Raw genomic sequence first — 41,166 nt, 5'->3', positions numbered from 1 at the left:
AAACCTTGTGGAGGACCGAACCAATACCGGCTGAAAACGGTTTGGATGACTTGTGGATAGGGGTGAAAGGCCAATCAAACCCGGTGATAGCTGGTTCTCCCCGAAATATATTGAGGTATAGCCTCATGGATTGTCTGCCGGAGGTAAAGCACTGACAGGGCTAGGGGTCCTACCAGATTACCAAACCCTATCAAACTCAGAATGCCGGTCAGATGTACCATGGGAGTCAGACGGCGGGTGCTAAGGTCCGTCGTCGAGAGGGTAAGAGCCCAGATCAACAGCTAAGGTCTCCAAATCCATGCTCAGTGGTTAAGGTGGTGACGTTGTAGAGACACCCAGGACGTTGGCTTAGAAGCAGCCATCGTTTAAAGAAAGCGTAATAGCTCACTGGTCTAATGACGTTGCGCCGAAAATGTAACGGGGCTAAGCATGGTACCGAAGCTTTGAATTCCGCGTAAGCGGTCTGGTAGGGGAGCGTTCTTCACGGGCAGAAGGTGTGTCGCAAGGCATGCTGGACTGTGGAGAAGTGATTATGCTGACATGAGTAACGATAAAACGGGTGAAAAACCCGTTCGCCGTAAACCCAAGGTTTTCCGGGTAAAGGTAATCTTCCCGGAGTTAGTCGGCCCCTAAGGCGAGGCTGAAAGGCGTAGCTGATGGGAAACGTGTTAATATTCACGTACTTGTGTGTTCGCGCGATGAAGGGACGCAGGAAGATAGGCAAGCCGGGCGCTGGTTGTCCCGGTGCAAGCGTGTAGGGATGAGGAGCTGGCAAATCCGCTTCTCTCTATCCTGAGACGCGAGTCCGTGCCCGCAAGGGCTGAAGTTGTCGAGTCTATGCTGCCTAGAAAAGCTTCTAAGTATAGGACACGCAAACCGTACCGGAAACCAACTCAGGTGGGTGGGATGAATAATCCAAGGCGCTCGAGAGAACTCTGGCCAAGGAACTCGGCAAAATAACCCCGTACCTTCGGAAGAAGGGGTGCTTTTTAGGGTGAAGCGATTCACTCTGCCGAGCCCTGAAAAGCCGCAGAGAAATGGTGGTGGCGACTGTTTACTAAAAACATAGGTCTGTGCCAAGTCGTATAGACGACGTATACGGACTGACGCCTGCCCGGTGCTGGAAGGTTAAAAGGAGGAGTCAGCGCAAGCGAAGCTCCGAATTGAAGCCCCAGTAAACGGCGGCCGTAACTATAACGGTCCTAAGGTAGCGAAATTCCTTGTCGGGTAAGTTCCGACCTGCACGAATGGCGTAACGATCTCCACACTGTCTCGGCCAGAGACTCGGTGAAATTGAAGTCGCGGTGAAAATGCCGTGTACCCGCAGAAAGACGGAAAGACCCTGTGCACCTTTACTATAGCTTGACATTGGGATTTGAGCCTGCATGTGTAGCATAGGTGGGAGGCTGTGAACTCTGTACGCCAGTATGGAGGGAGCCATCGTTGAAATACCACCCTTGTTTGTTCAGGTCCCTAACTCCTTGCCGTTATCCGGTAGGAGGACAGTGTCTGGTGGGTAGTTTGACTGGGGCGGTCGCCTCCCAAAATGTAACGGAGGCATGCAAAGGTTCCCTCAGGCTGATTGGAAACCAGCCGTCGAGTGCAAACGCAGAAGGGAGCTTGACTGCAAGAGAGACATCTCGAGCAGGTACGAAAGTAGGTGTTAGTGATCCGGTGATCCCGAATGGAAGGGTCATCGCTCATTGGATAAAAGGTACGCCGGGGATAACAGGCTGATCGCATCCAAGAGTTCACATCGACGATGCGGTTTGGCACCTCGATGTCGGCTCATCACATCCTGGGGCTGAAGCAGGTCCCAAGGGTACGGCTGTTCGCCGTTTAAAGTGGTACGCGAGCTGGGTTTAAAACGTCGTGAGACAGTTTGGTCCCTATCTTCTGTGGGCGTAGGAGAATTGAAAGGGCCTGTCCCTAGTACGAGAGGACCGGGATGGACACACCACTGGTGGACCTGTTGTCGTGCCAACGGCACAGCAGGGTAGCTATGTGTGGAAGGGATAACCGCTGAAAGCATCTAAGCGGGAAGCCTGCCTTAAGATAAGTTCTCCCTGACGCAAGTCCTGAAGGGCCGAGGTAGACGACCTCGTCGATAGGCTGGAGGTGGAAGCCCTGTGAGGGGTGGAGCTGACCAGTACTAATAGCCCGTGCGTCTTGTTTCTCGAAAAAACCTTCCATCCCTGTTTCAATATTTTGACAAATTTCTTTGGTAGCCATAGAGGAGAGGGTACACCCGACCCCATTCCGAACTCGGAAGTTAAGCTCTCCATCGCCGATGATACTGCATAACGTCATGTGGGAAAGTAGGCCGCTGCCAAAGATTGTTCGAGACCCCCTTGCCGCTTTCAGCGCGAGGGGGTCTTTTTTGTATGGCGCGCCTCCGCGCCGCGCTCGCCTGCCCGATCCCCCAGCGGCCGGACTTCCCTTCCGCAATTTTGCCGGTGGGGTCCCTGGTTGTCCCCGGTACAGGCCGGGGAGCTTTGGCTGTGGGGGAAAGATGTAAGGCAAGCACGGCGGGCAGAGGAGAGCGGATGCCCGTCTGGGGGGATGCACACCGTTTTGCGGGGGAAAAGCGCGGCTTTCCCGCTTCTGTCCTGATGGCTGGTGAGCGGAAACAGGAGGGCTGGGGTGCCGGGTGGCACCGGCACGGGGCGACCGCTCTCCCTGCCCCCCATCCTCGATACCGTCGTTGCTCCAGGGGGCGGATGGCGCAGCGGCGGGCAGGCAGACGTTGCGGCGCCTCCAGGGCTGATCCGCAGCTTCCTGCGCCACAGTGCAAGACTGCGGCATGGCGGGCACGGCCTGCGGCAGCCCCGTCGGTACACCTTCGCCTTTTGCAACGGTGGCTGCGGATCAGCCCGGCACCGGGGAAACAGTTTGAGCGGATGGACCTCGTGTCGCAAAAACTGCGCGGTCGCATGGCTGACTTTTGGAGTTGCTATTTTTTTGAAAATCGTGTTACTCGTGGACACCTGGACAACAGCAGACCGGGGATCCTCCCCCAGTACACGAACTCCAAGGAGAAAGCAGCATGTGGAAGACAGCGTGCACGGCATTTGCCCTGCTCATCTGCCTCACTGGTCAGGCTGAGGCCCATTTTGGCATGATCATCCCGTCCACCTCGACGGTGATGGAAAAAAAGGACGCATCCCTGACGCTGGATGTTTCGTTCTCGCATCCCATGGAGATGCAGGGCATGGACATGCAGCGTCCCAAGGCCCTGACCGTCACGGTGGACGGCAAGACGGAAGATCTTGCATCCTCGCTCAAGCCGGTTTCCATCATCGGGCATCAGGCCTGGCGGGCGGGGTATAGCATCAAGCGGCCCGGCGTGTACCAGTTCGCCATGGAGCCTGCCCCTTATTTTGAGCCTGCGGAAGACTGCTTCATCATCCACTATACCAAGACCGTGGTGGCGGCCTTCGGCGAGGAAGAAGGATGGGATGTCCCTCTGGGGCTGAAAACGGAGATCGTTCCTCTGACCCGTCCTTTTGCCAATTACAGCGGCAATGTCTTCCAGGGGCGCGTGCTGCTGGACGGCAAGCCCGTGCCCGGTGCCGTGGTGGAAGTGGAATACTACAATCGTGATGCCGCGTATGCGGTCCCCAATGCCTATTTCACGACCCAGGTGATCAAGGCTGACGAGGAGGGCGTCTTCACGTACAGTGTCCCCTGGGCGGGCTGGTGGGGCTTTGCCGCCCTGAACACGGCCGAGGAAAAAATGGATCACCAGGGCTCGCCCAAAGACGTGGAGCTGGGTGCGGTGATCTGGATGGATTTTACGGCGCCGCTGAAAAAGTAGGCGCAAACTGATGTCAGCACGGCAGCGGGTCTGTCCGCTGCCGTGAAGGAAAAACGATGCACATCGCGGAAGGTGTTCTTTCTCCGGCTGTCCTGGGGGGCGGCGCTGTCCTGGCCCTGGCGGGGACGGCACAGGGCCTGCGCAGGCTGGAGTATGACCGTCTGGTGGCCGTGGGGATCCTGTCGGCTGCTTTTTTCGTGGCTTCGCTCATCCATGTGCCGGTGGGCCTGGCCAGTGCCCATCTGGTGCTCAACGGACTCGTGGGTGTCCTGCTGGGCTGGGCGGCCTTTCCGTCCATCCTCGTGGCCCTGCTGCTCCAGGCCCTGCTGTTCCAGTTTGGCGGCATCACGGTGCTGGGGGTCAATACCTTTACCATGGGCTTTGCCGCTGTGGCTTCCTGGTATGTCTTCCGGGCCGTCTGCCGTCTGTGCCCCGGCATGGGAGGCGTGCGCGCGGGCGCCTTTATGGGCGGAGCCCTGGGGGTGGCCCTGGCCGCCGTGCTGACGGCGCTGGCGCTGGCATTTACGGATGAGGGCTTTTGGCTGGCGGCACAGCTTTTGCTGCTGGCGCACCTGCCGGTCATGCTGGCAGAGGGGCTGATCACCATGTTCACGGTCTCCTTCATCATGCGTGTGCGCCCGGAGCTGCTGGGCATGGCCCCGGTGCAGCCGGATAACGGACAGGAGGATGCATGAGCGCTCTTACAAGGATCTGTGCGGGGGGCCTGTGCCTGATGCTGCTCCTCGTGTTTGCCGGGGCCGCGCAGGCGCACCGGGTCAATATCTTCGCCTGGCTGGAAGGGGAGACCGTGCGGGTGGAATGCTCTTTCCGCCGGGATTCGCCGGTACGGCAGGGGACGGTCATCGTCTTTGACGCGCAGACCGGCACGGAACTGCTGCAGGGCAGGACGGACGGGCAAGGGGCGTTCGCCTTCCCGGTCCCCGCGGTCGTTCGCCAGGGGCACGGATTGCGTATCCGCATCCTGGCCGGGGAAGGGCATCAGAACGAGTGGCAGATGGATACTGCTGAATTTTCCAGTCTGCTGCCTGCTGCCGGGACGGGGACGACGGTGCCGGTGGCGGAAGACGGGACGGGGGCCCCTTCAGCCGGACCGGCCGCGGATGGCGGGAGCGGAGCGGCTGCTCCGGCCGGCGTGACGGCGACCCTGAGCCGCAAGGATGTGGAAGCGATCGTCGATGCGGCGCTGGACCGGCATCTGGCCCCTGTGCGGCGTGCCATTGCCGCCGGCAGCGAAGCGGAGCCCGGCCTGCGGGACATCGTGGGAGGTCTGGGCTGGATCATGGGCCTGGTGGGCATCGGACTGTACTTTTCCCGGCGCCGGCCCTAGCATGATCCGATGTTTGACCAGCCTTTTGTCCGGGATTCCTTCATCCGGCAGATCGATCCGCGCATGCGCGTGCTGCTGGCCGTGCTGCTGGCCGTGGCCCTGGCCCTGCTGCGGCAGGTGACGGCCTGCTGCCTGGGCCTGGGGCTGGGCTGCGTCCTGCTGGGCCTGGCGCGGGCTCCCCTGCGGCCCCTGTGGCGGCGCCTGGCGGCAGTGAACATGTTCATCCTGTTCCTGTGGCTGGTCACGCCCTGGACGACGCCCGGGACAGTGGTCTGGCAGTGGCATTTCATCCAGGTCAGCAGGGAAGGCCTGTACCTTTCCCTGCTGGTGACACTCAAGTCCAATGCCATTGCCTGTGTTTTCCTGTCCCTGGTGGCCACCTTGCCCGCCGCGACGCTGGGCCATGCCCTGGAGCGTCTGGGCTGTCCCGACAAACTCGTCTTCCTGTTCCTGTTCACCGGCCGCTATATCCATCTGCTGGCCGCGGAATGGGAGGATCTGGTGACGGCGGCCCGCCTGCGCGGGTTCCGGCCGCGTACGGACCTGCATACCTACCGGACATTGGCCTCCCTGCTGGGGCTGCTGCTGGTGCGCAGCCATGAGCGTGCCCAGCGTACGCATGAAGCCATGCGCCTGCGCGGTTTTTCGGGACGTTTTCATTCGCTGGACAGCTTTTGTCTGCGTCCGGTGGATATCTGTTTTGCGCTGGCCACGGCATCCTGTCTGGCCTGCATCCTGTGGACAGAAGCAGGAGGGAGCATCCTGTGGGCCGGTCGGTAAACGCTGAGGAAAGTATTTTCAGTCTGGAAAAGGTGGATGTGACCTATTCGGGCACGCGCGGGCAGCGTCGTGTCCTGCATGATGTCTCATTCACGCTGGCCGCCGGCCAGCGGGCGGGTCTTTACGGGCCCAACGGCAGCGGCAAAACGACCCTGTTCCGCTGCATCACCGGGCTGGTGCGTCCCGGCAAGGGGCTGGTACGCTTCCACGGAAAGGCCCTGCATGATGAAAAGGATTTCCATGCCCTGCGCTGCAAGGTGGGCTTTGTGCTTCAGCATGCCGAGGATCAGCTCTTTTTCCCCACGGTCCTGGAGGATGTGGCCTTCGGGCCGCTCAATCTGGGCCTTTCGGCGGCGGAAGCCGCGGAACAGGCCCGGGCCACACTGCGGCGTCTGGGCCTGGCCGGTTTCGAGCAGCGCCTCACGCACCATCTGTCGGGCGGGGAAAGGAGACTGGTGGCGCTGGCCACGGTACTGGCCATGGAACCGGAGGCCCTGTTGCTGGACGAGCCCACCAATGATCTGGACCAGGAGGCCCGGCAGCGGCTCATCGACATTTTGTGCGACCTGCCCACGGCCCGGATGGTCATTTCCCATGACTGGGATTTTCTTTCCCGTGTCTGCGGGGAGTACTGGACGATCCGGGAAGGACACCTGCTGAGCTGCGCGCCAGACGTCCGGCATAGCCATGAGCATGTCCATCCGCTGGGCGGGGAGCCGCACTGGCATCTCCCCATCACGGATTGAAGGGGAACTGCCCGGGGCCCGGTCACGGGGCTCCGGGCAGTCCATATCTGGGGACCTGCCGCCGCATGGACGACAGGGAAGGGAGCGTCGGAAACGACGATTTTATGATCGCCGGGAGGCATCGTGCAGGGAAGAGGAACGGGCGTCCCTCCCCGGGGGCTTTCCCGCGGGCGTGGGGCCCCGCTGTCCGTCCAACGAAAAAGCCCGTGCGTTGACGGGCTTTGCGATGGGGATGAACAATGCCGCTCAGTCGCGGGGCGGGAGTTCGCGTCCACCTTTCTGGAGACGCTCCAGGAATTTGTCACGGCATTCGTAGCTGCAGAACCGGTAGACCTGGTCGCCGTCGCGCACGGAGATGTTGCCGTCCACAGAGACATAGGTGCCGCATTCCGGGTCCTTGACCATTTCGCCGGCAGCGACCTTGCGCTCGACCTCAGCGGCCTGGTCTTCGGCGTTTTCCTTTTTCTTTTTCAGAAAATCATTGGCAAACAGTCGGTACAGGACGTAAACGGCCAGACCCAGCACAAGCCATTTCCACATATGGTCGCTCTCCTTCTCCTGCGCGGGGCAGGGTCTCATGCTTTATCGCAACCCAGGATAGCATAAGAGTTTTTGCGCGTCACTGAAAAATTCTCCGCCCTTCCTGTCGATACTTGAGCCCGGCCAGCCATTGCGCCGGGGTACGGCCGTGGATGCGGCAGGCGGCGCCCACATCACACAGGGGGATGAGGACGAAGGCCCGCTGGCACATGCGCGGATGGGGGACGATGCTTTCCGGCGCATCACAGTGCCTGTCCCCGAAGAGCAGCAGATCCATGTCGATGCAGCGCGGTCCGAAGCGCAGGGCCGGGTCGCTGCTGCGCTGTCTGCCCAGCAGTTTTTCCTCCGCCAGCAATGCCTGGACGAAGCTCTGCGGGGTCCAGTCGGCCTCCAGCTCCATGCGGACGACCTGATTGTGGAACCAGGGCTGATCCGCATAGTCCTGCGGTTCGGTCAGGTAGACGCCGGAAAGCGCGTCCACACGTGCACGGGGCAGGACACGCAGCCGCTCCACGGCCAGGAAGAGCATATGCGCGGCATCGGGCGTATTGGAGCCCAGACAGACAAAAACGGTGATGGTCGGTGCGGTCATGGCCTCCTTGTAGACATTTGCCCGGATGCTGTCAAAAATCTTGCCCAATCCGGCCAAGGCAGCTAGCATGATGACATGACGGAAAAAAGCGTATTGCCTGAGGCGACGGATCGCTCCCTGCGGATCCTGAAAAAACAGATCCCGGCCTGGGGGGAGTACCTGCTGGCCCAGCGGGGCCTTTCCATGCGCACGGTGGTCTCGTACCGGCAGGATCTGGAAAATTTTTTCCTTTTTCTTGAGGAGCTGGACGCCGGGGACAAGACCAGCCTCGACGAGCATGATCTGTTTTTGTACCTGGCCTGGCTGCGGGCCCGGAAGAATGCGGGCCGCACGCTGGCCCGGCGTCTGTCGGCATTGCGGGGCTTTTTCGAGTACACGGTGGAAGAAGGCCTGCTGGAGAGCAACCCCGCCAGCCTGCTGGAAAGCCCGCGTCTGCCCCAGTACCTGCCGGAAGTCCTGAGCAAGGCCGAGATGGACCGTTTGCTGCAACTGCCGGACATGCGCGAAAAGTGCGGCCGCCGTGACCGCTGCCTGCTGGAGATGCTCTATGCGGCGGGCCTGCGCGTCTCGGAGGTCTGCAACCTGCTGGTGGCGGATGTGGACATGCAGCGGGGGCTGGTGCTGGTGTCGGGCAAGGGCGCCAAGGACAGGCTGGTGCCGCTCCATGCCCTGGTGCTCGACCTGTTGCAGCAGTGGCTGTCCTTCTGGCGTGACGAGTTTTCGCCCCAGAGCCGCCATCTTTTCCTCAACCGTTCCGGCAAGGGCCTGAGCCGCCAGTACGTCTGGAAGATGGTCAAGAAATACGCCCTGCTGGCGGGCATACGGCGTTCCATATCGCCGCACACCTTCCGCCATTCCTTTGCCACCCATCTGCTGGAGGGGGGGGCTGACCTGCGGGCCGTGCAGCTTTTGCTGGGCCATGCCGACATCAGCGCCACCGAGATCTATACCCATGTGCAGGCCGAACGTCTCCATGCCCTGCACAGGCAGTTCCATCCACGGAGTCAGTCGTAATGTCCGCATCTTCTCCCCGGGTCCTGGTCACCTGCCATGCCAATGCCGATTTCGATTCCTTCGCGGCCATGCTGGCGGCCCATTTCCTGTATCCCGGCAGCCTGCTGCTGTTCCCGGGGACGCAGGAACGCGGCCTGCAGAAGGTCGTGGCCTCGCTGGATGCCAAACGCTACAGCCTGACCGAAACTGCCGACATCCCCTGGGACGAGATCACCCACCTCGTGCTGGTGGATACACGCCAGCGCGAGCGTGTCCGGCATGTATCGGCCCTGCTGGACAGGGAAGGGGTGTCCGTCGAGGTCTGGGACCATCATCCGGCGTCGTCCGAGGACGTCCCGGCCCGGACGAGCCATGTGGAGACCGTGGGCTCGGTCACGGCCCTGCTGGTGCGGGAGCTGCGGCAGCGGGGGGCCGTGCTGGAAGCCGCGGACGCCACCCTGCTGGGGCTCGGCATCTACGGGGATACGGGCTCGTTCACCTACAGTTCCACCACGCCGCTGGATTTTGAAAGCTCGGCCTGGCTGCTGACCCAGGGCATGGATGTCAATGCCATCAACGAGATGGCGGCCCATGAGCTGACCAGCCTGCATGTGCGGGCCCTCAACAGCCTGCTGGAATCGGCGCGCGTCTACCATATCAACAACGAGCCGGTGGTCATCGCCGAGGCCTCCATGGAACATTATCTGGGGGATTTCGCCTATCTGGCCCACCGGCTGATGGAGATGGAGAAGTTCACCGTCCTCTTTGCCGTGGGACGCATGGAGGACCGGGTGCAGGTGGTGGCCCGCAGCCGCAGCGACGCCATCAACGTGGGCCGCATCTGTGCGGAGCTGGGCGGGGGCGGCCATGCCTATGCCGCATCGGCATCCATCCGCAACCTGACCCTCAACGAGGTCCATGACGCTATCGTGCGCAACCTGCACATGCAGGCAGGGCCGGAAAAGACCGCCAGCGATTATATGTCGTCCCCGGCGGTGGGGATCGAGTCGGACCGCAGCATGCGCGAGGCCGATACCCTGATGATGCATTTCGGCCTCAAGGCCGTGCCCGTCTTCCGGCCCGGGACACGGCACTGCATCGGCATCCTGGATGCCCAGACGGCTTCCCGCGCCACCAGCCACAAGCTGGGCGAACGGCCCGTGGACGACTACATGCGCCGCAATATCAAGACGCTGGCCCCGGATGCGCCCCTGCGGGACATCTCGTCCATCATCGTGGGCGGCCGCCAGCGTCTGGTGCCCATCGTGGACAAGGAACTGGTGGTGGGGGTGGTGACCCGCACGGACCTCATCAACGTCATGACCTCCGAACCCGGTCAGGTCCTGGACTATCAGGAGAACAGCTCGCGCGAGCGCAATGTGGCCAAGCTGCTGCGCGACCGCCTGCCCGCGCGGGTGCGCCATCTGCTGGAGCTGGCGGGCCGTCTGGGACAGCGGCTGAACATGCCTGTCTATGTGGTGGGCGGTTTCGTGCGCGACCTTTTGCTGGACCGGCCCAACCATGACGTGGATTTCGTGGTGGAGGGCGAGGGCGTGACCTTTGCCAGGGCCCTGGCCGCCGAACTGGGCGGCCGTGTGCGCGAGCACCGCAAGTTTTTGACCTCCATGGTCATCTACCATGACGAAGACGGTGTGGAGCAGCGTATCGACGTGGCCACCGCGCGCCTGGAGTATTACGAGTCCCCGGCAGCCCTGCCCACGGTGGAACTTTCATCCATCAAGATGGACCTGTTCCGGCGCGACTTCACCATCAATGCCCTGGCCATCCGTCTGGACTGCACGCCCTACGGGCAGCTGGTGGACTTTTTCGGCGGGCAGCGGGACATCAAGGAAGGCGTGCTGCGCGTGCTGCACACCCTGAGTTTCGTGGAAGACCCCACGCGCAGTCTGCGTGCGGTACGCTTTGAACAGCGGTATGGCTTCCATATCGGGCCCAGCGCGGAAAAACTCATCAAGAACCTGCTCAGCCTGCATATGCTGGACAAACTGTCCGGAAAGCGTATCTTCAACGAATATGCCCACATATGTGACGAAGACGATCCGGCGGCCTGTTTCGAACGTCTGGACGGTCTGGGCCTGCTGCGGGCCCTGGGGCCCTCACTGGCCCTGACACCGAGCAAGCGCCAGATCCTGCAGCAGGTGCGCTCCATGCTCAACTGGTACCGCCTGCTGTATTTCGATGAACGCGTCGAAAACTGGCTGATCTACTTCCTGGCGCTGGGGCACCGGCTGAACTATGCCGAAGTCTCCGCCAATTTCACCGCCTTGGGCCTGCCTGAAGGACGCAAGCAGGAGATACTGCAGCAGCGGGAGTCCATGCGGCATGTGCAGCCCAAGCTGGTCCGCTGGCAAAAGGCCTTTGAGGCCGGGACGGGGCGGATCAGCGGGCTCTCTCTGCTGCTGGAAAAGTTCTCGCTGGAATTCCTGCTCTACATCATGGCCGGTGTGGAGGACAGCGGGCTGCAAAAGAACCTTTCCCGTTACATCACCCAGTGGCGCCGTGAAAAGCCGGATATCGACGGCCGGGATCTGCGCGACATGGGCATCGCACCTGGGCCGCTGTTCGGACGCATCCTGCGGGCCGTGCTGGCCGGCAAGCTGGACGGAGAGACGCCGGATGCGGACAGCCAGCGCCGCCTGGCGCTGGACATGGCCCGGCAGGAAGGCGTATTTCCCAAATAAAAGAACGGCATCCCGGGCAGGACTTGCCCTTGGAGCGCAAGCCGTGTATTGAGGAAAAGAAAATGAAACAATTGTGGACGCCCTGGCGCATCGAGTACATCCTTGGCCCCAAGCCGGACAGCTGTGTCTTTTGTCTTCCCGAGAGCAGGGAAGAGGATGAGGAACGGCTTGTCCTGTACCGGGGCAGGCATGCTTTTGTCATCATGAACAAGTTCCCGTACAGCAACGGGCACATCATGGTCTGTCCCTATCGGCATGTGATGGCGCTGGCCCAGCTTGAAAAGGATGAGACGCACGAGATCATGGACCTGATGCAGCGCTGCACGCTGGTGCTGCAGGAACATTTTCACTGCGAAGGCATCAATATCGGCCTCAACCAGGGGCAGGCTGCCGGAGCCGGTATCCGGGAACATCTGCACTTCCATCTCGTGCCGCGCTGGAACGGGGATTCTTCCTTCATGGCCGTGATGGACGAAGTGCGCACGATCCCGGAACACCTGCGCAGCAGCTATGCCCATCTGAAGCCGTATTTCGACAGGTTTTGAACACCACCGCGCAGAGGAGGAGACTATGCGCTATCTAAAGGTCCTGTTACTTGTTCTGCTGATTTTCTTCAGTCTGGTCTTCTTCTTCCAGAACCAGACGGCCCTGTCGACAGCCATGACGCTCAAGCTCAATCTCTTCTTCGTGCCTGAGATGACGTCCATCCCGCTGCCGTTCTACTTCATCGTCATCGTGGCCTTCTTCGTGGGGGCCCTGCTGGCCGTGGCCCTGCTGCTGTGGGACAAGATGCACCTGACGGCCCGTTACATGAAGAGCAAGTGGCGCGTGGCCGCTCTGGAACGTGAAGTGGCCAAGCTGAAGAAGAGCCTGGACGGTGAGACCGCGCGCGGCGATTTCCTCCGCAAGGTTTCCCGGGAAAAGGCCCAGGCCATCGAAGCCGCCCCTGTCAAGGAAAAGGCCGAGGCCCAGCCGGAAGAAGTGACCGCTCCCGATCCTGACAAGGCCTAGTCCCTTTTCCCCGCGCATCAGGCGCATTTTTCTGCAGCGGCGTCGTCCTTGGATGGCGCCGCTGCGCAATTACGCATATGGCAGAAAAAACTCCCAAGCTGACTCCCATGTTCGAGCAGTATCTGCGCATCAAGGCCGACTACCCTGATGCGCTGCTGTTCTACCGGATGGGCGACTTTTACGAGCTCTTCTTCGACGATGCCGTCACCGCGGCCCGGGAACTGCAGATCGCCCTTACCAGCCGCAGCCGGGACACGGAGAATCCCGTGCCCATGTGCGGTGTGCCCTGGCATGCCGCGCAGGCCTACATCGCCCAGCTCATCGACAAGGGCTTCCATGTGGCCATCTGCGACCAGACCGAAGACCCCAAGGCCGCCAAAGGGCTCGTGCAACGGGCCGTGACCTGCGTGGTGACGCCCGGCACCGTGCTGGAAGATGCCAACCTGGATGCCCGCAGCCACAATTATCTGGGAGCCGCTTTCTGGGAGGGACACACCGGGGCCTTCGTCTGGGCGGACATCTCCACGGGCCAGTGGTCCGGCATGGAGGTGAAACGCCTGCCCGAGCTCTGGCAATGGATCCAGAAACTGTCCCCGCGCGAGCTGCTGGTGCCGGACGACAAGGAATTGCCGCCCAAATGCCTGCTGGAGGGGGTGCGCCTGCTGCGACGCCCGGCAGCCGGTTTCGACGCCCGCAGGGCCGAACGCCGTCTGCTGGAAGCCCAGTCCGTGCAGGAACTGGCAGCCCTGGGCCTGCAGAACAAGCCCTGCCTCGTGCGGGCCTGCGGCGCGCTGCTGGTCTATCTGGAGCAGACCCAGAAGCGCCGCCCCGAGCATCTGATGCCCTTCCAGCCGCTGGATCTGGGCCGTCACATGCTGGTGGACGACGTGACGGAACGCAATCTGGAAATCTTCCAGCGCCTCAATGGCCGCAAGGGCAAGGGGACCCTGCGCCATGTGCTGGACGATACCATGACTCCCATGGGCGGCCGCCTGCTGGAAGACATGCTGCGGCACCCGTGGCGCGAGGCGGCCCCCATCCTGGCCGTGCAGGACGCCGTGGCCCTGCTGCACGATGATGACAACCGCCGGGCCCTGTTGCGGGAAGCCCTGAAGGACGTTTATGACCTGGAGCGCCTGTCCACGCGCGTGACGGTCAACCGGGCCACCCCGCGGGACTTCATCGCCCTCGGCAACAGCCTGGCGGCCCTGCCCGCCGTGCTGGCGGCCCTGACGCAGCCTCTGGACGGGACATATCCGCTGCCCGGGCAGGAGAACGGGGAAAACGCGCCCCGCGTCATCTATGACCTGCTCAAGGGCTGGGACGATCTGGCGGACTGCGCGCATCTGCTGCGCAGCGCGCTGGTGGACAGCCCGCCGGTGGTCATCACGGACGGCGGCCTGTTCAGGGCCGGCTACAACGCCGAGCTGGACCGCCTGCTGGATCTGGTGGAACACGGCGAGCAGAAGCTGCAGGAAGAACTGGCCCGCGAGCAGCAGGAGACCGGCATCGCCAAGCTCAAACTGGGCTTCAACCGGGTCTTCGGTTATTATTACGAATTGAGCAGGGCCGCGCACAGCGGGCCGGTGCCGGAACATTTCATCCGCCGCCAGACCCTGGCCAATGCCGAACGCTTCACCACGCCCGCCCTCAAGGAGCTGGAAGAGGCGCTCCTTTCCGCTTCCGAAAAGCGCAAGACGCTGGAGTATCAGCTCTATCAGGATCTGCGCACCTTCATGGCCCGGCAGCGGGAGCGCATCCTGCACATGGCGGACGTCATCGCCCATCTAGACTACTGGCAGAGCCTTGCCGAGGTGGGGCGCCGTAACGGCTGGTGCCGTCCCGAGCTGGACAGCAGTGCCGAGATCCTCATCGAGGAAGGGCGGCATCCTGTGGTGGAAGCCATGATCGGCGCGGCCAACTTCGTGCCCAACAATATCACGCTGGATGCCCGGCGCCGCCTGTGCCTGCTCACCGGTCCCAACATGGCGGGCAAGTCTACGGTGCTGCGGCAGGTGGCCATCATCTGCCTGCTGGCGCAGACCGGCTCCATGGTCCCGGCCACGCGGGCGCGCCTGGGGCTGGTGGACAGGCTGTTCTCGCGCGTGGGCGCTTCGGACAATCTGGCCCAGGGGCAGAGCACCTTCATGGTCGAAATGATGGAGACGGCCCGCATCCTGCGGCAGGCCACCAAACGCAGCCTGGTCATCCTGGACGAGATCGGGCGCGGCACCAGCACCTATGACGGTGTGGCCCTGGCCTGGGCCGTGGTGGAGGATCTGGCGGCCCGGGCGCACGGCGAGGTGCGTACCCTGTTCGCCACCCATTACCATGAGCTGACGGCGCTGGAAAAGCGCGTGCCCGGGGTGTTCACCATGAATATCGCCATCCGGGAATACGGGGGCGACATCCTCTTCCTGCACAAGCTGGTGCCAGGCCCTGCGGACCGCAGCTACGGTGTGGAGGTGGCCCGTCTGGCAGGCGTGCCTGCGCCGGTGGTGCAGCGGGCACGGGCCATCCTGGCGGAACTGGAGCAAAGCCGGGGCGAGGGGCGGCGCATGTCGCCCCAGACGGAGACGCTGGCCCTTCCCGGCATGGAACAGCGGGTCGCCCGCGATGAGCCCCCGGCACTGCCCATCGACATCCCGGCCGCACCGTCCTCCGGGCCGCATCCGCTGGTCCTGCTGCTGCGGGATCTCGATCCCGAGGAACTTTCGCCGCTGGCGGCCCTCAAGCTGATCATGGAGTGGAAAAAACTCTGGGCCGATGCTCCCGATACGGAGGAAAAACATGTCTGAGATCAGTCCCTGGTCGGTCATCCAGTCCATTGCCGAGCGCCGTATCGAAGAATCCATGGCTAGGGGGGATTTCGATGACCTCCCCGGCCGGGGCAGGCCGCTGGAACTGGAAGACGACAGCCATGTCCCCCCGGAACTGCGCATGGCCTACAAGGTCTTGCGCAACGCCGGCTGCGTGCCGCCGGAGCTGGCCGAACGCAAGGAGATCAGCAATCTGGCCGATATGCTGGAACATTGCGGGGACGAGCAGGAGCGCGTGCGCCAGATGCAGAAACTGCGGTTCATGATCCTGCAGGCCCGCATGAAGCACCAGCGCCCCCTGAATCTTGATGACGACACCTATTATGACCGTCTGCTGGAGCGGCTTTCCCGGCACGACAGGAAGAAATAGCGTCTTGCCTGTTCCTCAGGCAAAAGGACATGAAAAAAGGCTGCCCGCAATAACGGACAGCCTTTTCCTGTATGGTGGCGCCGGACGGTCGGGCCCTAGCCCACCAGGGGGCGCTTCATGTCGGCCTTGGGCACACCGAGACGCACGATGAGGTCCACTTCGCAGGGCTTGCAGGCCTGGCAGATCTCCAGATCGCCGCGCAGGGACATGTACAGGTAGGCGTCGGTGGCATCCCAGCCGGTGGCGGCAGCCACCAGGCCCTGCATCTGTACGCTGGCGTGGCGCAGGGCTTCTTCATAACCGGCGGCGCTGGCCAGGGTGTACCAGGTGTCGGCGGTCTCCAGCACGGGCCATTCCAGCGGGCAGTCCTTGATGACGCTCACGCGGGCGATGACGGTGCCATTGATCTCCAGACCGGTGCCGCACAGTTCGCTGTCGCCCATGACGGCGTGCATGTCGCCCATCTGCACCAGACCGCCTTCCACGCGCACGGGGAAGTAGGCGGTGTTGCCCTTGACCATCAGCTTGCAGTCCAGGTTGCCGCCGTGGCGGCCGGGGTAGCCGCAGGGCACGCTCTTGCCCTTTTCGGGGGCCACGCCGATGACGCCGATCATGGGATTGATGGGGAAGGCCACGTCATTGAAGGCGGCCTTGCCGTTCTCGATGGGGATGCGCTTGGTGCGGGTCTCGCACATGTCCCAGAGGGGGCCGATCTTGGGCAGGGTAGTGGTGGTGCCGATGGTGTCGCACTGCACGTCCAGCAGTTCCACCCTGATGACGTCGCCGGGCCGCGCGTCGCGCACGAACAGCGGGCCGGTGGCGGGGTTCATCTTGCTGTAGTCGCAGCTGGTCACCAGCTGGCTTTCGGAATGCATCTGGTTGCTGAAGCAGTCCTGGGTGCGGAAGATGACGATCTCGCCGGAGTCGATGCTGCCGGTGGGTTCGTTGTCGGCGCTGAAGGTATATACGACCTTGTCAAAGTACTGCATGATTCAACTCCTGCACTGAAGGTTACACCATATCGCTCTTGCGGAAGGCTTCGGGGACGACCTTGTAGCCCTTGCTCTTGACGTAGCCGATGACCAGGCCGACGGCCAGCCAGCTGAAGCCCACGATCTGGGTCATGCTGTCGAAGGAGAGCCACACATAGCCGAGGATGAGCACGCCGCAGAAGGGGCAGATCACATAGTTGAGCAGGGCCTTGCCGCCACGCATCTTCTCGCGGCGCCAGAAGAAATTGTACACGGCGAGATTCAGCAGGATGAAGGAGGTCAGGGCGCCGAAGTTCACCAGGCGGGCCAGGTCTTCCACGGTGGAGAGCTCGGCCACCAGGATGGAGAAGATGCCCACGGCGATGGTGGCGATGTAGGGGGTCTGGAAGCGGGGGTGCACCTTGCGGAACAGGCCGGAGACGCCGGGCAGCACGTTGTCGCGGGACATGCCGTACAGCACGCGGGAGGTGGCGGCCTGGGCGTTCATGGTATTGGCGATGCCCACGGCCAGGATGTTGACCACCAGCAGGACCTTGCGGAACCAGTCACCGGCGGCGAGCTCGGCAGCGTCGAAGAAGGCCGTGTCGGGGTTCATCCTGCTCATGTCGGGCTGGATGATGGTGGCCACATAGGTCTGGAGCATGAACAGGAAGCCGATGCAGAGCAGGGCGGCCATGGTGGCGCGACCGATGGTCACTTCGGGGCGGTGGGTCTCTTCGGCCAGGGTGGAGATGCCGTCAAAGCCCAGGAAGGAGAGGCAGGCGATGGTGCAGGCCAGGCCGATGAACTGCAGGTTCATCTCGCCGGGGCGGTACAGGGGATCCATGACTAGCTGGCCGGTGCCGCCGCCTTCACCAAGGACATAGTTGAGGCCGAAGCCGATGAACAGGGCCAGGACCACGGCCTCCACATAGAACATGATCCAGTCGGCACGCGCGGTATAGGTAATGCCGCGGACATTGATGAGGGTATTGATGCCCACGAACACGATGACCCACAGCCAGCGGGGCGTGGCCGGAAAAAGTTCCACACACCAGTTGGCGGTCAGCAGGTAGAGCAGGGCGGGAACGAACACATAGTCCAGCAGTATGAGCCAGCCGGCAATGAAACCCACATGGTGGTTCAGGCCGCGCTGCACATAGGCGTAGACCGAACCGGCGATGGGAAAGCGGTTACTCATCTTCATATAGCTCAGAGCCGTGAAGAACATGGCGCAGATGCCCACAAAGTAGACGAAGGGCGCCATCATATGACTGTCTTTGGAAATGTAGCCATAGATGGACATGGGGGCGATGACCACCATGAACAGCATGCCGTAAACGAATACGTCCTTGAAGCTGAGTTCGCGCTTCAATTCCTGGCTGTAGCCGAAATTGTCCGTGGATCCTGTGTTCGACATAAAGCAACCTCAAAAAGATTTTTACCGGGCAGGCGTACCGGCATGAGCGTTGTAGCTCCTTTTTTTATAAAGTCAAATCCTAATTGCCCGATATTCCCAAAAGTTTTGCCGGAGATGCCACGGGCTCTAAAAGGGCGGAGATGGCCGGAAAAATTTTTTTGCAAAAAAAGCTTGCATGGAAGGCGGCTTCGGCGTAATGTCCCCTCTTGCAACGGGATGTGGCTCAGTTTGGCTAGAGCGCAGCGTTCGGGACGCTGAGGCCGCGCGTTCAAATCGCGCCATCCCGACCATAAAAAAACAGACGGGTTCCAGTGAAGCTGGGGCCCGTTTTTTGTTCCCCAAATCTGGAATGTCTTCTTTGCTGTGTGGGGCCTGTGCCTGTGATGCAGGGGGGCGGCGCGGCCTCGCATCAAAAAGACATTCCTGTCGTCCTGCCCACACAGTCTGTGGCTCTGGCTGCCGGGGCGATCCCCGCGGCGGCGCTGCGGGGACGTTACTTCCATCGATCGCCGCTCCGTTTTTTGCCGGGCATATTCGCTGTCCTGGCCTGCGGTGCTGCTCCCTGCCCGGTGGCAGCGAGTGCGGGGAAAGGGACTGCCTTGCGCCTTCTGCCATACCGGAAGCCGGAAGGCAGGCAGCGGCTTTCGCACAAAAAATGATTTTTTGCGCGAAAGTATTTGACAGGACAGGGCGATTGCTATACATAGCTTTTCACAACGCGCTCGTAGCTCAGCTGGATAGAGCAACAGGCTACGAACCTGTAGGCCAGGAGTTCGAATCTCTTCGGGCGCACCACAAAAAACGCAAGCGGTCAGCTGTAACAGGCTGGCCGCTTTTTTCGTCTTCTGTGTTTTTTCCCATTCCGGGCGGGGCTGTTTCAGGGCCATGTCATGCTGCCGGAGCACATTCGTATCCATCGGCCAGCAGACAAAAAGGCAACAGGGGAAGACGGCTGTGTCCACCAGATACCGAAGATCCGCTGGCAAGGCCCGCCTGGTCCAGGGGAGCGCTGCGCCAGTCCGCAGGCCCCCGTGCGGCCACGTTCGAACCCGCCGTGGGCAAAAACAGGCTGGGGCAGTAGTCAAAAAAAGAACATAAGGGGCGTGGGTGTGTCATTTTCGACACGGTACCTACGCCCCTTTGTGTTCGAAAATCTTTACACAACAACTGTGCTAACTATGAAAAAGTGCCGAGCGCCGTTCTCAAATCGCGTGACGGAGATTCTCAAATTGCGTGACAGCTTACAGCAAGATCGCTGTCAATACGCGCGCAAATTGCTGCCAATAGCGCCGCAAACTTATTGGTGGGCGTACCTGGGCACCATATGGGCACCAAAGTGGCAAAAAGGGCAGGAAACAAAAAAGAGGATACGGGCGTGGCGCACGTATCCTCTTGATTTTGTTGTGGTGCGCCCGGCAGGAATCGAACCTGCGGCCTACTGCTTAGGAGGCAATCGCTCTATCCGACTGAGCTACGAGCGCGCGTCGTTTCTTGTACGGCAGTCCGATGCGGGCTGTCAAGTTGAAGCTGTCCGGGGCAATGTCCTGCAGGAGCGATCCGGGAGCAAACGCAGGCTATCCCTTTCCTGCAACGGCAAGGATCATGTCTCCGCAAGAGGCCGGCGGTCTGCGCAGGGACACACCGCTCGGCTCAGGATCGCTTGTGCGGCAGGTGCAGCATGGGGCCAAGGGCGATGCCCATGGCGCCCAGTACGACGACAACAGCCCCCAGAAGACTGAGCAGGCCCAGGTGCTCCAGGGGAAAGACCTGGGGCAGGACCAGCGAGCCCAGGGCTTCCAGGCCCAGGGTGAACAGCGGGGTCGTGGTGACCACAGCGCTGACCTTGGCGGCATGCCAGTTGTTCATGGCCGTGGAGAAAGCCCCATAGGCGATGATGGTATTGATGCAGGCAAAAAGCAGACAGCCCATCTGCAGCGGGTCCAGTTCGAGAAAGGCCGAAGGGGAGGAGAGCGGCGTCAGGGCCAGGGCACCGGCAAGATAGATGAAGCGCATGATACGCCCGGGCGAGATCGTGCGCAGCAGGATTTTCTGGGCAATGCCGTAACCGGCCCAGACGACAGCGGCCATGATCCCCAGTGCCATGCCGATGAGCATGTCGCCGCTGGCCAGTTCCAGCAGCCGGGTATTGAAAAACAGGAGGAGGCCCACGAGCAGGATGATGACGCTGCTCCCCTGGATGGGGAGGAAGGGCTCGCGCAGGACGAACACGCTGCCCAGCAGCAGGAGGACAGGGCCCGCCTGGGCCAGGATCTGGCAGGCAGAGGCGCTGAGATAGGCCACCGACGAGTTGAAGAACACGAAGTTGCAGCTCAGCCCCGCAGCGGCCAGGACAAGAAGGAGTTTTTCCCGGCGGCCCAGCGGCGTGCTGTTGCCGGGATAGCGGCAGGAAAGGCCCCAGGTCCAGGCCGCAGCCACCCAGAAGCGCAGGCAGACGATGGAGATGGCGTCCACCGAGGAGAGCAGATGTTTGAGGGCCAGCGGCAGGGCCCCCCAGAATAAGGCTGTGAGCAGGGCCAGCAGCAACCCGGTAGCGTTGGAACCCGGCATGGTCATCCTCCGTTGATCGTTTCGGAGGGCACCCTACAGCTTTGGCATGTGAATGTCATGCGGAAAAGGGGCAGGGGGGCGCAGAAAGGCGCAGGGCATACCGCAACAGGCAAAGAAGCCCGCTGCGGCGAAGCGCACACATGATCGCGGCGCGTCGGCCCGGGTCATGCGTCATGGCGCAGCCCTGTCTGCTCCCGGGCGGCATGGAGGACGCCGGACGCAGGCAGAGGGCAGGTACGCCGGACATGCCGGTCCGTCGGGGGCAGCACCATGACCTGCGCACGAGAGCCTGTTCCGCCTTCATCCTGCGCATCACGCTGCTGTGGCGGCGATCCTTGCCGTATATGTTTCCTGACCATGATGGGCAGCCTGTCTCTGCCGGGTCCGTGGCCTCTGTGGAGTGCCGCAAAAGCGGGCAGGGCATCCAGGAGAAAAACAGCTCATTCCATGCTTAAAAAGCATGGATAGCCATTTGATATAGGTATTTTACCGGATAAATGCCTTTTGCTATCTCTTCGGGAAACAGCAGGCGGTCGCCGTCAGGCCTTGCGGCAGCGGTCAGCCTGATCTTCGTCATGAAGGAGAAGAATGAGCCATGATGTCTCTGGACACTTTGCTGGAACACCTGGATGCGGGACAGCCGCTGGTCACGGGTACGGAAGCCTTTGACTGCATGCACGCTTATTCGTACGAGGCCATGCGCCTGACCGCGGAGCTGAACAGTACCTTCCATACGCCTGATGAGATCCGGGAGATCATGGGGCGGATCACGGGTCGCCCCATGGATGAGACGTTTCGTCTGTTCCCGCCGTTTTATACCGACTTCGGCAAAAATATACGCATCGGCCGCCGTGTCTTCATCAATGCCTGCTGCTGCTTCCAGGATCAGGGCGGGATCAGCATAGGCGACGGGACGCTCATCGGTCACCGGGTGACCCTGGCCACCATCAACCACGGTTTGCCGCCGGACAGGCGCCATGTCCACCACATCGCGCCCATCGTCATCGGCAGGGATGTCTGGATAGGTTCCGGTGCCATCCTCCTGCCGGGGGTGCATGTGGGCGATGGCGCCGTGGTGGCGGCAGGGGCGGTGGTCCGCGCGGATGTGCCGGCCCGTACCATCGTGGCCGGGGTCCCGGCCAGGATCATCAAAAAGGTGGATCAGGGCGCGTAGGCCTGCCGTACCGTTGCGCGCAGGACGCCGCTTTGCGGACCGTCCCGACGGATCATGACACCGGCCCGTAGCCGGAGAGGGGAAAAAAAGTATGCAGTATGCGACGCATTATGAGGAAGGAAAAAAAGTTTCGTTCAAAAAGTTCGATCTGCAGCTGGCGGGCCTGCTGTTCCTGCCCGACGATTTTGATGCGGACGGCACATACCCCGCGGTGGTGGTCACCCATCCCGGCGGCGGTGTGAAGGAACAGTGTTCTTCCCTCTACGCCTGGCATCTGGCCCGGGCCGGCTATGTGGCCCTGGCATTCGATGCCTCCCATCAGGGCGAGAGCGAAGGTCTGCCCCGCTGTCTGGAAGATCCCTTCTCGCGCGTGGAGGACATCCGCTCGGCTGTGGATTACCTCGTCACTCTGCCGTACGTCGATGAAGAGCGTATCGGGGCCATGGGCGTCTGCGCGGGGGCGGCTATACCATGAGTGCCATCCAGACCGATGTGCGCATCAAGGCGGCGGCCGGGATCAGCACCTGGGACGTGGGCGACAGCGCCAGGAACGGTTTTCCCGGTGTGGAGATCGAGAACTTCATGCAGAAGCTGCTGCAGGAAGTGGCCCGCGCCAGAACGGCGGCAGCCCGGGGAGAAGAAGCTCCCTGCTGGAAATATGTCCCGGACGGTCCGGACGAGATCGACGAGCATACCTCCGTGATCCAGCGGGAAGCCTGCGAATATTACAGGACGCCGCGCTGCAGTTATCCGACGTCCGCCAACCGCTACCTTGTTTCCAGCAATGACAAGCTGGCGGCCTTCGATGCCTTTGCCTATCTGGATACGGTGTCGCCCCGTCCTTTGCTGTTCATCGTGGGCAGCCGGGCGGATACGCTCTATTTCACGGAAGATGCCTACCGGCGGGCCAAAGAACCCAAGAAGATCCATGTGGTGGAAGGGGCCAGCCATGTGGATCTGTATGACAAGCCGGAATACGTCACCCAGGTGGCGGCAGCCCTGAAGGACTTCTTCGGCAGCGCGCTGTAGCCCCTTTTTCCCGCTGCCGGAGGGCCGTCCCTGCGCTGCGGACCGTCGTTTCCGGCAGCAGGGGAAAGGGCAGCTCCGCCCGGGGCACGGTGCCCTTTGTCCAGGGGGGCCGGGTTCCCGGTGCTGTGGGCGGTGCCCGCAGGGACAGAAAAGCAGCCCGGCCGCACGTGGCAGTGGCCGGGCTTTCATGCGGAGTGCCGGCAACCGGGAGTCCTGCCGGGCGGCCGGGCTTGGCAGCGCGGAGGCCGCAGCCGGCAAGGCCGGAAAATTTTTCCGGTGGAAAAGCATTTGACAGGTCCCGCCGGGCGTGGAATGGAATCATGCCCATGAACGTCGTCGTCATATCGCTGTTCCTGGGGGGACTGGCCCTGTGCATCCGCACGGGTGTGTCGCTGCTGTGGGCCCTGGCTTTTGGCCTGCTGTGTTTTTCGGGGCAGGCTTTCCGGCAGGGCTTCCGCCCCCGCGAGATCATCGCTCTGTGGGGGAGGGGCGTGCGGACCATCGGCGATATCCTGAAGATCTTCGTCCTCATCGGCATGCTGACGGCGGTCTGGCGCTCGGCCGGCACCATCCCCTACATCATCCACCATTGCCTGCCCTGGGTGGATCCTGCCCATTTCCACCTTTGGGTCTTCCTGTTGTGCAGCCTGCTGAGCCTGTTGCTGGGGACCTCGTTCGGCACGGTCAGTACCCTGGGGGTTGTTTTCATGCTGCTGGCGCGCACGGCCGGGCTTGATCCGCTCATGACGGCCGGAGCGGTCATGAGCGGCATCTATGTGGGGGACCGCAGCTCGCCAGTGTCGTCCAGCGCGGCGCTGGTCTGTGCCCTGACGGGAACCTCCATCTATGATAACGTGCGGCTCATGTGGCGCACGTCCCTGCTGCCTTTCTTTCTGGTCTGCCTGGCCTATGTCCTCTTCCCGTCGGCACGGGTAGAGAGCCTGCCGTACATGGACGGCCTGTTTGCCGACGGGCTGGCGCCGGATGCCCGGGCCCTGCTGCCGGCCGTCTTCATGCTGGTGCCCCTGCTGCTGCGATGGGACGTCAAGAAGATCATGTCATGCAGCATCATTGCCGGATGCGTGGTCTCCCTGACTGTCCGGCAGATGGCACCGGCTGCCTTGCTGCGCTGTCTGGTGTACGGCTATGAGCCGCCGGCGGGCATGGAGATGCTGGCGGGGGGCGGTCTGCTTTCCATGGTCCAGGTGGCGGGCATCGTCCTGCTGACTTCGGCCTATGCGGGGCTGCTGGAGGCCACCGGCCTGCTGGACGGCCTGTCGGCTCTGGGGCGATGCCTGGCCCTGCGGCTGGGGGCCTTTCGGACCACGGTGCTGGCGGGCCTGCCTGTGGCCGCTGTAAGCTGCAACCAGACGCTCGGCATCATGCTGACCAGCCAGCTGTGCGCGCCTCTCTGGCGGGACAGGAAGAAAATGGTCCTGCCGCTGGAAAACGGCATTGTCCTGCTGGCGGCTGTCATCCCCTGGAGCATCGCGGGGAGCGTCCCCTGCGCCATCATGGGCGTGGGGCCGGAGTGCCTGCCCTATGCCTTTTACCTGTATGTGGTGCCACTGACGGACATGCTGCGGCGTCACTGAGGCGGGATGCTTTCGTGCCGTCAGACGGGAAAGGGAAAACCGGAAGGCCCGCTGCGCGTTGCGGGCATTTTGTTGCCGTGCCGTAGTCCTCCCCTCCGGGGGACAGGCAGGGCGCCTTGCCCGGCAATCCCGGATGCAAAAAGCCCCGCCCTTTCCTTGCCTGCGGGAGAGACGGAGCTTTTGGGCAACGATTTCGCCGGGATGCCCGCAACGGCCTGTCATCCGCCTTTGGGCCTTCTCCTGCCGGGGGAGTGCCTCCCTCTGATGCGATGCCCTGCGGAAAAGCCGTGCGGAAAGCTGCGTTGTCGTGCTGTCAGCAGGCAAAGGCCGTTCCGCCGTGAGCCGCGGAGAGCGGCAGGGGGGAGCGGTCCTTTTGCCCGATGATACGGGGACAGGACTAGACCAGATACAGTTCCGTCCCGGCCTCCTGGAGCATCCGCTGCCAGGGCTCTTCAAGGGGCCCGTTGGAGAACACCGCCTCGATATCACAGACGTTGGCCACCCGGACCATGGCGGAACGGCCGAATTTGGAATTGTCCGTGGCCAGGAAGACCCGGCGCGAGCATTCGATGATGGTCCGGGCCACGGAGACCTCCCTGTAGTCGAAATCCAGCATGTTGCCGTCCTGATCGATGCCGGAAATGCCGATGATGCCGTAATCCACCCGGAATTCCCTGATGAAGTTCTCCGCACTGGGGCCGATGATGCCGTGGTCGTGGTGCCGGACAGTGCCGCCGGCCACCACCACATCGAAGTTGGGGTTGCGGGCCATGATGGCGGCCACGTTGAGGTTGTTGGTCAGCACCCGCAGATTGGTGTGCCCCAGCAGGGCATGGGCGACCTCCTCGGTGGTCGTGCCCAGGTTGATGCAGATGGAGGCACCGTCGGGGATGTGTTTGGCCAGCATCTGGGCGATGGCCTTTTTTTCAGGCAGGAACAGTTTTTTGCGCTGCTCGTAAAGGATGTTTTCCGTACTCAGCGGCATGCCGACACCGCCGTGGAAGCGCTGCACCTTGCCTTGTCCGGCCAGGGTGTTGATATCCTTGCGGATGGTCTGCGGGGTCACGGAAAAACATTTGGTGAGCTCGTCGATGGTCGCATAGCCACGCGCATTGAGCATGTGCAGCAGGGCCTGGTGGCGTTCCGTTGTCTTGGTCATGGAGCTTCCTGGTGGGAGTGGGGATATCACAATATACTGGAATGACAGGGCGTGCGCAAGCCGCCACCGTCTGCCGGGAGGAAGGTTTCGTTTTCGAACTTCTATTATCAAAAAACGAAAATTGATTGACGCGGAGCCTGTCTAAGGCTTATGACAAAAACAAGTGTATACGCCTGTTTTCCCGCCATCGTGGCAGGACCGGTCCCCGGATCCTCCATCCGGACCGGCCGGATGGTTTGTTTTATGAAACAGGTGGCCTGACGGGCCAAAGGCCGTCAGGGTGCGGAAAGGTGCTCCTTATCTCAATCCCAAATCAGCAGAGGTGGATGATGAAACGTATCGTTGCACTGCTTTTGGCCTGCGCCTTTGTCATGGGCGCGCTGGCTGCGCCTGCCATGGCTGCCAAGACCGTCGTCATCAAGATCGCCGGCATGAAGCCCGAAGGTGAACCCGAAACCATCGGCATGCACAAGTTCGGCCAGTATCTGAAGGAACTCTCCGGCGGCAAATACGAAGTGCAGGTCTTCCCCAACAGTACCCTGGGCAAGGAAGATGCCTACATCGCCAGTACCCGCAAGGGCATCATCCAGATGTGTGCCACGGGTACCCAGACTTCGGCCCTGCATCCCGCCATGGCCATGCTGGAAACTCCCATGCTGTACGACAGCTATGACCATGCCCGCCGTGCCATGGAAGGCGAGACCTTCAAGCTGATCAATGAAGGCTTCACCGAAAAGTCCGGCCTGCGTACCCTGAACGCCTTCCCTCTGGGCTTCCGCCACTTCTACACCAAGAAGCCCCTGAACGGCATCGATGACGTGAAGGGCCTGCGCATGCGTGTGCCCAACATCCCCCTGTACACCAACTTTGCCAAGGAATGCGGCATCAGCGGCCAGCCCATGCCGTTTGCCGAAGTGCCCAGCGCTCTTGACCAGGGCGTCATCGACGGCGGCGACAGCCCCCTGTCCGACATCGTGGCCCTGAAGATGTACGAGATCACCCCCCAGATCACCCTGACCGGCCATATCCTGGTGATCCACTCCCTGTACATCAACGAAAAGTTCTACCAGAGCCTGCCGGAACAGGACAAGGCCTGGTTCAACGAAGCCGCCAAGCGCGCCGCTGACGACATCTGGCAGATGGTGGAAGAAGGCGATGCCAAGGCCATCGAGACCATCAAGGCCGCCAAGGGTTCCGTGAACACGCCTTCCAAGGAATTCCACGACTACATGGTGGAAGCGGGCAAGCGCAGCTGGAAGCTGTTCTATGATACCGTTCCCAATGCCAAGGAAATCCTGGAAAGCGCCGCCAGCTATCGCGACGCGAAGTAGCATTTGATACCGGGGGATGCCGCATGGGCGGCGTCCCCCTTTTTTGACCCTGAACCACGCATGCAGATACTGCAGGAGCGGATTTTTTTCCGATATGCAGGGGGATATGATGAGCAGCGAAACCAAAACGACGCCCGCAACGGCTTCCGGGCAGCCGGCTGCCGAAAACAGGCACGGTTTGTCTGGCGAACTGCTTTTTGAAATTTTCTGTGCGGTCATCTTTCTGGGGATGATCGGTCTGGTCTTCTACAATGCCTTTTTGCGCTATGTGTTTGGCGGAAGTTATCCCCCCAGCGAAGAGTGGGCGCGCTTTCTTTTCATCTACATCACCTTTTTCGGTGCCATTGAGGCATTCTACTGGAAAAAGCACATCGCGGTGGACATGTTCGTGGACATGTTTTCGGGCATGCCCCGCAAATGCATAGAGATCCTGGCCATTTTGCTGACCATGGGGGCCCTGGGGCTGCTGCTTGACGGCGGCATCACCTATGTGCTGCAGACCATCGACACCAATTCGGTCGCCACCAACGTCAACATGGCCTTCATCAACAGCACACTGCCCATCATGGCCTTCACGGCCATCCTTATCTGCCTGCGGGATCTGATCGCCATCGTGCGCCGCCCGGCCAGCAGCTTCGCCAAGGCGACGGAAGAGGAAAAGATCGAGCAGGAAATCAGCAAGGAGTTGTAGGGTATGGAGCTTTTTCTTTTCCTTGGCAGCCTCTTTGCATTCCTGTTTGTCGGCATCCCCATCTCCATGGTGCTGGTGCTGTGCTCCATCGTGCTCATGTGGCACTCCGGCATGTGGGACAGCATGATCATCCCATCCACCATGCTGGACGGGGCCAACAATTATCCCCTCATGGCCATCCCCTTCTTCGTCTTTGCCGGCGAGATCATGGCCGAGGGCGGCCTGTCCAAACGTGTGGTGCAGCTGGCCCAGCTCATGATCGGTCGCGTGCGCGGCGGTCTTGGCTATGCCGCCATCATCTCCAGCGTGATCTTTGCCGGCCTGATGGGCAGCTCCGTGGGTGAAGCCGCGGCCCTGGGCGGCCTGCTGCTGCCCATGATGGCCGAAGTGGGCTACAAGCCCGGTCGCGCGGGCGGCGTCATCGCCTCGGGCGCCATCCTCGGCCCCATCATCCCGCCCAGCACCAACTTCATCCTGCTGGGTGCGACCATCAGCGGTCTGTCCATCACCAAGCTGTTCATGATCGGCCTGTTCCCGGGCATCTTCATCGGCCTGGCCCTGATGGTGGTCTGGTATTTCATCGTGCGTATCGACGGGTACAACGAGACCATCACCTTCTCGCGCGAAGAAAAGTGGAAGATCATCCGCGATGCCATGCCGGCCTTCATGATGCCTGTACTGCTGCTGGGCGGCATCCGTTTCGGCGTGTTCACGCCTACGGAAGGCGGCGCCTTCGCGGCCATCTATGCCATCATCGTCTGTGTGGGGTACTACCGGGAACTGAGCTTCCGCGGCCTGCTGCGCGTCAGCGCCCGTGCGGCGCGGACCACCGCTGTGGTCATGCTCATCGTGGCCACGGCCACGGCCGTGGGCTGGTTCATCACCATCGCCCAGATCCCCAACCAGGTGACCGACCTGTTCCGGCCGCTCATCGACAGCCCCGTGCTCCTGCTGCTGGCCATCAACATCTTCCTGTTCCTGGTGGGCATGGTCATGGACCTGACCCCCAACATCCTGATCTTTGCCCCGGTGTTCTATCCCCTGATCACCCAGGCCGGCATCGATCCGTACTTCTTCGGCCTGCTGTTCATCCTGAACCTGGGCATCGGTGTCATCACCCCGCCCGTGGGCACGGTGCTGTATGTGGTCTGCGGGGTGGGCAACATCAAGATCACCAAGCTGGTGCGGGGCATGCTGCCCTTCCTGGTGACGGAGATCGTCATGCTCTTCCTGCTCCTCTTCTTCCCCACGCTCTCGCTCACGCCGCTCAAGTGGCTTATGGGCGGCGGCTAGGCGCTGATCCCCTTCCTGTCATGCCAGGGCCCCTTCGGGGGCCCTTTTTTCATGTCCTGTGGTTTTGAGGGGACAGGCTGACGGCCGGCTGCGGTACGGGATGATGCTCCTGCTTCCGGGGGACCGTGGCGCGGGATGGGGGGGCCGGGAAGAATGCGCTGGGGCCGGAGAGGGCGACCGGCGCGGGCAAAGCAGGGCCGGGACCTCCTGCCAGCCAGGGGCTGCCGGTCTTGCGGGCGATCTTGCCGTGATGCCGGAGTGGAAGGGAGACGCTGCTGTTTTGTCTTCCTGCTGTCGTCGGAAACCTGCCGGCCCCCTGTTTTCTCTGGGCTGGACCGCGGATGGATAGGCGTACCTCATAAAAAAGCCCCTCCGGCGGAGAGGCTTTGACGCTTCTGGTTTCGTGTGGCCGGATGGTCAGGCGGGGCGCGATGTCCCCAGCCTGTTCCCCAGCAGGAAAGCCAGCAGGGCCGCGAGGGTCGAGGGCACGATGGCGTGGATGCCGTGCATGGGCGGCTTGAGGACGCTCAGGGCAAAGAAACAGGCCACCCCCACCAGGATGGAGCTCAGGGCTCCGGCCGCATTGGCGTTGCGCCAGTACAGGCCCAGCAGCAGGGGCCAGAGGAAGGTGGCTTCCAGACCGCCGAAGGCGAACAGATTGATCCAGACCAGCAGATCCGGCGGCTCCAGCGCGGCCACGAAGACGATGGCGCCGATGGCGGCCGTGCAGCCCAGGCTGAAACGCTTGATGCGCTGCAAGGGCATGCGGCTGCTGTCGCCCTTCAGGATATACTGCACATAAAGATCCTTGATGATGGCCGCTGAGGCCAGGAGCAGCATGGAGTCCACCGTGGACATGATGGCCGCCAGGGGCCCGGCGATGAAGACCCCGGCCCAGAACGGCGGCAGCAGTTCCAGGATCAGGCTGGGCATGGCCATGTCGCCCACGGCCAGGTCGGGGATGACGGCCCGCCCCAGCGCCCCGGCCAGATGGACGCTCAGCAGCAGGAAACCGATGATGACCGTGCCCATGATCATGGCGCTGTGCATGGCCCGGGAGTCCTTGTAGCCCATGCAGCGCTGGCTCGTCTGGGGCAGGCCCAGCACGCCCAGGCCCACCAGCACCCAGAAGGAGAGGATCATGGGCTGGGGCACGGCGTCCTTGGGCCCTGTGGGCGTGATGAGACCGGGATCGATGGCCTTGAGGCGCGACATGCAGGCCTCCATGCCGCCGCCGGCCTGGACCACCGCCAGCAGCACCACGACGGCGGCCACGGTCATGACGATGCCCTGCATGGCATCGGTAAGGACCACGGCGCGGAAGCCGCCCAGCGCGGTATAGGCGATGACCGTGATGCCGAAGAGCGCCAGCCCGGCCTCATAGGGATAGCCGGTGATGGCCTGGAACAGGCGCGCCCCGCCGATGAACTGGGCCGTCATGGCCGCCACGAAGAAGACCAGCAGGGCCAGAGAGCAGAGGATGGCTACGGCGTCGCTGCCGTAGCGGACGCGCAGGTAATCGGTGATGGTCACGGCATTCATGGCCCGGGCCTCCATGGCGAAACGTTTGCCCAGGACCCCTATGGTCAGGAAAACGGTGGGCATCTGGATCATGGCCAGCAGGACCCAGCTCAGGCCCACGGTATAGGCCACGCCCGGCCCGCCGATGAAACTGCTGGCACTGGTGTAGCTGGCCACCACGGTCATGGCCAGCACAAAGCCGCCCATGGAACGGCTGCCCAGAAAATATTCCTCAAGGAAGCCCGAGGCGTTCTCGTGCTTGCGGGAGCGCCTGCCGGCCCACAGGGCCACCGCAAAGGACAGTGCCAGATACAGGACGATGGGGATCAGTGTGGAGGCAGCAGCCGTCATGGACGTTCCTCCCGGCCGGGACGGCTTTCTCCTGCGGAAGACCTTTCCGGTGCCTGCGGGTTTTCGTCAGAGCCAAGCGGCATGTCCTTGAAGAAAAAACGCACCAGGCCCCAGACGAGCAGGCAGGCCACAGGGTAGCCCAGCACGCAGCTGTAGAAGAACCAGTCCGGCATGCCCAGCGTATACCTGTAGTTTTCCGGGGCATCGCTCCCCAGACCGTAGGCTGTCAGATACCACCAGAGAAAATACAGGGCATAGGCGGCCAGGGCGAACAGGGCTTCCCGGTTCGCCTGAAGGAAACGCTTGTCGTTTTTGCGGGCCATGGACACTCCGGGGCTGAAGGGGACAGGACGGGCACTGTTCCCGGCAGTATGACAGAGTGTGCGGCCGTAGTCGAGCAGGCGGCCGCCAAGGAAAAACATCCCGCCGGATGGGGAAGAAGGGAACAGGCGTCCGCGGCCTGTCGTTCTGTGGGCACCGCGCCGCATCCCGGCGGAGGCTTCCGCTTTGACCTGCAGGGCCGTCATGCGTAGGCTGGCGGGAACATGTCGTACGGAGAACGAAAGACCATGAACATGCTTGCCACCATCGATCTGGGCGGGACCCACTGCCGTTTTGCCCGTTTTACCGTTACGGCCCGGGGGCTGGCCCTGGACGCTGTGGAAACATGTCCCACGGCCCGCCTGAAGGACAGTGATGCCGTGCTGGAACAGTGGGAAAAGCGTCAGCACACGTCGCTGTCACAGGTCGCCGCACTGGTCATGGGCGTCGCCGGACCTGTGCCGGATGGCCTGACGGCCCGTCTGAGCAACGCCCCCTTGCGGGTGGATCTGAAAACCGCCATGCCGCGCTTCGGCCTGCGTCGTGCCCGGGTGGTCAATGATTTCGTCTGCGAGGCCTGCGCCTGCCTGACCCGGATCGGGGAGCGGTCCCGGCATCTGCTGGGACCGGCTGACATGCCCTGTCCGTCACGCCGTTCTGCTGGAGAGGCGCCTGCGCCGGTGGCCGTGCTGGGGGCCGGTACGGGGCTGGGGGCCGGCTGGCTCGTCCCGCAGGTGGACAACGGGCGGCTGCGCTGGCTGCCCCTGCCGTCAGAGGCCGGGCATCAGGCTTTTGCCTTTCTGGGACGGGAAGAGGAGGCATTCGCGCTCTTTGCCCGGAAGCAGCTTGGGCGGTCGCTGCTGCGGGCCGATGACATCGTCACGGGGCGGGGGCTGGCCGTGCTGCACCATTTCCTGACAGGCCGGGAACTGGCGCCCGCTGCCGCGGCGGCCGAAGGGCTGGCCGATGATTGTCCGACCCTGCGCTGGTATGCCCGCTTCCTGGGACGGACCTGCGCGCACTGGGGCCTGGCCACGCTGTGTTACAGCGGGCTGTTCCTTACCGGCGGCATGGTGCTGCGCAATCCTGCGGTCACGGAGCACCCGGCCTTTGCAGAAGGGTTCTTCATGGCTCCTGGCCTGGATGTGCTGGAACGCCTTCCTGTCAGCCGCTATACGGATGCGCACAGCGGCCTGTGGGGCGCTGCCTGGCTGGCGGAACAGCTGGCCACGGGGTGCCTCCCGAACTCGTGAGGAGGGGGCGCGCCGGGACCGGGGCGGGCTGGCAGTCCGGTATGCCGACGACGGTGATGCCCGGATCAGGCGGTGCCGTCGGCTGGTGTACGCGAGGACAAAAGCACGGGCCATCCGGTGGCGCCGGGCAGGAACAGGACGCCCTCCGCAGCGTGCGCGGGGATGGCCCGTCCGCATGGATGGCGAGGATGCCGGGATGCCTCAGCCGAGCCGTATCAGCATGGCCCCGCCCATGACGATGAGGATGGCCAGGATGCGCGGAGGCGAGAGCCGTTCGTGCAGGAAGATGACGGCCAGAAGCATGCCGAAGATCACGGAGGTCTCGCGCAGGGCCGCCACCAGGGCGATGGGGGCCAGGGTCATGGCCCAGAGGGCGATGCCGTAGGAGCCCAGGCCGCACAGACCGCCGAACAGGCCCGTGGCCGCGCGGGCCCGCAGATAGCTGATGTAGGTGTGCCCGTGCCGCCAGAGCACATAGGCATGGATGGGGAAGATGTTGAGGAAGAAGATCCAGCAGGTATAGCTGACGCCGTTGCCGCTGGCCCGGGCACCGTGTCCATCGGCCAGCGTATAGGCCGCGATGACCAGGGACGTGCGCAGACAGATGAGGATGTCCGCGGCACGGGCCCCCTTGTGGACATGCTCCAGGGTCAGGGTCAGGATGCCGAGGCAGAGCAGGAGGATACCGCCCCAGGCGGTGAGGCTGATGTGGTTGCCGAGCAGCAGCAGGGCCAGGGCCGTGAGCATGGGGGCACAGCCGCGCATGATGGTATAGCCCATGGACAGGTCCACCTTGTCATAAGCCTGCGAGATGCAGATGTAATATGTCAGGTGGAAACAGCAGGAAAGTGCCAGCAGGCCCCAGGATTCCGGCGCCGGTGCGGGCAGGAAGGGCAGGATGGCCAGGGCTCCCAGCCCGCCGCCCAGGGCGTTTATGGAAGATTCGAAAAGTTTGTTGGAGCCGCCTTTGACGATGCTGTTCCAGGTGGCGTGCAGCAGGGCCGCGGCCAGCACAAGAAGCAGGACATGTCCGTCCATGGTTACGACCTCGCGTCACTGGTGTGCCGGACAGGGAGAAAAGCCGCAAAAAAAGCGAACGGAGGACCGTCGGATGCGGGGCCGCAGCAAGAAGAGCTGCGCGTGCGGCCCCGGGAAACGGATCCTTACCAGCCCCGGCAGCGTTCGAGACGGCCGCTGATCCGGCCGTCCTGCAGGAGGATGTAGCTGTCGAAGCAGGCCGCGGTGGCGCAGGCATGGACGGGCAGGATGCGCAGGCGGGTGCCTGCGGGCAGGGCGGGGCAGGAAGGCCCGCTGACGATGCCGTGCTCCTGGTTGGTCTCCGTGACGCGCAGACCGGGGATCAGTTGCCCAGCCTCGTCGCAGACGAGCCCGTAGCCGAAGGCATCCCGCTTCCAGGGCAGGCCCGTATCGCGTGAAAGGGCCATCCAGCCCGCATCGACGATCAGGGCACGGCCGTCGCCTTGCCGTCCGATGACCGTGGTCAGCACGGAAAGGGCCAGGTCTTCGGGGCGGCAGACGCCCAGACCGGCCATGACGAGGTCCTGGAAGACATAGACGCCCGCCCGGACTTCCGTGATGCCGGAAAAATCCTCACCGAAAAAGGCCGTGGGCGTGGAGCCGACGCTGACCACGGGGCAGGGGAAACCGGCTTCCCGCAGCAGCCGTGCCGCCGTAGTGGCCGCGGCGCACTCCTGTGCGGCCAGGGCGGTGATGGCCTCCGTGCCGGGCAGGTCATAGGCGGACCCCGCATGGGTCAGGACGCCGCGGACTTCCTGGCCGCCGTCCCGCAGCAGGGCGGCGATGGCCGTCAGACGGGGATCGTCGGGTCGCAGTCCGGCCCGGTGTCCGTCACAGTCTATCTCCAGCAGCACGGCCAGGCGGCAGTCCCGCTGCCGGGCAAAGTCCACCAGCAGCCGGGCGCTTTCCTCATTGTCCAGCACCACGCTCAGGTCGATGCCGCGCCGGCGCAGTCCGGCCACCCGTTCCAGCTTGTTGGGAGCGATGCCGACGGCATAGCAGATGTCGCGCACGCCGCCTGCGGCAAAATATTCGGCTTCCGCCAGTGTGGAGACCGTGGCCGGGCCGGTGGGGCTTTCCATGCAGCGACGGGCGATCTCCCTGTTCTTGCAGGTCTTGAGATGGGGCCGCAGGGAGACGCCGCGCTCGTGCAGGCGGCGGGCCAGCCGGTCCATATTGGCCTGCAGCTTTTCATCTTCCAGCAGCAGGCAGGGCGTGGTCAGCGCAGCGAGTGTGGTCATCTCTTCCTCCTTGTCGGGGGTGGTTACAGGGATGCGGGAGCGGCGAACGTGTCCGGCGGCAAACCTTCTTCCCACTGGCGGAGCAGGCGGGCGGCCAGGGCCGGGTCGTCGGTGGTGCAGGCCAGTTCCTTGAGGACGGGGGCCTGACGGTTCTCTATCTGATGCGCATAGCAGCGGTCATAATAATGGAGCACCGCACGGGCGGCGTCGGCGTAATTCCCCGTATCGATCCACTGGCGGCAGCGCCGGGTCAGTTCACTGCCCAGCCGGCGTTGCAGGCGCTCCAGGGCCGCCAGCAGGCCTTCCCGCATGTCCTGTCCGCCGTAGTCGCGGACGAGATGGGCGACGCGTTCCTCGGCCGGCAGCAGGATGCGGACCAGCGGGCTGCGTCCCAGCTGGGCAAAGAATTCCTCGCACATGGTCACATGACCGATATGACGGCTTTCGTCCTCAAGCCAGACAGGACGGGCAGGATCGCAGCGCCGCCACTGTTCGTAGAGCTGGTTCTCGAACCACTCGTTGCCGGGCTGTTCCTCGGGCTGGCCCAGGGCCCCGAAGGCAGAGCCCTTGTGGCGGGCCAGGCCTTCCAGGTCGATGACCTGCGAACCGAGGCGCTGCAGCTCCAGCAGGATGTCCGTCTTGCCGCAGCCCGTGTAGCCGCCCAGCACGAGGATGGGCCGGGGCCGGGCCAGCTCGCTGCGCACGAAGGTCCTGTAGCTTTTGTAGCCGCCCTCCAGCCTGTGCACGGTGAAGCCGCCCGTTTCCAGCAGCCAGCGCATGCTGTCGCTGCGCATGCCGCCCCGCCAGCAGTGGAGCAGGACTTCGCGTTTGCCGCCGCACAGGTGGCGGGCACGGGCAAGCAGGGCGGCCAGATGCCCGCCCACCAGCTCCAGGGCCAGATGGACGGCGCCTTCACGTCCGCTGCGGGCATGGGCCGTACCGACCCTGGCCCGCTCTTCATCGGTGAACAGGGGCAGGTTGAGGGCACCGGGGATATGGGCAAGGGCGAATTCGCCGGGAGAGCGGACATCCAGCAGCGGGAGGCCCTGGTCCCGCATGGCCAGAAATGCGGCAACGTCCTGGACTGGGGGCATGACGATCCTCTGAAAAAGTAAAACGGTGGGTTATGGGTACGCCAAAGCGGGAGCGCTGTAAACCGTGTCCCTTCCCGCGGATCCTGCACGAAGCCTTGACAGCGTACAGGGCGCAGCATAGCGTGGAGTGCCCCGAACTTTTTTCATTTACAGCAAGGAGTTGGATATGGCAGTCCATGTAGTGGATCACCCCCTGGTGCGGCACAAGCTCGGCATCCTGCGCAAGGACAGTACGTCCACCAGTGAATTCCGCAGTGTTTCCAATGAGATTGCCCGCTTGCTCATCTATGAGGCCACCAAGGGCTTCAGCACTGAGAAGCATACGGTGCAAGGCTGGGCCGGGCCCGTGGAAGTGGAGGCCATTTCCGGCAAGATGGTGACCATCGTCCCCATCCTGCGCGCCGGGCTGGGACTCATGGACGGCGTCCTGGACATGATCCCCGGGGCCAAGATCAGCGTGGTGGGCCTGTACCGCAATGAAGAGACGCTGGAACCCGTGGAATATTATGCCAAGCTGGCCCGCAACATCGAAAGCCGCCTGGCCATCATCCTGGATCCCATGCTGGCTACGGGCGGTTCGCTCATCGCCACCATCGACATCCTCAAGAAACGAGGCTGCAGGCATATCTGCAGCCTCAATCTGGTCTGCGCGCCCGAAGGCATCGCCAGGGTCCAGGCAAAACATCCCGATGTGGAGATCTATACTGCGGCGGTGGACTCGCACCTGAACGAGCACGGCTATATCATCCCCGGCCTGGGGGATGCCGGCGACCGCATCTTCGGCACCAAGTAGGAGGCCGCATGGCGGAACAGCTCACCACCGGAGGCGGGGAGTTCGATCCCTGCCGTTACAGGCTGCGTCTGCGTGACTGCCTTCTGGGCGCGCAGATGCTTTTTGTGGCTTTCGGCGCGCTGGTGCTTGTCCCCTTGCTGACGGGGCTCAACAGCAATGTTGCCCTGTTCACCGCCGGTGTGGGCACGCTGCTGTTCCAGCTCGTCACGCGGGGCAGGGTCCCCATCTTCCTCGCGTCTTCCTTTGCCTTCATCGCGCCCATCATCTACGGCGTGGAAACCTGGGGCATGCCCCGCACCATGGGGGCCCTGGTCTTTTCCGGTCTGCTCTATGTGTTCATCAGCCTGCTCATCCGCTGGCGCGGCATGGGGCTCATCCTGCGCCTGCTGCCGCCCATCGTGACCGGGCCGGTCATCATGGTCATCGGCCTCGTGCTGGCGCCCACGGCCGTCAAGATGGCCCTGGGCCAGAGCGGTCCGGCCATGCCCCAGGCAACGGCCATGAGCATTTCCATGGTTTCCCTGGCCGTGACCGTGGCCGTCTCCCTGCTGGGACGCGGCATGCTGCGCCTGGTGCCCATCCTGTGCGGTATCGCCGCGGGGCTGGTGATGGCGGAGATCATGGGCGTGACCAGCTGGGAGGCGGTGGGCAAAAGCCCCTGGCTGGCCCTGCCCGCGTTCAGCCTGCCGGAATTCTCCTGGGAGCCGCTGCTCTTCATCATCCCGGTGACCCTGGCACCGGTCATCGAGCATTTTGGCGACATCATCGCCATCAGTTCCGTCACGGGCAAGGATTATCTGCGTGACCCCGGTGTGAAGAACACCATGCTGGGGGACGGGATCGCCACCATGGCCGCCTGTCTGCTGGGCGGGCCGCCCAATACCACCTATTCCGAAGTGACCGGCGCCGTGACCCTGACCCGGGCCTTCAATCCCGCGGTCATGACCTGGGCCGCGCTGTGCGCCATCCTGCTTTCCATGGTCGCCAAGGTGGGGGCCTTCCTCAGCTGCATCCCCGCACCTGTCATGGGCGGGATCATGATCCTTTTGTTCGGGGCCATCATGGTGGTGGGCCTGAACACGCTGGTGCGCGCGGGGCAGGACCTGCTGCGCCCCCGCAACATGGTCATCGTGGCCCTGATCATCATTTTCGGCGTGGGCGGGATGCAGGTCAGTATCGGTGGTTTCAAGCTGGCCGGCATCGGCCTGGCGGCCGTCACCGGTGTGGTCCTCAACCTGCTTTTGCCGCAGGATGATCCGCAGGGCTAGGCAGCTCTGCAGGGGCTAGGCAGCTCCGCAAAAACGGACACGATGCGCAGGATGGCGACATGCCGTCCTGCGCATTTTCTGTATGCTGCCAGCGAGCGGGGGCACAATGCTGCGAGGCGGAAAGCCATCTGCCGTGCATGTTCGGGGAGGGATCGTGCCCCACCGGCAAGTCCCGTTCCATCACGCTCAGGCCGAATCCCTGTTCGTCTGGGCAGGCCCCCGGGGGAGGGCGCCGGCCGTCGGGGGCAAGGCGGCCGGGAGAGCCGGCCGTGCTTCCTTTTGTGGCGGTCTGCGGGCTGTTGGCCCGTGTCATCCCGCAGGCCGTTGCCCCTCTTGTGCGCCGCAAGGCCGCTGGCCGCCTAGGAGGCGGCCCGGCTCTTGTCCATGTTCAGCCAGAAGACGGCGGCCAGCACCAGGGCGCTCCCGGCCCAGCCCAGCGGGCTGAAGGATTCGTCCCAGAACAGCCAGACCCAGATGGTGCTGAGGATGGGCTCCAGATAGCAGAGCACGGCCGTGCGGACCAGCCCCAGCCGCTTGAGGGCCTGGGCATAGCAGAAAAAGGCGAAATAACCGGTGAAAGCGCCCAGGATCAGCAGCCAGCCCCAGGTGGAGAGGCTGTGGTCGAGGCTGACGGGCGTGAGGCAGAAGATGACCGCCGCGCCGCCCAGCTGCATGAAGGCATACAGGGTGGCCGGTGTGTAGCGGTCCTGCCACCAGCGGCAGAAGGGATAGTGGGAGGCGTAGCAGACGCTGATGAGCAGGCCGCAGGCGACGCCTGTCCACGAGGTCTGCCCGGGCAGACTGCCGCCGGAAAAGCAGACCATGCCCGTACCGGCCAGGGCCAGGGCGATGATGCCGCACTGGCGGCTGGTGATGGGCTCGTGGAACAGAAAACGGGAAAACATGGCCACCCACACCGGCGCCGTGTAGAGCAGGACCACGGCCATGGCCGCGCCGCTGAGTTTGATGGCATACAGGGTGGCCGCGTAGAAGACGCCCACTGCCCAGAAACCGAAAACGGTGAACAGCGCCGCGTGGCGCAGCGGGATGCGGATCTGCCGGCGCAGGCTGGCATGGGTGATGAAGCAGGCGGCACCGATGGCGGCGCGCCAGAAGGCCGTTTCAAGCGGACTGACACCGGCGGCCAGACAGTTTTTGGAGATCAGGCCGATGACCGACCAGGCAAAGACGGTCAGCAGGATCAGGATCAGGCCGTGACGGCGGGCGGAGGGAGAAGAAGGAGAGGGCAGGGACGCGGCCATGAATGTCATTCCTCGGTCAGATGAAGCCATGAAAAAGCGCTGTGTCGGCCCACAGCGCCCGGAAAAGCAGGACAGGCCAGCCTTGGGCCCGCCCTGCTGGAGTTGTTGCCTTACCAGTCGCCCCGGCCTGCCGGACGGACGGGGAAGGTGCCCGCAGGCAGTTCTGCCAGCTGGCTGGCGGTGCAGCCCTGAACCGGGAAGGTCTCCCGAAGCCAGGACAGGAAGGCGTGGATGCGTGCCAGAACGGCGTCCGCGGCCTTCTGGTCGGGCACATGCGGGGAACCGCCGGGCAGCATCTCGGAGGAGTGCCAGAACAGGCTCAGCACCTGTCCGCCCCGCTGCCGGTGCAGCCGCGCGGCCCAGCGCATGATCCGGGGCGCATGCCAGAACGGATTGGGGCTGAGGACGCCCCAGAAATGGAACGTGTCCCGAGAGGCGGCAGGACAGGCCCGGTACCAGAGCCTGGCAAGCGCGGGATGCAGAGGGATCTGCGTGATGGGGGCCTCCAGCAGGGGGGCGCCCTGCCAGCCTTCCACCCAGTAGGGATCCGCCGGGGCAAGGAAGTGGTCCGGGCCGCCAGGGAAATGGCGCAGGGGGCAGACGGAGCTGTCCACCCTGATGCCGGCTTCGGAAAGCAGGGGGCGCACGCCGCCCTTGAGGTCCCAGCGGCCCATGCGGAAACTGGTCAGGGGCGCGCCCTGGAACTCCCGCCCGGCATCCAGCAGCGTGGCCAGACGCTGGCGCAGCAGGTCGCGGGGCAGCTTGTCCGTGCGTGTGGGCTGGCCCTCGTGCGGGGGATCCAGAGGTGAGGCCGGCGGCGTGCTCCAGTGATGGAGATGGGCCCCGATCTCCGCGCCGTAATGGTCGCGCATCTGCTCCAGCACATGGCAGGCCCCGGCATCGGCAAAGACCGTATGGGCGCAGAACAGCGTCAGCGGAAAGCCCAGGTCCCTGCTCAGCGGCGCGAGCCTGGGCAGGAGGGAGACATTGGAGACACCGCAGCCGCTGGCGGCGTAATGGCCTGAAAACAGGCCTTCTTCTTCGACATCGAGACTGACGACCACCCGCAGAGGGATATCAGATGTATGGGGATGCGCATTTTTCATGAAGAGGACGATACGCCCAAGGCGTGCGCAAGGCAATGCGGCTACGGACTTGCAAATTTGCCCGGAATACATGAGGATGCACCCATGTCTGATAAAATGCATGTGCTCTTCGTCATGGAAGACCTCTGTTTCGGCGGTACCCAGCGCCAGATGGTCGAGCTGGCCTGCCGTCTGGACAGGACGCGCTTCCGTGTCTCCATGCTGGTCCTCACCGGCAGGACGGACCTTGATGCACAGGTCGAACAGGCCGGTATCCGCGTGGCATATCTGGGGCACAGCCGCAAGGTGAACCCCTTTTTCTTTGCGCTCATGCCCGCATCCCTCAAGCGTCTGGCGCCCGATGTCCTCGTCCCCTGCACGGCCCTGCCCAACATCTGGGGCCGCATCTGGGGGCGGCTGCTGGGGATCCCCGTGGTGGGCACGGTGCGCGGCGGCGGCGCGCCACGCAGGCAGCACGAGCGTTTCCTCTGGCGCCTGACGGATCACATGATCTGCAATTCCGAGGCGCTCGCCGACGTCCTTTCCGGCCTGGGCATCCCGGCCGCACGGCTGACCTATGTGCCCAACGGTGTGGACACGGAGCGCTTCGTGCCGGCGCAGCCCGCGCCTTCGGGGCGTCCGCCGCTCATCGTCTGCGTGGCACGTCTGGCCGGGGACAAAGATCATCTGACGCTGTTGAAGGGCTTCGCGCTGCTGCGTCAACGGCATCCCGAGGTCCGCCTGCGTCTCGTGGGAGACGGCCCGCGGGAAAAGGAGCTCAAGGCCTGGGTAGCGGAGCATCTGCCGGGCGGTGGCGTGGAGTTCTGCCCCGGCTCCCCGGATGTGCGCGCCCATTATGCGGCGGCCCGCATCTTTGCGCTGACGTCCGTGCGCGAAGGTCAGCCCAACGTGATCCTGGAAGCCATGGCCGCCGGGCTGCCTGTATGCGCCACGGATACCGGAGGCATCCCCCGGCTCGTGGCCCGGGGG

The 41,166-nt window shown here is 63.2% G+C and carries 36 protein-coding genes, 3 tRNA genes and 2 rRNA genes (2 of these 41 cut by a window edge); 26 read left to right on the top strand and 15 right to left on the bottom strand.

Annotated features, from left to right (window positions below):
• From DESPIGER_RS04455 to DESPIGER_RS04425, 7 genes are all read left to right on the top strand, one after another.
• A 23S ribosomal RNA gene (locus DESPIGER_RS04455) occupies positions 1–2,177 on the top strand (it extends 756 nt beyond the left edge of the window).
• Positions 2,178–2,220: 43 nt separating this feature from the next.
• Positions 2,221–2,335, top strand: a 5S ribosomal RNA gene (gene rrf / locus DESPIGER_RS04450).
• A gap of 711 nt (positions 2,336–3,046) precedes the next feature.
• Entirely contained in the window at positions 3,047–3,817 is a 771-nt protein-coding gene (locus tag DESPIGER_RS04445; protein WP_072333590.1) for a DUF4198 domain-containing protein, read from the top strand.
• Between the two features lie 56 nt (positions 3,818–3,873).
• Positions 3,874–4,512, top strand: coding sequence for a cobalt transporter CbiM (gene cbiM / locus DESPIGER_RS04440; RefSeq protein WP_072333587.1), 639 nt, complete (start codon positions 3,874–3,876; stop codon positions 4,510–4,512).
• Entirely contained in the window at positions 4,509–5,165 is a 657-nt protein-coding gene (locus DESPIGER_RS04435) for a hypothetical protein (protein ID WP_072333584.1), read from the top strand. The genes cbiM and DESPIGER_RS04435 overlap by 4 nt, the downstream gene beginning before the upstream one ends.
• Before the next feature lie 9 nt (positions 5,166–5,174).
• The gene (cbiQ, locus tag DESPIGER_RS04430; RefSeq protein ID WP_072333581.1) at positions 5,175–5,945 is read left to right on the top strand and encodes a cobalt ECF transporter T component CbiQ; all 771 of its coding nucleotides are present in this window, start codon (positions 5,175–5,177) and stop codon (positions 5,943–5,945) included.
• Positions 5,930–6,691 carry an energy-coupling factor ABC transporter ATP-binding protein gene (locus tag DESPIGER_RS04425; protein ID WP_072333578.1) on the top strand — a complete coding sequence of 254 codons (762 nt, stop codon included), beginning with the start codon at positions 5,930–5,932 and terminating at the stop codon, positions 6,689–6,691. The genes cbiQ and DESPIGER_RS04425 overlap by 16 nt, the downstream gene beginning before the upstream one ends.
• A gap of 246 nt (positions 6,692–6,937) precedes the next feature.
• Here DESPIGER_RS04425 and DESPIGER_RS04420 read toward each other — a convergent pair whose 3' ends face one another.
• Both DESPIGER_RS04420 and folK read right to left on the bottom strand, forming a co-directional pair.
• A complete protein-coding gene (locus tag DESPIGER_RS04420; RefSeq protein WP_072333576.1) occupies positions 6,938–7,231 on the bottom strand; it encodes a transcriptional regulator in 294 nt (97 codons plus the stop codon).
• A 79-nt stretch (positions 7,232–7,310) separates the two neighbouring features.
• The gene (gene folK / locus DESPIGER_RS04415) at positions 7,311–7,892 is read right to left on the bottom strand and encodes a 2-amino-4-hydroxy-6-hydroxymethyldihydropteridine diphosphokinase (protein ID WP_083575295.1); all 582 of its coding nucleotides are present in this window, start codon (positions 7,890–7,892) and stop codon (positions 7,311–7,313) included.
• 6 nt (positions 7,893–7,898) lie between these two features.
• Between folK and xerD the strand changes: the two genes are divergently transcribed.
• The 6 genes from xerD to DESPIGER_RS04385 all read left to right on the top strand — a co-directional run bounded on the left by xerD (position 7,899) and on the right by DESPIGER_RS04385 (position 15,718).
• A complete protein-coding gene (gene xerD, locus DESPIGER_RS04410) occupies positions 7,899–8,837 on the top strand; it encodes a site-specific tyrosine recombinase XerD (protein ID WP_072333570.1) in 939 nt (312 codons plus the stop codon).
• Positions 8,837–11,518 (top strand): CBS domain-containing protein, encoded by a 2,682-nt coding sequence (locus tag DESPIGER_RS04405; RefSeq protein WP_072333567.1) that lies wholly within the window; start codon positions 8,837–8,839, stop codon positions 11,516–11,518. Before xerD ends, DESPIGER_RS04405 begins: the two co-directional genes overlap by 1 nt.
• Positions 11,519–11,580: 62 nt before the next feature.
• Positions 11,581–12,063, top strand: coding sequence for an HIT family protein (locus DESPIGER_RS04400; RefSeq protein ID WP_072333564.1), 483 nt, complete (start codon positions 11,581–11,583; stop codon positions 12,061–12,063).
• Positions 12,064–12,088: 25 nt separating this feature from the next.
• A complete protein-coding gene (locus tag DESPIGER_RS04395) occupies positions 12,089–12,529 on the top strand; it encodes a LapA family protein (protein ID WP_072333562.1) in 441 nt (146 codons plus the stop codon).
• A gap of 77 nt (positions 12,530–12,606) precedes the next feature.
• Positions 12,607–15,327, top strand: a complete 2,721-nt coding sequence (mutS, locus tag DESPIGER_RS04390; RefSeq protein ID WP_072333559.1) for a DNA mismatch repair protein MutS — start codon at positions 12,607–12,609, stop codon at positions 15,325–15,327.
• Positions 15,320–15,718, top strand: a complete 399-nt coding sequence (locus DESPIGER_RS04385; RefSeq protein ID WP_072333556.1) for a DnaJ family domain-containing protein — start codon at positions 15,320–15,322, stop codon at positions 15,716–15,718. Before mutS ends, DESPIGER_RS04385 begins: the two co-directional genes overlap by 8 nt.
• A 95-nt stretch (positions 15,719–15,813) precedes the next feature.
• Here the strand turns inward: DESPIGER_RS04385 and DESPIGER_RS04380 are convergent, their stop codons facing one another.
• Positions 15,814–16,707: an acetamidase/formamidase family protein gene (locus tag DESPIGER_RS04380; RefSeq protein WP_072333553.1), complete on the bottom strand. Its 894-nt coding sequence runs from the start codon at positions 16,705–16,707 to the stop codon at positions 15,814–15,816.
• A gap of 22 nt (positions 16,708–16,729) precedes the next feature.
• Positions 16,730–18,109 (bottom strand): APC family permease, encoded by a 1,380-nt coding sequence (locus tag DESPIGER_RS04375; protein ID WP_072333550.1) that lies wholly within the window; start codon positions 18,107–18,109, stop codon positions 16,730–16,732.
• Between the two features lie 212 nt (positions 18,110–18,321).
• Here DESPIGER_RS04375 and DESPIGER_RS04370 point away from each other — a divergent pair.
• Positions 18,322–18,399: transfer RNA gene (locus tag DESPIGER_RS04370), tRNA-Pro, on the top strand.
• Between the two features lie 428 nt (positions 18,400–18,827).
• A tRNA-Arg gene (locus DESPIGER_RS04365) sits at positions 18,828–18,904 on the top strand.
• A gap of 609 nt (positions 18,905–19,513) precedes the next feature.
• On the opposite strand, the gene DESPIGER_RS04360 is transcribed toward DESPIGER_RS04365, so the two are convergent.
• The 3 genes from DESPIGER_RS04360 to DESPIGER_RS13405 all read right to left on the bottom strand — a co-directional run bounded on the left by DESPIGER_RS04360 (position 19,514) and on the right by DESPIGER_RS13405 (position 21,254).
• Positions 19,514–19,590 (bottom strand) — tRNA-Arg (locus tag DESPIGER_RS04360).
• A 169-nt stretch (positions 19,591–19,759) separates the two neighbouring features.
• Entirely contained in the window at positions 19,760–20,677 is a 918-nt protein-coding gene (locus tag DESPIGER_RS04355) for a DMT family transporter (RefSeq protein ID WP_072333547.1), read from the bottom strand.
• A gap of 451 nt (positions 20,678–21,128) precedes the next feature.
• Positions 21,129–21,254: a hypothetical protein gene (locus DESPIGER_RS13405; protein ID WP_269456895.1), complete on the bottom strand. Its 126-nt coding sequence runs from the start codon at positions 21,252–21,254 to the stop codon at positions 21,129–21,131.
• 18 nt (positions 21,255–21,272) lie between these two features.
• On the opposite strand from DESPIGER_RS13405, the gene DESPIGER_RS04345 reads away from it, so the two are divergent.
• The 4 genes from DESPIGER_RS04345 to DESPIGER_RS04335 all read left to right on the top strand — a co-directional run bounded on the left by DESPIGER_RS04345 (position 21,273) and on the right by DESPIGER_RS04335 (position 24,475).
• Entirely contained in the window at positions 21,273–21,851 is a 579-nt protein-coding gene (locus tag DESPIGER_RS04345) for a DapH/DapD/GlmU-related protein (protein ID WP_083575294.1), read from the top strand.
• 91 nt (positions 21,852–21,942) lie between these two features.
• Complete coding sequence (locus DESPIGER_RS13170) at positions 21,943–22,326, top strand: alpha/beta hydrolase (RefSeq protein WP_197678021.1); 384 nt, start codon at positions 21,943–21,945, stop codon at positions 22,324–22,326.
• Entirely contained in the window at positions 22,323–22,880 is a 558-nt protein-coding gene (locus tag DESPIGER_RS13165) for an alpha/beta hydrolase (RefSeq protein ID WP_197678020.1), read from the top strand. Before DESPIGER_RS13170 ends, DESPIGER_RS13165 begins: the two co-directional genes overlap by 4 nt.
• Positions 22,881–23,206: 326 nt before the next feature.
• Entirely contained in the window at positions 23,207–24,475 is a 1,269-nt protein-coding gene (locus DESPIGER_RS04335) for a Na+/H+ antiporter NhaC family protein (RefSeq protein ID WP_231927640.1), read from the top strand.
• A 397-nt stretch (positions 24,476–24,872) separates the two neighbouring features.
• Here DESPIGER_RS04335 and DESPIGER_RS04330 read toward each other — a convergent pair whose 3' ends face one another.
• Positions 24,873–25,634: a DeoR/GlpR family DNA-binding transcription regulator gene (locus DESPIGER_RS04330; protein ID WP_072333538.1), complete on the bottom strand. Its 762-nt coding sequence runs from the start codon at positions 25,632–25,634 to the stop codon at positions 24,873–24,875.
• A 329-nt stretch (positions 25,635–25,963) separates the two neighbouring features.
• Between DESPIGER_RS04330 and DESPIGER_RS04325 the strand changes: the two genes are divergently transcribed.
• The 3 genes from DESPIGER_RS04325 to DESPIGER_RS04315 all read left to right on the top strand — a co-directional run bounded on the left by DESPIGER_RS04325 (position 25,964) and on the right by DESPIGER_RS04315 (position 28,949).
• Positions 25,964–26,965 (top strand): TRAP transporter substrate-binding protein, encoded by a 1,002-nt coding sequence (locus DESPIGER_RS04325; protein ID WP_072337545.1) that lies wholly within the window; start codon positions 25,964–25,966, stop codon positions 26,963–26,965.
• Positions 26,966–27,074: 109 nt separating this feature from the next.
• Positions 27,075–27,656 carry a TRAP transporter small permease gene (locus DESPIGER_RS04320; RefSeq protein WP_231927639.1) on the top strand — a complete coding sequence of 194 codons (582 nt, stop codon included), beginning with the start codon at positions 27,075–27,077 and terminating at the stop codon, positions 27,654–27,656.
• A gap of 3 nt (positions 27,657–27,659) precedes the next feature.
• On the top strand, positions 27,660–28,949 hold the full coding sequence (locus DESPIGER_RS04315) for a TRAP transporter large permease (protein ID WP_072333532.1): 1,290 nt from the start codon (positions 27,660–27,662) through the stop codon (positions 28,947–28,949).
• A 417-nt stretch (positions 28,950–29,366) separates the two neighbouring features.
• Here DESPIGER_RS04315 and panF read toward each other — a convergent pair whose 3' ends face one another.
• Positions 29,367–30,821: a sodium/pantothenate symporter gene (panF, locus tag DESPIGER_RS04310; RefSeq protein ID WP_072333520.1), complete on the bottom strand. Its 1,455-nt coding sequence runs from the start codon at positions 30,819–30,821 to the stop codon at positions 29,367–29,369.
• Positions 30,818–31,144, bottom strand: a complete 327-nt coding sequence (locus tag DESPIGER_RS04305; protein WP_173783285.1) for a YhdT family protein — start codon at positions 31,142–31,144, stop codon at positions 30,818–30,820. The genes panF and DESPIGER_RS04305 overlap by 4 nt, the downstream gene beginning before the upstream one ends.
• Positions 31,145–31,390: 246 nt before the next feature.
• Between DESPIGER_RS04305 and DESPIGER_RS04300 the strand changes: the two genes are divergently transcribed.
• Positions 31,391–32,395 carry a glucokinase gene (locus DESPIGER_RS04300; RefSeq protein ID WP_072333517.1) on the top strand — a complete coding sequence of 335 codons (1,005 nt, stop codon included), beginning with the start codon at positions 31,391–31,393 and terminating at the stop codon, positions 32,393–32,395.
• Between the two features lie 201 nt (positions 32,396–32,596).
• Here the strand turns inward: DESPIGER_RS04300 and DESPIGER_RS04295 are convergent, their stop codons facing one another.
• The 3 genes from DESPIGER_RS04295 to mnmH form a co-directional block, all read right to left on the bottom strand.
• Positions 32,597–33,433 (bottom strand): EamA family transporter, encoded by an 837-nt coding sequence (locus DESPIGER_RS04295; protein ID WP_072333514.1) that lies wholly within the window; start codon positions 33,431–33,433, stop codon positions 32,597–32,599.
• Between the two features lie 125 nt (positions 33,434–33,558).
• Positions 33,559–34,674 carry an alanine racemase gene (locus DESPIGER_RS04290; protein ID WP_072333511.1) on the bottom strand — a complete coding sequence of 372 codons (1,116 nt, stop codon included), beginning with the start codon at positions 34,672–34,674 and terminating at the stop codon, positions 33,559–33,561.
• A 23-nt stretch (positions 34,675–34,697) separates the two neighbouring features.
• The gene (gene mnmH / locus DESPIGER_RS04285) at positions 34,698–35,768 is read right to left on the bottom strand and encodes a tRNA 2-selenouridine(34) synthase MnmH (RefSeq protein ID WP_072333508.1); all 1,071 of its coding nucleotides are present in this window, start codon (positions 35,766–35,768) and stop codon (positions 34,698–34,700) included.
• 166 nt (positions 35,769–35,934) lie between these two features.
• Here mnmH and upp point away from each other — a divergent pair, with 166 nt between their 5' ends.
• Together upp and DESPIGER_RS04275 are read left to right on the top strand one after the other, a co-directional pair.
• Positions 35,935–36,561, top strand: a complete 627-nt coding sequence (gene upp, locus DESPIGER_RS04280) for a uracil phosphoribosyltransferase (RefSeq protein ID WP_072333505.1) — start codon at positions 35,935–35,937, stop codon at positions 36,559–36,561.
• Between the two features lie 8 nt (positions 36,562–36,569).
• The gene (locus DESPIGER_RS04275; RefSeq protein WP_072333502.1) at positions 36,570–37,829 is read left to right on the top strand and encodes a uracil-xanthine permease family protein; all 1,260 of its coding nucleotides are present in this window, start codon (positions 36,570–36,572) and stop codon (positions 37,827–37,829) included.
• 359 nt (positions 37,830–38,188) lie between these two features.
• On the opposite strand, the gene DESPIGER_RS04270 is transcribed toward DESPIGER_RS04275, so the two are convergent.
• Positions 38,189–39,091, bottom strand: coding sequence for a DMT family transporter (locus DESPIGER_RS04270; protein WP_231927638.1), 903 nt, complete (start codon positions 39,089–39,091; stop codon positions 38,189–38,191).
• 110 nt (positions 39,092–39,201) lie between these two features.
• Positions 39,202–40,197, bottom strand: coding sequence for a polysaccharide deacetylase family protein (locus DESPIGER_RS04265; protein ID WP_072333499.1), 996 nt, complete (start codon positions 40,195–40,197; stop codon positions 39,202–39,204).
• Between the two features lie 84 nt (positions 40,198–40,281).
• Here DESPIGER_RS04265 and DESPIGER_RS04260 point away from each other — a divergent pair, with 84 nt between their 5' ends.
• A protein-coding gene (locus DESPIGER_RS04260; protein WP_072333496.1) for a glycosyltransferase family 4 protein crosses the window boundary here: on the top strand, positions 40,282–41,166 show its 5' portion. 198 nt of this gene lie beyond the right edge of the window; only the first 885 of its 1,083 coding nucleotides appear in the window; it begins with the start codon at positions 40,282–40,284; the stop codon falls past the right edge of the window.

Source organism: Desulfovibrio piger, from assembly GCF_900116045.1.
Taxonomy (GTDB): Bacteria; Desulfobacterota; Desulfovibrionia; order Desulfovibrionales; family Desulfovibrionaceae; genus Desulfovibrio; species Desulfovibrio piger_A.
This window is presented reverse-complemented; position numbering and strand designations above follow the sequence as displayed.

Coding starts and splice junctions, on each gene's coding strand:
- DESPIGER_RS04445 (WP_072333590.1), top strand. CDS start 3,047: ATGTGGAAGACAGCGTGCACGGCATTTGCCCTGCTCATCTGCCTCACT.
- cbiM (WP_072333587.1), top strand. CDS start 3,874: ATGCACATCGCGGAAGGTGTTCTTTCTCCGGCTGTCCTGGGGGGCGGC.
- DESPIGER_RS04435 (WP_072333584.1), top strand. CDS start 4,509: ATGAGCGCTCTTACAAGGATCTGTGCGGGGGGCCTGTGCCTGATGCTG.
- cbiQ (WP_072333581.1), top strand. CDS start 5,175: ATGTTTGACCAGCCTTTTGTCCGGGATTCCTTCATCCGGCAGATCGAT.
- DESPIGER_RS04420 (WP_072333576.1), bottom strand. CDS start 7,231: ATGTGGAAATGGCTTGTGCTGGGTCTGGCCGTTTACGTCCTGTACCGA.
- folK (WP_083575295.1), bottom strand. CDS start 7,892: ATGCTAGCTGCCTTGGCCGGATTGGGCAAGATTTTTGACAGCATCCGG.
- xerD (WP_072333570.1), top strand. CDS start 7,899: ATGACGGAAAAAAGCGTATTGCCTGAGGCGACGGATCGCTCCCTGCGG.
- DESPIGER_RS04405 (WP_072333567.1), top strand. CDS start 8,837: ATGTCCGCATCTTCTCCCCGGGTCCTGGTCACCTGCCATGCCAATGCC.
- DESPIGER_RS04400 (WP_072333564.1), top strand. CDS start 11,581: ATGAAACAATTGTGGACGCCCTGGCGCATCGAGTACATCCTTGGCCCC.
- DESPIGER_RS04395 (WP_072333562.1), top strand. CDS start 12,089: ATGCGCTATCTAAAGGTCCTGTTACTTGTTCTGCTGATTTTCTTCAGT.
- mutS (WP_072333559.1), top strand. CDS start 12,607: ATGGCAGAAAAAACTCCCAAGCTGACTCCCATGTTCGAGCAGTATCTG.
- DESPIGER_RS04385 (WP_072333556.1), top strand. CDS start 15,320: ATGTCTGAGATCAGTCCCTGGTCGGTCATCCAGTCCATTGCCGAGCGC.
- DESPIGER_RS04380 (WP_072333553.1), bottom strand. CDS start 16,707: ATGCAGTACTTTGACAAGGTCGTATATACCTTCAGCGCCGACAACGAA.
- DESPIGER_RS04375 (WP_072333550.1), bottom strand. CDS start 18,109: ATGTCGAACACAGGATCCACGGACAATTTCGGCTACAGCCAGGAATTG.
- DESPIGER_RS04355 (WP_072333547.1), bottom strand. CDS start 20,677: ATGCCGGGTTCCAACGCTACCGGGTTGCTGCTGGCCCTGCTCACAGCC.
- DESPIGER_RS13405 (WP_269456895.1), bottom strand. CDS start 21,254: ATGACGAAGATCAGGCTGACCGCTGCCGCAAGGCCTGACGGCGACCGC.
- DESPIGER_RS04345 (WP_083575294.1), top strand. CDS start 21,273: ATGATGTCTCTGGACACTTTGCTGGAACACCTGGATGCGGGACAGCCG.
- DESPIGER_RS13170 (WP_197678021.1), top strand. CDS start 21,943: ATGCAGTATGCGACGCATTATGAGGAAGGAAAAAAAGTTTCGTTCAAA.
- DESPIGER_RS13165 (WP_197678020.1), top strand. CDS start 22,323: ATGAGTGCCATCCAGACCGATGTGCGCATCAAGGCGGCGGCCGGGATC.
- DESPIGER_RS04335 (WP_231927640.1), top strand. CDS start 23,207: ATGAACGTCGTCGTCATATCGCTGTTCCTGGGGGGACTGGCCCTGTGC.
- DESPIGER_RS04330 (WP_072333538.1), bottom strand. CDS start 25,634: ATGACCAAGACAACGGAACGCCACCAGGCCCTGCTGCACATGCTCAAT.
- DESPIGER_RS04325 (WP_072337545.1), top strand. CDS start 25,964: ATGAAACGTATCGTTGCACTGCTTTTGGCCTGCGCCTTTGTCATGGGC.
- DESPIGER_RS04320 (WP_231927639.1), top strand. CDS start 27,075: ATGAGCAGCGAAACCAAAACGACGCCCGCAACGGCTTCCGGGCAGCCG.
- DESPIGER_RS04315 (WP_072333532.1), top strand. CDS start 27,660: ATGGAGCTTTTTCTTTTCCTTGGCAGCCTCTTTGCATTCCTGTTTGTC.
- panF (WP_072333520.1), bottom strand. CDS start 30,821: ATGACGGCTGCTGCCTCCACACTGATCCCCATCGTCCTGTATCTGGCA.
- DESPIGER_RS04305 (WP_173783285.1), bottom strand. CDS start 31,144: ATGGCCCGCAAAAACGACAAGCGTTTCCTTCAGGCGAACCGGGAAGCC.
- DESPIGER_RS04300 (WP_072333517.1), top strand. CDS start 31,391: ATGAACATGCTTGCCACCATCGATCTGGGCGGGACCCACTGCCGTTTT.
- DESPIGER_RS04295 (WP_072333514.1), bottom strand. CDS start 33,433: ATGGACGGACATGTCCTGCTTCTTGTGCTGGCCGCGGCCCTGCTGCAC.
- DESPIGER_RS04290 (WP_072333511.1), bottom strand. CDS start 34,674: ATGACCACACTCGCTGCGCTGACCACGCCCTGCCTGCTGCTGGAAGAT.
- mnmH (WP_072333508.1), bottom strand. CDS start 35,768: ATGCCCCCAGTCCAGGACGTTGCCGCATTTCTGGCCATGCGGGACCAG.
- upp (WP_072333505.1), top strand. CDS start 35,935: ATGGCAGTCCATGTAGTGGATCACCCCCTGGTGCGGCACAAGCTCGGC.
- DESPIGER_RS04275 (WP_072333502.1), top strand. CDS start 36,570: ATGGCGGAACAGCTCACCACCGGAGGCGGGGAGTTCGATCCCTGCCGT.
- DESPIGER_RS04270 (WP_231927638.1), bottom strand. CDS start 39,091: ATGGCCGCGTCCCTGCCCTCTCCTTCTTCTCCCTCCGCCCGCCGTCAC.
- DESPIGER_RS04265 (WP_072333499.1), bottom strand. CDS start 40,197: ATGAAAAATGCGCATCCCCATACATCTGATATCCCTCTGCGGGTGGTC.